Below are 56,808 nucleotides of genomic sequence, written 5' to 3'. Positions count from 1 at the left end.
CCGGGGCGACGTTCTTGCCGCCGGCGGTCACGATGATCTCCTTCTTGCGGCCGGTGATGCGCAGGTAGCCGTCGGCGTCGAGCTGTCCGAGGTCACCGGTGACGAACCAGCCGTCCTCGGTGAAGGCCTGCGCCGTCGCCTCGGGGTTGTCGTGGTAGCCGCGGAAGACATGGTCGCCCTTGACGAGCACCTGGCCGTCCTCGGCGATCGCGACGCGCGTGCCCGGGTAGGGCGGGCCGACCGTCCCGATCTTCGTGAGCCCGGGCCGGTTGACGGTGGTCGGGGCACCGACCTCGGTGAGGCCGTAGCCCTCGAGGACGCCGACCCCGATGCCGCGGAAGAAGTGACCCAGGCGCTCACCGAGGGGGCCGCCGCCGGAGATGGCCCAGTCGAGGTTCCCACCCATGGCGGCACGGATCTTGCCGTAGACGAGACGGTCGGCCAGGGCACGCTGCGCCTTGAGGGCCGCGGACGGACCGCCGTCGGCCTCGAGTGCGCGCGAGTAGGTGATCGCCACCTTGGCGCCCCAGCGGAAGATCCGCTGCTTGGCACCGGAGCCGGCCTTGGCGTCGGCGGAGTTGTAGACCTTCTCGAAGACGCGGGGGACGGCGAGGAGGAAGGTCGGCTTGAAGGCGTCGAGGTCCGCGACGAGGTTCTTCGCGTCCGGGACGTGGCCCATGGTCGCGCCGGAGTACACGCACAGGACCTCGACGAAGCGGGCGAAGACGTGCGCGAGCGGCATGAAGAGCAGGGTGCGCTTGTCGCTGCCGCGCACCACCCCGGAGAAGTTCGGGTCGTCGCTGCCGTTGACGACGAGCGAGACGAAGTTGCCGTGCGTCAGCTCCACGCCCTTGGGCCGCCCGGTGGTGCCCGAGGTGTAGATGATCGTCGCGAGGCTCGACAGGTCGGTGGCCTCGGAGCGCTCGGTCACCCGTTCGGCGGGCACGTCGACGCCGTGGCCGATGACCGTCTCCACGGCGTTCTCGTCGAGGACGAGGATGTGCTCGAGGTGGTCCAGCCGCTCGAGCAGCGGCTGGAGGAGCGCGGCCATCGCCCGCGTCTCGGCGAAGACGACGCGTGCACCGGAGTTCGAGACGATCCACTCGGCCTGCTCGGCGGAGGAGGTCTCGTAGATCGGCACGGGCACGGCGCCGGCGGACCACGCCGCGAAGTCGAGCAGGGTCCACTCGTAGCTCGTGTGCGCCATGATCGCCACGCGGTCACCGGCCTCGACGCCCAGGCCGATGAGGCCCTTGGCGACGGCGGTGACCTCCTCGGCGAAGGTCTGGACGCTCACGGGGACGAAGCGGGTGCCCAGCGAGGACTTGCGCTCGAAGATCGTGTCGGCGGGGTCGCGGGCCAGACGGTCGGCCAGGACCCAGGGCAGGGACATGTGGGGCTCGATCCGCCCGACCCCGGGCGTGCTTGCCTCGGGACGCTGCTCAGTCATCGGTTCTCCTCGTCGCTCAGCGCTTGGCCGGGGGCTCGTCGAGCTCGTGGGCGCCGACGACGGCGTCCTCGAGCTCCGTGCGGCCCGCGATCTCCAGGTCGCCCCGGACCCGGCCGGCGGCGCGCAGGTCGGCCAGGGCGTGGCCGATGCGGTCGACGTCGGCGGTGGGCAGCTCCAGGCGCACCCGGGCGAAGGTCGTGCGCTGGGAGACCTTGGCCTCGGACTTCACCTTGCGCAGGGCCGCGAGGGCCTTCCCGGTGGCGTGGAGGAGGCCCGGGTCGGCGTCCGTCACGGCCTGGCGCAGCGGCGCGGCCGAGGGCCACGGCGCGGCGTGCACCGACCCGCTGCGCCACCAGCTCCACACCTCCTCGGTCGCGAAGGGCAGGAACGGGGCGAGCAGCCGCAGGACGACATCGGTCGTCACGGCCAGCGCCGTGCGCGCCGAGGCGACCTCGGTGGGCGTGTAGCCGGCCTCGGTCGAGCCGTAGGCCCGGTCCTTGACGAGCTCGAGGTAGTCGTCGCAGAAGGTCCAGAAGAAGGTCTCGGTCAGCTCCAGCGCACGGGTGTGGTCGTAGCGGTCCAGCGCCGTCGTCGCGCTCTCGACGACGTCGGCCAGCCCTGCGAGGAGCGAGCGGTCCAGCGGCTCGGTGACCGCGGAGACGTCGAGGCTCGCGGGGGTGTCCCCGCCCATGGTGAGCGCGAACTTCGAGGCGTTGAGGACCTTGATCGCCAGGCGGCGCCCGATCTTCATCTGGCCGGTGTCGAAGGCCGCGTCCGTGCCGAGGCGGGCCGAGGCGGCCCAGTAGCGGACGGCGTCGGCCCCGTGCTCCTGGAGCAGGCCGAGCGGCGTGACGACGTTGCCCTTGGACTTGGACATCTTCTTGCGGTCCGGGTCGAGGATCCACCCGGAGATCGCGGCCTCGCGCCACGGCAGAGAGCCGAACTCGAGGTGGGAGCGGACCACGGTCGAGAAGAGCCAGGTGCGGATGATGTCCTGGCCCTGGGGGCGCAGGTCCATGGGGAAGACGCGGGAGAAGAGGTCCTCGTCGCGCAGCCAGCCGCCGGCGATCTGCGGGGTGAGCGAGGACGTCGCCCACGTGTCCATGATGTCGACCTCGCCGACGAAGCCGCCCGGCTTGCCGCGCTGGTCCTCGGTGTACCCGGCGGGCACGTCGATGCTCGGGTCGACCGGCAGCATCTCCTCCGACGGCGTGAGCACGCGCTCGTGGTCGACCTCGCCGTTCTCGTCGACGGCGTACCAGACCGGGATCGGGACGCCGAAGAAGCGCTGGCGGGAGATGAGCCAGTCGCTGTTGAGGCCCTCGACCCAGTTGTTGTAGCGCACCCGCATGAAGTCGGGGTGGAAGTTGAGCTCGCGGCCGCGCTCGAGGAGCGCCTCGCGCAGGTCGCGGCCCGCGGAGTCGGTGCCGGGGCGGCCGCCGTTGCGGATGTACCACTGGCGGGAGGTGACGATCTCGAGGGGCTTGTCGCCCTTCTCGAAGAAGTTCGTCTTGCGCTGGGTGGCGACCGGCTCGCCGTCGAGGTCGCCGCTCGCGCGCAGCGCCTCGACGACCTCCTTGCGGGCGGTGAAGGTCGTCCTGCCGGCGAGGGACTCGGTCCACAGCTCGACGGCGGCGGGCTGCTCGAGCCACTCGGGCGCCTCGGCGAGGAGACGGCCGTCGCGGCGGATGACCGGGCGGGTGGGCAGGTCGAGCTCGCGCCACCACTGGACGTCGGTGAGGTCACCGAAGGTGCAGCACATCGCGATGCCCGCACCCTTGTCCATCTCCGCGGCCGGGTGGGCGAGCACCGGGACCTCGACCCCGAAGAGGGGGGAGCGGACCGTGGTGCCGAACAGCGGCTGGTAGCGCTCGTCGTCGGGGTGGGCGATGAGGGCGACGACGGCGGGCAGCAGCTCCGGGCGGGTCGTCTCGATGTACACCTTGCCGTCGGTCACCTGCTCCAGGCTCTCGCCGACGGCGGGGTCGGTGAGGTGGAAGGCGACGCGGTGGTAGTGGCCCGGGTAGTCGCGCGCCTCGAGCTCGGCCTGCGCGACCGCCGTCTGGAAGGTGACGTCCCACAGGCCCGGGGCGGCGGCCTGGTAGGCCTCCCCGCGGGCGAGGTTGCGCAGGAACGCGGCCTGCGCGACGAGCTGGGACTCGCGACCGATGGTCTGGTAGTGCAGCGACCAGTCCACGCTCAGGCCGAGGTGGCGCCACAGCGCCTCGAACTGCTTCTCGTCCTCCTGGGTGAGGCGCTCGCACAGCTCGACGAAGTTGCGACGGGAGATGGGCTGCTGGTCGGCGGCCTTGACGCTCTTGCCCTCACCGCCGTCGTGCGGGGGCACGAAGTCCGGCACGTAGGGGAGCGTGGGGTCCACGCGCACGCCGTAGTAGTTCTGCACGCGGCGCTCGGTGGGCAGGCCGTTGTCGTCCCAGCCCATGGGGTAGAAGACGCGCTTGCCGGTCATCCGCTGGTAGCGGGCGACGACGTCGGTGTGCGTGTACGAGAAGACGTGACCCACGTGCAGGGAGCCGGAGACCGTGGGCGGCGGGGTGTCGATCGAGTAGACCTGCTCGCGGGTGGCGGTGCGGTCGAAGGCGTAGGTGCCCTGCTCGGCCCAGCGCGCGTCCCACCTCTCCTCCAGGCCGTCGAGGCTGACCTTGTCCGGGACGGACGAGGTGGACAGCGGGGCGGCGGGGGTGGGGTCGTGCGCGTCGGTCATGAGACCCGATTGTTCCACGGTCCCGGAGGAGTGGGCTCACCCGTCCGCGGCGGCGCCGGTCACGCGGTGGGCGGGCTGCACCTGACAGACTGGGACCATGGACCTCACGATCGGGTACGCGGCCGCGCTGGAGCAGTTCCACCCCACCGAGGTGGTGGAGATCAGTGCGCTGGCCGAGGAGCACGGCTTCTCCGGCGTCATGGCCGCCGACCACTTCCAGCCGTGGACGCCGTCGCAGGGGCAGGCGGCCTTCGTGTGGAACGTGCTGTCCGCGCTGGGGGAGCGCACCCGCGGGGACATCGGGCCAGGTGTCACCGCGCCGACCTTCCGCTGGCACCCGGCGATGGTCGCGCAGGCCTCGGCCACGCTCGCCGCGATGTACCCGGGCCGGCACTGGCTGGGGCTCGGCTCCGGCGAGGCGCTCAACGAGCACGTCACCGCCGGCTACTGGCCCGAGGCGCCCGAGCGGATCAACCGGATGTTCGAGGCGATCGAGATCATCCGCAAGCTCTTCACCGCCTCCCTCGCCGGCAAGGACACCAAGCACTCGGGGACGTTCTACAAGCTCGAGTCGACCCGGCTGTGGACGATGCCGGAGGAGGCCCCGCCCATCTACGTCGCCACCGGCGGGCCGGTCACCGCCCGCCGCGCCGGCAAGCACGCCGACGGCCTCATCACCGTGGGCGCGCCGCTGGAGAAGATCTCCGGCCTCTTCGACAAGTTTGCCTCCGGCGCCCGGGAGGTGGGCCGGGACCCGGAGACCATGCCGAAGATTCTCCAGCTGCACATGTCGTGGGCGTCCACCGACGAGGAGGCGCTCGCGAACGCCCTGGACCAGTGGCCCAACGGCGGGATGAAGTTCCCCAAGGCCGACATCCGCTCGCCCTTCGACTTCGCCGCGATGGCCAAGCTCGTGCGCCCGGAGGACTTCGAGGGCCGGATGGTCATCTCCGCCGACCCCGAGGTCCACCGCGCGGAGATCCAGAAGTATGTCGACCTCGGCTTCGACCGGATCTACCTCCACAACGTCGGGCGCAACCAGCGGGAGTGGGTCGAGGTCTTCGGCCGCGACGTCCTGCCGAAGCTGAGCCGCTGATGCTGCTCGCCCAGGCCGTCGAGGGCCTGCCGCCGGTCACCGGCGGGGACGACCTCGCCGCCGTCGTCGCGCCCGCCCTGCGGGAGCTGAGCTGGCCTGACGGGAGCGTCGGGGTCGCCGAGGGGGACGTCGTCGTCGTCGCGAGCAAGGTCGTGGCCAAGGCGGAGCGACGGCTCGTCGCGGCGCGGACGCGTGAGGAGCTGGAGGCGGCCATCGACTCGCAGACGGTGCGGGTCGTGGCCTCGCGTCCGCGGCCGGACGGCTCGATGCTGCGGATCGTCGAGACGCCGCAGGGGCTGGTCATGGCCGCCGCCGGAGTCGACTCGTCCGACGTGCCGCTCGGCACCGCGCTGCTGCTGCCCGAGGACCCGGACGACTCCGCGCGGCGGCTGCGGCGTGGGCTCGACGCCCGCCTGGGCGTGCGCCCCGGTGTGGTCGTCACCGACACCGTGGGGCGGCCGTGGCGCGAGGGCGTCGCGGACATCGCGATCGGCGCGGCCGGGATCGTCGTGCTCGAGGACCACCGCGGCCGGCGCGACGGCTACGGCCGCGAGCTGCGGATGACCCAGATCGCCGCCGCCGACGAGATTGCCGCGGCCGCGGAGCTCGTCAAGGGCAAGGCGGACGGCCGGCCGGTCGCCGTCGTGCGCGGCCTGGCCCATCTCGTCACGGTGGAGGACGGCGACGGCGCCCGCGTGCTCGCCCGGTCCGCCTCCGACGACCTCTTCCGCGAAGGCTCCGCCGAGGCCTACGCCCGCGGCCGCCGCGAGCGATAACCCCGCCCCTTCCCGCGCCGACAGCCGGATCTCCGGCCCGCGACCCCGCCCCTCCTGCGCCGACAGCCGGGTTCTCCGGAGCTGGGCCACCGTCGCGCACCCGCTGCGGTCACGTAGCGTGTTTCCCCGCTTGGCGCGCGGCTCCGACGCGGGTGACCGTTTCGATCTCGCGCACAAGTCCGCGACACGCGGCCGACACGCCGGGACAGGTGTCGCCTGGAACGCCGTCCCTCCGACTTGTGCGCGATTCACGAGCAGCCGCTGCCGAGGCAAGCCCCTGCACCCGGCCGGCCGCCGGAGGATCCAGCTGTTGGCGCAAGGGGCAGGGGCAAGGGGGCGGTACGCGGGCCGGAGAATCCGGCTGTCGGCGATGGGGGGGGAGGGCGGGGGAGGGGGAGGAGGGGGCGTTCGGTGACCGCTCAGGCGCGCTGGTAGAGGAGGAGGTCGCGGCCGTTCACCGTGACGCGCTCGGCGTGGACGCGGTAGACGCGGGAGACGAGCTCCTCGGTGAGGACCTCGGTGGGCGGCCCGGCGGCCACGACCCGTCCGGCGTCGAGCACGACGACGTGCGCGCAGTGCTCGAGCGCGTGGTTGAGGTCGTGCAGCGCGGCCAGCACGGTGACGCCCGTGGCCGCGAGCTCGCCGGCGAGGTGGAGGACGTCGAGCTGGGCGGCCACGTCGAGGTGGTTGGTCGGCTCGTCGAGCAGGAGGAGTCGCGGTGTCTGTGCCAGCGCACGGGCCAGGTGGACGCGCTGGCGCTCGCCGCCGGACAGCGTCGCGACGTCCCGGCCCTCGAGGTGCGCGGCGCCGGTCCGCTCCAGCGCCTCACGCGCGAGGGCGACGTCGTCGCTCGAGTCGGCGGACCACGTCGGGCGGTGCGGGGTGCGGCCGAGGAGGACGACGTCGAGGACGTCGAGGGACACCGGTGCGCTCGAGTCCTGCTCCACGAGGGCCAGCTCGCGCGCGCGGGCGCGGCGGGACATGTCACCCAGCTCCCGCCCGTCGAGCAGCACGGTGCCGACGTCGGGCTCCAGCGCCCCGACGAGCAGTCGCAGCAGGGTCGACTTCCCCGAGCCGTTCGGGCCGACGACGGCGCTCACCTCACCCGGCGGCAGCTGGGCAGCGACCTCGTGCAGCACCGGCGTCCCGCCGAGGCGCACCCCGAGCCCGCCGACGGTGAGCGTGAGCGCCTCGGTGTGCGCGCCCGTGCGCACCGGCCCGCTCACAGCCGGCTCCGGCGCAGGAGGACGGCGAACACCGGTGCGCCGATGGCGGCGGTGAGGATCCCGACGGGCAGCTCGCGCGGCTCGAAGACGGTGCGGGCCGCGGTGTCGGCGAGGAGGAGGAACAGCGCCCCGACGAGCGCGGCCACCGGCATGACCCGGTGGTTGCGCGAGCCGAGCACGAGCCGGACGGCGTGCGGGACGACGAGGCCGACGAAGCCGATCGACCCGCACACCGAGACGAGGACGGCGGTGAGCAGCGTGACGACGACGAGCAGCAGCCACCGCTCGCGCCGCACGTCGACGCCGAGGGAGGAGGCCGACACGTCCCCGAAGGCGAAGGCGTCGAGCACCCGCGAGCGCGCGGCGAGCAGCCCGCCGAGGACCACCGTGCCGCCAGCGGCCAGCAGCGCCTCGCCCCACGTGATGCCGCCGAAGGAGCCGAGCAGCCAGGACAGGATCTCCCGGTAGGAGTCGCCGGTCGCGGACCAGAAGATGACGAAGCTGACGAGCGCGGAGCACGCCTGCCCCACGGCCACGCCGGCGAGCACGGTGCGCACCGGCGGCAGGCCGCCGCCGCGCCCCGCGGCCAGCAGCAGGGTGAGGACCAGCGCCCCGATCGCCCCGACGAACGCGGCCACCGGCAGCAGCACCGTCATCCCGAGCACGAGGACGCCCACCGCCCCGAGGGAGGCCCCGGAGGACACCCCGAGCAGGTAGGGGTCGGCGAGCGGGTTGCGCACGACCGACTGCATGACGGTCCCCGCCACCGCGAGCCCGGCCCCGACGCTCGCCGCCGCGACCACCCGCGCGCCGCGGCCCTGCCAGACGATGGCGTCCTGGATCTGGGTGAGCGGGTCACCCGCGCACGTGACAGCGCCCGGGGCGAGGGCCGAGCACACGTGGTGCCACGCCGAGCCCCACACCTGCCCCACCGTGATCGACGCCGGCCCCACGGTCACCGCCCAGCTCATCGCGAGGAGGAGCAGCGCGAGCAGACCGACGAGCAGGCCGGCCAGCGCCAGCCGCCCGTGCCGCCGGCCGCCCCCGGTCCGGGGGGCGGGGGCGTCGGTGGCCGGCGCGCGGCGGTCGAGGTCGGTCACGGCGTCAGCTCGCCGATCTGCCGGGTGAGCTCGACGACGGCGTCGACGTTGCGCACCCCGGCCTCCGTCGCCGGGAAGGGCACCGTGAGGTAGCGCCCCTCCTGCACGGCCGGCATGGCCGCGGTGACGGGGTTGGACTCGAGGACCTCGATCTTGTTCTCGGCGGTGTTCCACGCGGAGTCGACGAGGACGAGGACGTCCGGGTCGCGGTCCGCCACGACCTCCCACGACAGCGAGGTCCACGTGTCCGCGACGTCCGCGGCGATGTTCTCCAGCCCCGCCGCGCTCATGATCATCTGCGGCGCCCCCGCCCCGGCGCCGACGAAGGGCGTGTCGGAGCCCGAGGAGTACCACAGCGCGGTGAGCCCCTCACCGGTGGGCGTCACCGCCTCGAGGGCCTCCCGCTGCTCGGCCACCAGGTCGGCCGCCTCCTCGGGAGCCCCGAGCATCCGCCCGACCGTCTCGATCTCCGCGAACACGTCCTCGAAGGAGAGCTGCTCGGGCTGGTGGGCGGGGTCCTGGCAGGCCGAGGGGGAGACGAAGGTCGAGATGCCGAGCTCCTCGTAGCCCGCCCGGTTCCCGGCGCCGTCGTCGGAGAGGTTGGACTCCCACCCCGCGTAGACGAGGTTGGGGGCGAGGTCGAGGACGGACTCGCGCGAGGGGTTGCGCTCGGCGAGGACGGGCGGCTCGCTCACGCCGTCGGGCAGGGGGCCGTCGGAGAAGGCGGTGCCCACGAGCCGGTCACCCGCGCCGAGTGCGATGACCATCTCGGTGGCGGAGGACTTGATCGTCACGATCCGCTCGGGCGGCGCCTCCAGGGTCGTCTCGGTCCCGCAGCTCGCCACCGTCACCGGAAACCCGGCGGCGGACGACGACGGCGCCGTGCTCGCGCCGTCGTCGTTCGTGGCGTCGTCGGCGGGGGCGGCGGAACAGGCGGTGAGGACGAGGGCGAGCGCGCCGAGGACGGCGGCACGGCGGGGCAGGGGCACGCGTGACTCCAGAGCGGGAACGGATGAGCTCTGCGCAGTCACAGCGCCGCGCGTGGACCGTGGGCCCAAGGTCGAGGCCCGCCACCGGGCGTGGCCCGGGGTCCGCCGCCCAGCCTACGCCTCCAGCCGGGCCGCGCTAGGTGCGCGCCTTGCTCTGCCGGGCGTCGTCGGTCATGTCCTCGAGCTCCCGGCCCCTGGTCTCGGGGACCTTCCACAGGACGAAGAGCAGGGACAGGAGCGCGAAGGTCGCGTAGAGCCCGTAGGCGACGCTCAGGCTGATCTCGGAGAGCGTGGGGAAGGTCGTCGAGACGGCGAAGTTCGCGAGCCAGTTCGCGGCGGAGGCCACGGAGACGGCGGTGGCGCGGATCTTGTTGGGGAACATCTCCCCGAGCATCACCCACATGATCGGGCCCCACGTCGCACCGAAGGAGACGACGAAGAGGTTCGCGGCGATGAGCGCGACTGTGCCCCACGGCTGGGGGAGGCTGACGTCCTCGCCGCTGCCCTGCGCCTGGGAGAAGGCGACGGCGAGGGTCCCGAGGGTCACGGTCATGCCCACCGAGCCGAAGATGAGGAGCGGGCGGCGGCCGACCTTGTCGACGAGGAGGATCGCGACGATGGTGACGACGACGTTCGTCACCGAGGTGATGACCGACGTCGTCAGCGCCTGGCTCTCCTCGAAGCCGACCGAGCGCCACAGGGTCGTCGAGTAGTAGAAGATGACGTTGATCCCGACGAACTGCTGGAAGATCGCCAGCGCGATGCCGACCCACACGATCGGCTTGAGGCCCATCGACGCGCCGCGGAGGTCGCCCAGGCTCTCGCGCGCCTCGCGCTTGAGGGACTGGTGGATCTCCTTGATCTTCGCGGCGGTGTCCTTGACGCCGGTGTACTTCGTGAGGACCTCGGCGGCCTCCTCCTCGCGGTCCTGGTCGACGAGGTAGCGCGGGGACTCGGGGATGGTGAGGGCGAGCAGGCCGTAGATGGCGGCGGGGACGGCCTCGGCGAGGAACATCCAGCGCCAGGCCTCCTGGCCGAGCCACAGCTCCTCGGCGGCGCCGCCTGCGACGTCGGCGAGGAAGGCGTCGGACAGGAGGGCGGCGAAGATGCCGAGGACGATGGCCAGCTGCTGCAGGGAGCCGAGGCGCCCGCGGACGTCGGCGGGGGAGACCTCGGCGATGTAGGCCGGGGCGATGACGGAGGCGGCACCGACGCCGAGGCCGCCGAGCGCGCGCCAGGCGATGAGGTCCCAGGTGCCGAAGGCGAGACCGGAGCCGACCGCGGACACGAGGAAGAGGAGGGCCGCGATGACCATGACGCGCACCCGGCCCTGCCGGGCGGCGATCGGGCCGGCGAGCCACGCGCCGACGACGCAGCCGAGCAGCGCGGAGGAGACCGCGAAGCCCTGGAGGAAGCCGCTGATGCCGAAGTTCTCGCTCATCGCGTCGATCGCGCCGTTGATGACGGCGGTGTCGAAGCCGAAGAGGAAGCCGCCCATGGCAGCCGCCAGGCTGATCCCGAGGATGCGTCCGTTCATCGTGCTGCCGCTACTGCTCATGGCCTCTCTCCCTCGCGCCGTTCGGTCACGGGGACGCTAGCGCCGAAACCGCAGGTCGGCGCGGGGAGAGGTGCGGGGGGTCAGTCGGCGAGCGCGCGGTCCCGGTCGACGACGGCCCGCACCCCGCGCACGACGGCGGGGGTGAAGCCGGCCTCCTCCATCTCGACGATCCCGGCGATCGTCGTCCCGCCGGGGGAGCAGACCATGTCGACGAGGTCGGCCGGGCTCACGCCGTCGTCGGCCCGCTCGAGGACCATGCGGGCGCTGCCGAGCACCGCCTGGGCGGCGATCCGGGTGGCGAGGGCCTTGGGCATGCCGTCGCGGACCGCGCCGCGGGCGAGGGCGTCGATAAAGGTGAAGACGAAGGCGGGGGAGGAGCCGGCGATCGCGGTGTAGGTGGCGAAGTCCTTCTCGGCGAGGACGACCGTGCCGCCGACGGCCGCGAAGATCTCCTCGACACGGGCGACGTCGGCCTCGCCTGCGGCCTGGTTGCCGCACAGGGCGGCCATCCCGGCGCCGATCATCGCGTTGACGTTGGGCATGACGCGCACGACCGGCACCTCGCCGCCGGGCAGCAGCGCGTCCAGGGCGGAAAGGGTGATCCCGGCGGCGATCGACACGAGGACCGGGCGGCGCTCGACGACGGCGCGCGCCAGCTCGCCCAGGACGGCGGGCAGCACCTGCGGCTTGACGGCGAGGACGACGACGTCGCTGCCGGCGACGACCGCCTCGGCCGAGTCCGCCACGGAGGCTCCGACGTCGTCGGCGAGGCGCTGGGCGACCGGCTCGTTGACGTCGTAGAGGAGCACGTCCCCGCCCGGGACGACGCCCGCCGCGGTCATGCCGCACACGATGGCGCCGGCCATGGTGCCTGCCCCGATGAACCCGATGGTCATGCTGCCTCCCGCTGCCGTCTGCGAACGCACCCAGTATCCACGCCCGCCCGCGCGGCAAGGCACCATGGGGGCATGGACACCACTTCCCCCAGCCCCGTCCGCCGCGCCCTGGTCACCGGTGCCTCGAGCGGTATCGGTGCCGCGACCGTGCGGCGTCTGCGCGCCGACGGGTGGGACGTCGTCGCCACGGCTCGCCGCGCGGACCGGCTCGCGGCGCTCGCCGAGGAGACCGGCGCCGTCGCCGTCGCCGCCGACCTCACGGACGAGGAGGACGTCGCCGCCCTCGTCGCGTCGGTGCGCGCCGGGGGCCCGCTCCACGCGCTCGTCAACAACGCCGGTGGCGCTCGCGGCGCGGACCCGGTGGAGACGGGCAGCGTCGAGGACTGGCGGGTGATGTACGAGCTCAACGTCCTGTCCACGCTGCGGCTCACGCAGGCGCTGCTGCCCGACCTGCGCGAGTCGGGAGCGGGGGACGTGCTCGTCGTGTCCTCGACGGCGGCGCTCGACACCTATCCGGGCGGCGGTGGGTACGTGGCCGCCAAGCACGCCGAGCGGGTCATCGCGACGACGCTGCGCCTCGAGCTCGTCGGCCAGCCGGTGCGTGTCATCGAGATCGCGCCGGGCATGGTGCGCACCGAGGAGTTCTCCCTCAACCGGCTCGGTGACGAAGCGGCGGCGGCGAAGGTCTACGAGGGGGTCGCCGAGCCGCTCGTCGCCGAGGACGTCGCCGACGCGATCGCGTGGACGCTGAGCCGGCCGCACCACGTCAACGTCGACCTCATGGTCCTGCGGCCCCGGGCGCAGGCGTCGAACACTCTGGTGGCGCGCCACCGGTAGGGGCCGGTCCACTGAGTGTCGTGGTCCGAGCTACACCCGGACGGAGGTCGGCAGGAGGCCGAGGAGCGATCGCCGACGGGGGACACCTGTACAACGCATGCTTCTTGGGGGAGGCCGTCCTCCGCCGTCAGTGTCTCGCGGCGCGCTCGGTCCTGGACGGTGGATCGGGCCGGTCCGCGCCAGGGTGAGGCAGGGTGATGGTGAACGCCGTCGACCCTGGGGTCCCGTCGACGTGGATGCGCCCACCGTGGGCCCGGACGATGGCCTCGACGATGGCCAGTCCGAGTCCGCTGGACCCGTTCCCGGGGCTGCGGGCGGCGTCTCCGCGGGCGAACCGCTGGAACAGGCGCGGGAGGAGGTCGTCGGGGATCCCGGGGCCGTCGTCGAGCACCCGAAGGACGACGTCGTTGCCGTCACGCCGAACTGTGGTGATGACCGTGGTGCCCGCAGCGGTGTGGACGCGGGCGTTGGCGAGGAGGTTCGTGAGGACCTGTCGGAGGCGGTCCTCGTCGCCGATGACGGTCATCGGGGCGTCGTTCTCAGGGTCGGGGAGGTCGAGCTCCCAGGAGTGGTCGGGGCTGGCGACGTGGGCGTCGGCGACGGCGTCGACCGCGAGGAGGGAGAGGTCGACCTGGGACTGCTCGAGCGGCCGTCCGGCGTCGAGCCGAGCGAGGAGGAGGAGGTCCTCGACGAGCGTGGTCATCCGCCGGGACTCCGACTCCACCCGGCGCACGGCTTGGTCGGCCTCCTCGGGCAGACCGCCGGGAAGGCGGCGGAGCAGCTCGGTGTAGCCGCGGATGGACGCGAGCGGGGTGCGCAGCTCGTGGCTCGCGTCCGCGACGAACTGGCGCACGTGCGTCTCGCTCTCGTGCCGGGCTTGCAGGGCCCCCTCGACGTGCCCGAGGAGCTGGTTGAGGGCGGCGCCGACCTGGCCGACCTCGGTCGCCGGGTCGGTGTATCGGTCGGGGACTCGCTCGCGCAGGCTGACCTGTCCCTCGTGGAGGGGCATCTCGGTCACCCGGGTGGCGGTGCCTGCCACCTGTTCCAGCGGGCGCAGCTGGTGGCGCACGAGGAGGCCGCCGGCGAGGGCGGCGAGGATGATGCCGGCGAGGGCGATCCCGGTCTCGGCGAGGAGATAGTCACCGACGGTGTCGTCGACATCGCTGGTGGATACCCCGGTGACGACGGTTCCACCGTCGGGGGTCGTGACGGCGACGGTCCGGTAGGCGCCGAGCTCGTCGAGCTCGACGGTGGCGGGTGGCTGGTCCGGCGTGACGGCGAGGAGGGTGGCCTCCTGGTTCTCGGTCAGTGGTTGGAGGGTGCCGCCCTCGTCGATGTAGCCGGACTGGGTGGTGGAGCCAGTGAGCGAGACGTTGACGGTGCCGACGCGTTGGCCGGGCACGTCGAGCCCCGGCGGCGGGCCACCGGGTCCGGCGTCGCCCTCACTGGGAGGGAACGAGCCCTCGTCCGGCGGTGCCTGGCGCTGCGCGTCGACGGCGCGTTGGCTGGAGGACAGGACGCGTTCGTCGAGCTGGTCGGTGAGCGAGCTGCGCAGCGCCAGGGTCGACAGGACACCCGTCGTGAGGGCGGCGGCCGCGAGCAGTCCGACGAGCACCGCGAGGAGGCGGCGTCGTAGCGTCCAGTGCCTCATCGGTCGGCCGTCGACCCGGCCGGGTCCTCGGCGGGCTTGAGCAGGTAGCCCACGCCCCGGACGGTGTGGATCATCGGTGGGCGTCCGGCGTCGATCTTTCGCCGCAGGTAGGAGACGTACAGCTCGACGATGTTGGCCCGGCCGCCGAAGTCGTACTGCCAGACGCGGTCGAGGATCTGAGCCTTCGACAGCACCCGGCGGGGGTTGCGCATGAGATAGCGCAGCAGCTCGAACTCGGTGGCCGTGAGCGTGACCGGTTCCCCGGCTCGCGAGACCTCATGGCTGTCCTCGTCCATGTGCAGGTCGCCGACGACGAGGACGTGGTCCTCGGTCGCCGCGGTCGCGCCCGCGCGCCGCAGGAGCGCCCGCAGCCGGGCGATGACCTCCTCGAGGCTGAAGGGTTTGGTGACGTAGTCGTCGCCGCCCGCGGTGAGGCCGGCGACCCGGTCCTCCACGGCGTCCTTGGCGGTGAGGAAGAGGACGGGGACGGTGGGGTGGACGGCGCGGATGCGCCGAAGGACCTCCAGTCCGGACAGGTCGGGCAGCATGACGTCGAGGACGACGACGTCGGGCTGCTCCCGGCGGGCCACCCGGACGGCGGCATGTCCGGTGACGGCGGTGTCCACGTGCCAGCCCTCGTAGCGCAGAACAGTGGCGAGCAGCTCGCCCAGGGCAGGTTCGTCGTCGACGACGAGGGCACGGATCGGGGAGCCGTCGGCCCGGGTGAAGGCGTCGCGCGGTCCGGTCGCGGGCGCGGTGGGCGTGGTCATGGCTCCATCGTGCCGCCGAGGCGTGGGCGGCGCCTGAGGACGTGCTGTGAGGCGCCTGTGAGTCGTCGTGGCGCGCGGGTACGCCGCTGCCCGGACCCTGTGGGGTCCGGGCAGCGGCGTGGGGGATGAGCTCAGACGGACGACGCGTCGGCGGCGTTGCTGTCGGTGTCCTCGGTCGGAGCGCCGAACCCGCCCGCCGGGGCCTGCGGCGGCTCGCGGAAGTCCCCGCCCGGCATACCGCCCGGCCCGCCCGGCATGCCGCCGCCGCCGAACATGCCGCCTGCGGCATACTCGCCGCCCGTCACGGAGGCAACCACGCTCGCCCCGGTCAGATCGCCGTTGTCGTACAGGCCGGCGGTCGGGGTGCTGGCCACGGTGCCCCCGACGTAGACCTCGTAGGTCTCCCCGGCGATGATCTCACTGCTGGAGAGGACGACGGAGGAGAGCTCCTTGGTGGCCGTGAACGAGGCCACGACCTCGCCGTCGGCGGTGGCGACGGTGACGACGGTGCCGACGGGCTGTCGGTCGAAGGTCGCGAGGATGGAGGCCTGGGGTGAGTCGGTCCCCGGTGCCATGGCCATGCCGGAGCTGCCGGCGGCGAACAGGACGCCGCCGTCGATGGTGAAGGTGCCCTGGACGTCGAGCGCGCCGTTGCCGTTCTCGATGGGGCCGGAGACGACGACCGTCCCGCCGCTCATGTCGACGGTGCCGTTGGAGTCCACGCCGTCGCCACCGGCGTCGATGGCCAGCGTCCCGCCGGTCACCGTGAGCGCGTACTGCCCGGACGTCTCCTGGGCCGGGTCCATCGGCACGTCGGTGGTCGTCGTACCTCCGCCGGCGGCGTTGACGCCGTCGTCGGTGGCGACGAGGGAGACGTCTCCGCCGGCGATGGTGATCGACTCGGCTTCCAGGCCCTCGTAGGAGTCGACGACGGCGAGGGTGCCGCCGGTGACCACCAGGGACTCCTCGGCGTGGACGCCGTCGTCGCCGCTGGCCAGGCTGAGCTCGCCGGCGGTGACGGTGATCGCGCCGTCGGAGTGGACGGCGTCGTCGGCAGCGTCGACGACGGTGGTGCCGCCCCCGACGACGACCGCGACGTTCGCCTTGAGGCCCTTGGCGGAGGCGTCCTCGGCCAGCACCTCGCCGCCGCCGGTGGTGATGTCGAGGGTGCCTCCGCCGACGATGACGTCGGTCGCGGCGTCCAGGCCGTCCGCGCCGGCGTCGACGGTGACCGTGCCGCCAAGGACGGCGACGTACCCGGCCGTGACGTCCTCCTCCTCGTCGGACTTCAGTCCGTCGCCCCCGGCGGTCACCGTGACGTCGCCGCCGGTGACGAGGAGGTAGTCCTTGCCGCGGATGCCGTCGTCGACGGCATCCACCGTCAGGGTCCCGGAGTCGATGACGAGGCCGTCGTTGGCGGCGATGCCGTCGTTGACGTGGCCGGTGACGGTCAGCGAGCCGGTGCCGGTGATGGTGAGGTCGGTGCGGGAGAAGAGGGCGCCGTCGGGCTCGTCGGCGTCCTCCGCGACGGTGCGGGCGGTGTCGGCGAGAGCGTTCGTCGAGTCCTCGGCCAGCACGATGACGGCCTCGTCGGCGTCCTCGATGGCGATCGGCGCGGTGGTCGAGCTCGTGATGTCGACGCCGTCGAGGACGAGGCGCACAACGCCGTCGAGTGCCGAGCTCACGATCACCTCTCCGTCGGACACCGTGCCGCTGAGGCGGTAGGTGCCGGGTTGGGTGATGGTGACGGTGTCCCCGTCGACGACGGCGCCCTCGCCGGAGACTTCCGTGGCGCCGTCGGCGAGGTCGATGGCAACCTCGGCGGCGGTGTCCCACTCGGTCTCGGTCTCGTGGGCCGGGAGGTTGGCGCCGAGAGCCTCCTCGACGGAGGCGGCCCCGACGGTGCTTGCCGCCGCCGTGGCCGCGCCGGTGTCCTCTGAGCTGACGACCTGCTCAGGGGCGGCGTCCGAGGCGGAGCCGGTACCGGCTGAGCAGCCGGCGACGAGACCGCCTAGCAGCAGCAGGGAGGCCAGGGATCGGGTGATGGTGCGCATGGAGGTGTCTCCGGTCAGTTGGGTCGGTGACTGGTGGCGGCGTCGTCGAGACGACGGAGCGTCCGGTGCCACCGGTTGGCGGGAAGGTCGGGGTGCAGCAGGGCGAGGCCGGTGGCGAACTTCGAGACGGGCGCCGGGCGGTGGCCTCGCGCCCAGAGGCGGCGGTCGACGGCCGACGGAGCGGCGGCCGTCTTCGTCTCGACGATGGCGAGGCCGGCGGCGCGGCGGTGGTGGCCGGGTGCGCCGACCCACTCCAGGTCGGTGTCCAGGGTGGCTCGGGCGCCTTCGGCGGGCAGGTAGAGCGTCGACCGGCGGTAGCGGGTGAGCAGCACCGGGTGGAGCGCCGCTGCAGGTGCTGGGTCGATGCCTGCGTGCTCCAGCGTGGTGGTGAGGAAGTGCTGTTCCTCGGTCGTGATGGCCGACGGCGCGCTGCGCTCGCGGGGGCGACGGACCTTCACGCTCGCGCCGCGCGGGCCGCGGGTCTTGACCTCCAGCCAGGACTCGCCGGTGTCGAGGTAGGTGCGGGTGCGGATCTTGAACCGCCGGCGCCGCCGATGGGCGGTGAGCGCGAAGCTGTCGAGCAGGGGCGTGTCGAAGTAGACCGACTCGTAGCCGAAGCAGCGCCGTCCGTCGATCTCCAGAGCGCCGACCGCGGCCGGCAGGTCCGCGATGACGGCCGCGGCGTCCGTGTGACTGAGGAGGTACTTCCGGTCCACCCGGGTGAGGCGGGCGGCCCGGGCGTTGAGCTCCGCCAGCCCAACTCCGGTGAGCCGGCCCAGGGGCAGGTCGGCGGTGCTCATCGGGGTACCCGACCGGCACCGGCGAGGCTCACGACGCCCTCGCGGGTGCGCGCAGCGGGATCCGGGGTGCCGGCCGCGCCCGGCGCTGCAGGGACGCTCACGGCGGGGACGGTCCTCGTGGCGCGGCGCGAGCTGCGCTGTCGGGTACGCGGGATGCTGTAGCGGACGTCCACGAGAGTGGTGTCGTTGACGAGGTCGAGGCGCTGGACGCTGGCGGTGTGCACGCGGCCGCCGACGAGCTCGGTGAGGTGGGCGGTGAGCTCGTCCTCGCGGCTGATGGCGCGGTCGACCACGACGGCCTGCGAACGCAGGTTCGGCAGCAGCCGGGGGTGGTCACCGAGATACATCACCAGGACGACCAGGCCCATGAAGGCGATGCTGACAGCGGGGGTGGTGACCGTGAGCCCGCCGAGCAGGCCCAGGGCGAGGGCCGAGAAGTAGTAGGCGACCTCCCGCTGGGACAGCTCGCTGGAGCGCAGCCGGATGATGGACAGCACTCCGAAGAGCCCCAGACCCAGGCCGGCCCCGACCGTGCTGGAGGAGAGGGACGCGGCGACGGCGAGGACGCCGACGTTGACGCCCAGGTAGGCGACCGCGAGGTCACGGCGTCGGTGCCGCGGCAGGTAGAGGGCGAAGGTGAGCAGGCCGACGGCGAGGATGTCGGCCAGGACGAGGACGAGGTTCGGCACGCGAGACTCCCGGGGTGCGGTGGTGAGCTGGACGAGTCCTAGTCAGCCACCCGCCGCTACGTCACCCCTGTGCCGGTCCTGTGAGGAGCATGTGAGTGAGGCGGCCCGCCCGGCGACGGCCTGGCGTCGCTGATCGGGGCACCTCGTGCGCCGCTGACAGTGTCCTCACGGCGAGGCGCGCGGCCAGCTCGTCCTCATGCCCCCACCTCCAGCACCCGCACGGCGCAACCGCGCACTGGGCGAGCACGGCAACGAAACGGCCTACGGAGCAGCCCGAGGCCGCCTGACTCCCCAGGGCGAACCGTCAACGGGACCGTGCTGGTCAGCCAGGCAGCTCGGCCTCGCTCGAGCCGTGACGTCCCGCAGGGCCCGTCCGGCGGACGTCCGGTGAGGGTGCGCTGTCCGGCCGTGCCCTACGCCGTGGCGGCCGGATCGTGCGCCAGCCCGCGCTGGATGCGGCGGGACCCACGCCACAGGGCGACGGCCGGGACGGCACACACGACCGTGAGCACGGCGAACGCGACGCCCATCAGCGCGCCGAGCGCGACGTCGGGCGTCCCCTCGGTCAGCTGCCAGACGGAGTAGCCGACCGCGCTGGCGGACAGCACGGCGGCGAGCCCGCTGAGGCTGCACAGGATGACCCGGGGGAAGATCTCGGGGCGCAGGGCGGAGAGCAGACCGTGCACCCGGTGCCCCAGGCCGGCCATCCGCGACGGGCCGCTCGACATCCACGCCTCCGCGGCGCGGGAGAGCCGGGCACCCGCGCGGAGGAGGTCGAGCGCCCGCGAGGCCGCCATCCCCCCGCCGGCGAGGGCGACGACCATGCCGAGACCGCCCAGCACGCCGGTGGTCACGGGGTCCCCTCCGACGAGGGTGGCGAGGACCGCGACGCAGCCGACGACGGCGATACCGAGTGCCACGACGACGCCCAGCCACAGCCCCACGCCCGTGAGGAGGCGGGGCGAACCCGTGTACTCGCGCACGAGGGCGTGGACCGCCGGGCGGCGCGCGCCCGTCGTCTCCCCGCGCTCCGCGGCGGCGACGTAGGGCTCGACCGTCGCCGGGAGGTACCTCACGCGCCCTCCGGGCCGTTGACCGGCAGCACGCCGCTGGCCTTGGCGACCCCCTCCGGCGGCTCGGTCCCGACGTGCACGCCGGCTGCGATGGCGCTGGCGACGTGCGCCAGCAGCGGCCGGTGCTCGGTGTCGGGGGAGCTGCCGGTGACGAGGACGAGGTCGTGCGGACGGTCGGGGAGGGCGACGGCGACGACGCAGCAGCCGAGCCGCTCGACGGGTGGGGTGCCCGTGACGGGCCGCGGCGCCGCGGACCGGTGCGCCCGTCCCAGTGGGGTCTGCGGGGTGAGCGTGAGGAAGGCCTGGACCGCGGTGCGGCCGTCGACGAGAGTGATGTCCTCGACGCGCTCGACGGTCCCCGCGGTCCCGACGGCCCGCTCGACGAGCGCGACCGGGTTGACCTCCCCGCTCGGGACGTGCTCGACCGTCGTCGAGAAGGTCCACACGGCGGGCTTGTCGTCGACCTCGGTGACGACGACGCCCGCCGAGGTGACGCCGGTGCCGGCGACGGCCGCCCGGGCCTCGCGCAGGCCGACGTAGAGGTGGTCGGTGGGGCCGTCACCGAGGTGCTCGCGGGCGGGCTCGATCATGTCGCGCCAGTGCGTCTCGGCGCGGGCGTCGGTGTCGAAGGCGGCGATCTCCACCCAGCCCGGTGGGGTGGGGACCCAGAACTGCTTGGGGGCAGCGGTCGCGGTGGTCATCAGTCGTTCCGATCGGCGATGTCGCGCTGCTGCTCGTCGGTGACGAAGCCGTGCCCGCCGAAGAGGTTGCCGAATCGCTCGACGGTCCGGCCCAGGGGGTTGCCGAGGTCGTTGAGGTTCTCCTGCGTGTCCATGACGTTCTTGCTCTCCTCGTACGTGCGGCCCGTGACGTAGCCCCACGTCGCCAGCGGGCCCACCGGGTTGAAGGAGAGCGCCGCCGTCGCCGTGGCCCCGGCGCCGCCGGTCCCGCGGGAGATGCCCGCCACCGCCGGGACCAGCCCCGACATCCCGCCCGAGCTGGCCGCCAGCGAGCCGAGGCCCTGGACGATCTTGCCCAGGCCCGCACCGGCGAGGAGGCCGAGCGCACCGGTGAGCATCTCGGTGGCGTCCTCGCGCCCACCGGCGAACTGGAGGAAGTCGACGGCGACGGCGGCACCACCGAGGATGAGCCCGGCCATGCCGAGCCAGCCGACCGGCCCGGAGACGATGAGCGCGATGATCGCCGCGACGGCGACGACGACCGCGAGGATGTCGATGATGTCCTCGAGCACCGGCAGGACGTAGTCCTGGAACCAGTCCTCGACGTCACCGAGCCAGTCGGTGAAGCTGTCCCACATGCTCGAGTCGGGGGCGTCGTCGGCGGCGCACGACAGGCAGCTCGCGACGTACTCCGCCTCACCCGCGTAGGTCTCGGCCAGCCCGTAGGCCTCGGAGCGGATCTGCTCGAGCTCGGCGGTGGCGGCGGAGAGCTGGTTGGCCGGCCCGTCGGTGTCGACGTCCGGGTCCTCGCTCTGCTGGGCGGCCGTGAGGTCGTCGGCGGCGTTCGACACGGTGCTGATCGCCGTCGCCGCGCGGGTCTCGAGGTCGTCGGCCTGCTGCTGGAAGGTGACGAGCGAGGACGCCCACGTCTCCAGGGCGGCGGCCGCCGCCTCGAAGCTGTCGGCCGCGGTGACGACCTTGGGGGTCAGCTCGCCGGACATGGTCTCGTGGAAGGCGGTGGCGGTCTCGCCCTGCCAGTTCTGCTGACCGGTGCCGCCGAGCACGTCGGCGGCCTCGCGGATGCGGGCGGCGGTCGTGCGCACCTGCTCGGCGACCGACTCGGCGGAGAGGACGCTGCCGGGCGTGGGGTCGAAGCCGAGCGCGGGGAAGGACCTGGCGACCATCAGCCCTCACCGCTCTCGAGGGAGGCCTTGAGGGCGGCGTCGAGCTCTGCGAAGCCCTGCGCGATCGCGGCGAGCCCCTCGGCGCCGTTGCCGGACACCTCGGCGAGCTCGCCGATGCCGTGGTTCCACTCCTCACCGAAGGTGCTCAGCTGCTGCCGCAGGGCGTCGTGCCCGGTGACGTCGCCGGGGACGGCGGACATCGCCCCTGCCGCGCCGGACAGGGTCTCGCGGATGTTCTCCAGAGTCGTCCTCGTGGCTGCCAGGGCGTCGCCGTCGATGAACAGGTCGACCACGTGTGCGCCTCTCTCTCGCCGGTGACGTGCCCGGTGCACGTCTGCCGGGGACCATCATGGCGAGCGCCGCCCGCGAGGGACAGCGCAGCGCATAGGGAGAACTCCCCATGTGCCACCCGCCTCACCGCAGGGCCGCTGCGAGCGGCTACACTTCCGGGCACAGGCATCGACCCGGCCATCACCGGTGAGCCGCCGGAAGAACGGAGCCCCGGCTCCCAGTAGAACCGGCCGGTTGCGGACCGTCACCCCCGCGCGAGAGTGGCCCCGGGCCGTGGCTGCGGCCGAGGACCCGGTGGCAAGCGAGGTGGTACCGCGGCAGCGGACCCGCCAGGGCGGGTACGTCGTCGTCCTCGCAGCGACGCGAACGACGACGAGGAGCACCACCACCATGGCCACCACCCCCCGCTACCCGCGCCACCAGACCGGCGGCGAGGTCCCGGCCTCCCCGCGGTTCCCGGAGCTCGAGCAGCAGGTGCTCGCCCACTGGGCGGCCGACGGCACCTTCCAGGCGTCGATCGACAACCGGCCCGCCGGCGAGGACGGGAGCAACGAGTTCGTCTTCTACGACGGCCCGCCCTTCGCCAACGGCCTGCCCCACTACGGCCACCTCCTCACCGGCTACGTCAAGGACGTCGTCGGCCGCTTCCAGACCCAGCTCGGGCGCCGGGTGGAGCGCCGCTTCGGCTGGGACACCCACGGCCTGCCCGCCGAGCTCGAGGCCGAGCGCACCCTGGGGATCACGGACAAGTCCGAGATCGAGGAGATGGGCATCGAGGCCTTCAACAAGGCCTGCGAGGACTCCGTCCTGCGCTACACCGGCGAGTGGCGCGAGTACGTCACCCGTCAGGCACGCTGGGTGGACTTCGACAACGACTACAAGACCCTCGACTCCTCCTACATGGAGTCGGTCATCTGGGCCTTCAAGCAGCTCTACGACAAGGGCCTGGCCTACGAGGGCTACCGCGTGCTGCCCTACTGCTGGAACGACCAGACCCCGCTGTCCAACCACGAGCTGCGCATGGACGACGACGTCTACCAGATGCGCCAGGACCCGGCGGTCACGGTGGGGCTGCGCCTGGAGAGCGGCGAGCTCGCCCTCATCTGGACGACCACCCCCTGGACGCTGCCCTCCAACCTGTCCCTCGCCGTCGGCCCGGACGTCGAGTACGTCACCGTCGTCCCCTCCGAGGGGGCGCTCGCGGGGGAGAAGGTTCTCCTCGCGGCGGCCCGCGTGGGCGCCTACGCCCGCGAGCTCGGTGAGGAGCCGCAGGTCGTCGCGACGACGACGGGACGCGAGCTGGCCGGGCGCCGCTACGCGCCCGTCTTCGACTACTTCGTCGGCCGCGAGGGCCTGGGCGAGAACGTGTGGACGATCCTCACCGCCGACTACGTCTCCACCGACGACGGCACCGGGATCGTCCACCAGGCCCCCGCCTTCGGTGAGGACGACATGGCCGTGTCCGCCGCCGCCGGCATCGGCACCGTCGTCCCCGTCGACGACGGCGGCCGCTTCACCTCCGAGGTCGCCGACTACGCCGGCACGCAGGTCCTCGAGGCCAACCGTGCGATCATCGCCGACCTCAAGAACGCCACGGGCCCGATCGGGCGCCGGCCCGAGGCCGAGCGGCCCGTCCTGGTGCGCCAGGAGACCTACGACCACTCCTACCCGCACTGCTGGCGCTGCCGCCAGCCGCTCATCTACAAGGCGGTGACGAGCTGGTTCGTGCGCGTCACCGAGTTCCGCGACCGGATGGTCGAGCTCAACCAGCAGATCACCTGGGTGCCCGACCACATCAAGGACGGCCAGTTCGGCAACTGGCTCGCCGGCGCGCGCGACTGGTCGATCTCCCGCAACCGCTACTGGGGCACCCCGATCCCGGTGTGGGTCTCCGACAACCCCGAGTACCCGCGCATCGACGTCTACGGCTCCTTCGCCGAGCTCGAGGCCGACTTCGGGCGCCTGCCGGTGGGCCGCGACGGCGAGCCCAACCTCCACCGCCCCTTCATCGACGAGCTCACCCGCCCCAACCCGGACGACCCGACCGGCCGGTCGACGATGCGCCGCATCCCCGACGTCCTCGACGTGTGGTTCGACTCCGGCTCGATGCCCTACGCCCAGGTGCACTACCCCTTCGAGAACCGCGAGTGGTTCGAGCACCACTACCCGGGCGACTTCATCGTCGAGTACATCGGCCAGACCCGCGGCTGGTTCTACACCCTCCACGTCCTGGCGACCGCCCTCTTCGACCGCCCCGCGTTCACGACGTCGGTCTCCCACGGCATCGTCCTGGGCTCCGACGGCCGCAAGATGAGCAAGTCGCTGCGCAACTACCCCGACGTCAACGAGGTCTTCGACCGCGACGGCTCGGACGCGATGCGCTGGTTCCTCATGGCCTCCCCGATCCTGCGCGGCGGCAACCTCGTCGTCACCGAGGAGGGCATCCGGGAGAACGTCCGCCAGGTGCTGCTGCCGGTGTGGAACACGTGGTACTTCCTGTCCCTGTACGCCGGCGCCGCCAACGGCGGCCAGGGCATCGTGGGCCGCGAGGTCACCCCCGAGGAGGCGGCCGGCCTGCCGGTCATGGACCGCTACCTCCTCGCCCGCACCCGCACGCTGGCCGCCGACGTGCGCACCATGCTCGAGGCCTACGACGTGCCCGGCGCCTGCCAGGCCGTGCGCGAGCACCTCGACGTCCTCACCAACTGGTACGTGCGTACCTCCCGCGACCGCTTCTGGGCGGAGGACACCGATGCGTTCAACACCCTGCACACCGCGCTCGAGGTCCTCATGCGCGTCATGGCGCCGCTCGCGCCGCTCGTCACCGAGGAGGTGTGGCGCGGGCTCACCGGTGGGCGCAGCGTCCACCTCACCGACTGGCCAGTCCTCGACGACGCCTTCGCCGCCGACGAGCTCGTCGCCACCATGGACCGCGTGCGCGACGTCGTCTCCACCACCCTGGGCCTGCGCAAGGCCGGCTCCCTGCGGGTGCGCCAGCCGCTGCGCACCCTCCAGGTCGTCACCGACGAGCCGGCGGCGCTCGAGCCCTTCACCCGGCTCATCGCCGACGAGGTCAACGTCAAGGCCGTCGAGCTGCGCTCGCTCGCCGACGACGCCGCCCAGGAGTACGGCGTCTACACCAAGCTCACCGTCAACGCCCGCGCCGCCGGCCCCCGCCTCGGCAAGGACGTCCAGCGCGTCATCAAGGCCGCCCGCTCGGGCGCCTGGGAGCAGGTCGACGGCGGCGTCGTCGTCGACGGCATCGCCCTGGAGGAGCAGGAGTACACGCTGACGACGGAGGTCGAGGACCGTCCGGGCGACGAGCGTGCCGCGGGCGTGCTCGACGGCGGCGGCTTCGTCGTCCTCGACACCGCCCTGGACGACGAGCTCCTCGCCGAGGGCGTCGCCCGCGACGTCGTGCGCCGCGTCCAGGACGAGCGCAAGGCCGCCGGCCTGCACGTCACCGACCGCATCGCCCTCGCCGTCGACGTTCCCGGACGCTACGCCCGCTGGATCGAGAACCACGCCGACCTCGTCACCGAGGAGACCCTCGCGGTCTCCCTCACCGTCGACGTCAGCCCCACCGACGAGATCGCCGTCCGCCTGGAGGTCGTGCAGCCGTGACCGACTACTTCGAGACCGACAGCCCCGACGAGGCCGCGGACGCCGCGGAGGAGGCGCAGGCCGAGCACGACCGCGCCGCCCAGGAGCTCGTCGCCTCCGGCCTGTTCAGCGGCCCCGACCCGACGGTCGTCGACGACGTCCTCGCCTCCTCCGACCCGAGCCCCGTCGTCGACCCGGTCGCCCGCGCCCAGGCCGAGACGGAGGTCCACCGGATCTACACCGAGATCCTCACCAGGGCCCCCGAGCACGACGTCCAGCCCAGCCTCGAGCGGGTGCGGGCCGTCCTCGACCTCCTCGGCGAGCCGCAGCGCGCCTACCCGGTCATCCACATCGCCGGGACCAACGGCAAGACGTCGACGGCGCGGATCGTCGAGCGGCTGCTGCGCGAGCGCGGCCTGCGCACGGGGCGATTCACCTCCCCGCACCTGTCGACCGTGCGCGAGCGCATCGCGATCGACGGCGAGCCGATCAGCCCCGAGGCCTTCGTGCGGACGTGGGAGGACGTCGCCCCGTACGTCGAGATGGTCGACGAGCGCTCCCGCGCCGAGGGTGGGCCGCGGCTGAGCTTCTTCGAGGTCTTCGTCGTCATGGGCTACGCGGCCTTCGCCGACGCACCCGTCGACGTCGTCGTCGTCGAGACGGGCATGGGCGGGCGCTGGGACGCGACGAACGTCGCCGACGGCACCGTCGAGATCCTCACCCCGATCTCCCGGGACCACGAGCAGTGGCTCGGGCACACCCTGGAGGAGATCGCGGGGGAGAAGGTCGGCATCCTCACGCCCGGCTCCACGGTGGTGAGCGCCGCCCAGCACGACGACGTCGTGCCCGTCATCGCCGACGCCGTTCACGCGCTGGGCGCCCGTCTCGTCGTCGACGAGCAGGACATGGAGGTCGTCGACCGCCAGCTCGCCGTCGGCGGGCAGATGCTCGTCCTGCGCACCCCGGCCGCGACCTACACCGACGTCTTCCTCCCGCTCCACGGCGCCCACCAGGCGCACAACGCGCTGCTCGCGGTCACCGCCGTCGAGGCCTTCTTCGGCGGCGGGTCGCTGAGCGGGGAGGTCGTCGAGCACGCCCTCGCCTCCGTCGACTCGCCCGGCCGCCTCGAGCTCGTCCGCACGAGCCCCACCGTCCTCGTCGACGCTGCGCACAACCCCGCCGGGGTCGAGGTGCTGCGCACCGCCCTGGAGGAGGCCTTCGACCTGCGGCGCGTGGTGGGCGTCGTCGGCGTCATGGCCGACAAGGACGCCGAGGCGATCCTCTCGGGGCTCGAGCCGATGCTCACCGAGATCGTCGTCACCCGGGCGGGGACGAGCCGGGCGCACGACGTCGAGGACCTCGCCGAGCTGGCGCGGGACATCTTCGACGCCGACCGCGTCCACGTCACCGACCGGATCGACGAGGCCATCGACCTCGCGGCGGCCCGCGCGGAGTACGGCGGCGAGCCGGGCGGGGCCGTCCTCGTCACCGGCTCGGTCGTCCTCGTCGGGGAGGCGCGCCAGCTCCTGCGGCGCGGCGGCTGACCGCTACGCGTGGGCGAGGTCGGCGAGACTCATCCGGCCCAGCCACCCTGGCACGGCCCGCCGGGCCTCGCTCGGCCCGGTGAGCCGCACGGCGCCCGAGCCGAGCGCGCGCTCCCACGTCGTGTCGGCGCGCCACAGCTCGACGAGCGTGCGCAGGGTGGTCTCGACGTCGACGGTGACGTCGTAGCCCGGGTCGTAGTCGCACACGTCGACCTCGTCGCCGGCGACGACGAGCCACCAGGCGGCGTCGCGCGGCGGCAGGTCGGTGAGGTGGAAGGCGAGCACCGTGCGGGTACGCGGCCACGCCGCGACGGGGATGGTCCGGCGCATGTCCCAGAACAGCAGGTGCGGGTCGAGGTCCTCCTCGCCGAGGTCGCCGATCCACCGCAGGCTCCAGACCCCGAGGGAGGTCACCACCCCCTCGAGGTCGCGGCCCGCCTCGGTGAGCGTGTAGCCGACCTTGCCGCGCGTACCCTCGCGCCGCACCAGGCCCGCGCGCTCGAGGGTCCGCAGCCGCTTGGACAGCAGCGCGGGCGACATGCGCGGAACACCGCGGCGCAGCTCGTTGAAGTGGCGGCTGCCGGAGAGCATCTCCCGCACGACGAGGAGCGTCCACCTCTCGTCGAGGATCTCCATCGCCTTGGCGACGGGACAGAACTGGCCGTAGCTCGTCATCGCAGCCTCCGGTGACAAGTACACGCCCGCCCGCCGCCCCGCGACAAGTACAGATCCAGTACCTCCGCCGCTACACAGATGACACTGGAGGCGCGCCCGCGGCCCGCCGGACCCTGGAGGCGAACCAGCCAACGAGAAAGGGGTTCGCCATGACACAGTCCACCGTCACCAGCGCCGGTCCCGGGACCGCCGCCGACCGGGACCTCAAGGCCCGGCACCGCGCCATGTGGGCGCTGGGTGACTACCCGTCCGTCGCGGAGGAGGTCATCCCCGCCCTCGGCGCCGAGCTCGTCGCGGAGGCCGGGGTGGGACCCGGCCAGGCCGTCCTCGACGTCGCCGCCGGGTCCGGGAACGTCGCCGTCCGCGCCGCGCTCAGCGGCGCGCAGGTGGTCGCCGCCGACCTCACCCCGGCGCTCCTCGAGGCAGGCGCCGCACGTGCCCGGCAGGTCGGCGCCACCGTCGAGTGGGTCGAGGCCGACGCCGAGGACCTGCCCTTCCCCGACGCCTCCTTCGACGTCGTCACCTCCTGCGTCGGGGTCATGTTCGCCCCGCACCACGAGCGGGCGGCGGACGAGCTCGTCCGCGTCTGCCGGCCCGGCGGGACGGTCGCGCTCACCGCGTGGACCCCCGAGGGCTTCATCGGCCAGCTCTTCGCCGCCGTCCGGCCCTACGCGCCGACCCCGCCCCCGGGCGCGCAGCCGGCGCCGCGCTGGCGCGACAAGGGGCACCTGCGCGAGATCCTCGGGGACCGGGTCGAGGTCCGCACCGCCGAGCGCCGCACGCTCACGGTCGACCGGTTCACCGGGCCGGAGGACTTCCGGGACTTCTTCGCCACGAGGTACGGCCCGACCGTCGCGCTCTACAGGTCCCACGCCGACGACGCCGAGGCCCTGGCCGGGCTCGACGCTGCCCTCACCGGCGTCGCGGACCGCTTCGGCCGCCGCGACGGCGGCGGGTTCTCCATGGGCTGGGAGTACCTGCTCCTCGTCGGCCGGCGACGCTGAACCCGCTGCGCAGGGCGGCCGCACCCCGGCCGCCCTGCGCTCGTGCGCGGAACCAGCGGCTCGTGTCGCACCGGCCGAGTACGGTGTGGTGAGGCGGAGGTCCTCACCGGCCTGCGTCAGCCCGCCGGGAGGCGGCCACTGCCGCGGCGCGGCAGTGCGCGCCGCCCCACGACGACGAGGGAGACCGCAGTGAAGAAGCTCATCAACGACCCCGGTGACGTCGTCACCGAGTCGGTCGCCGGCCTCGTGGCCGCGCACGCCGACATCCTCACCGCCAGCACCGACCCGCTCTTCGTCTCCCGCGCCGGGGGCGCCGTCAGCGGGAAGGTCGGGCTCGTCTCCGGTGGCGGCAGCGGCCACGAGCCGCTCCACGCCGGCTTCGTCGGGGCCGGCATGCTCGACGCCGCCGTGCCCGGGGCCGTCTTCACCTCACCGAGCCCCGAGCCGATCCTCGCCGCCATGCAGGCCGCCGACGGCGGCGCCGGGGTCATCCAGATCGTCAAGAACTACACCGGCGACGTCCTCAACTTCGAGGTCGCCGCCGAGCTCGGCGCGGCCGAGGGGATGGCGGTGCGCAGCGTCCTCGTCGCGGACGACGTCGCCGTCGAGGACTCGACGTGGACGGCCGGGCGCCGCGGCGTGGCCGGCACCCTCGTCGTCGAGAAGATCGCCGGGGCGGCGGCCGAGCGCGGTGACGACCTCGACGCCGTCGTCGCCGTCGCCGAGCGCACCGCCGCCGCGGTGCGCACCATGGGCATCGCCCTCCACGCGCCCACCGTCCCCGCTGCGGGCCGCCCCTCCTTCGACCTCGAGGACGACGAGGTCGAGCTCGGCATCGGCATCCACGGCGAGCCGGGCCGCAAGCGCGTCAAGGCCGCCTCCGCGGACGAGACCGCCGACCTCCTCCTCGAGGCCGTGCTCGCCGACCTCGGCGACGTGTCCGGGCGCGAGGTCCTCCTCCTCGTCAACGGCATGGGCGCGACCCCGGCACTCGAGCTGTACGTGCTCTACGGCGCGGCCCGCCGCCGCCTGGAGGAGCGCGGGGCGACCGTGGCACGCTCGCTCGTGGGCAGCTACGTCACCTCCCTCGACATGGCGGGCGCGAGCATCAGCGTCATGCCGCTGGACGAGGAGCTCATCGCGCTGTGGGACGCTCCTGCCCACACAGTGGCACTGCGTCAGGGAATGTGAGGACCGCATGAACGACACGCTCGACACCGCCTGGGTGCTGCGCTGGGCCGAGACCGCCCAGCGCGTGATCTCCGAGAACCGCATCGCGCTCATGGAGCTCGACCGCGCCATCGGGGACGGTGACCACGGGGACAACCTCGACCGGGGCTTCACCGCCGTGGCCGCCAAGCTCGCCGAGGCGTCGCTCGAGACCCCGCAGGCGGCGCTCAAGCTCATCGCCACCACCCTGATGTCCACCGTCGGGGGCGCCGCCGGCCCGCTGTACGGCACGGCCTTCCTCCGCGCCGCCACCGCGGCGGGGGACGGCCCGGTGGACGCCGAGGGGGTCGCCGCGCTCCTCACCGCCGCCGTCGAGGGCGTCACCGCCCGCGGCAAGGCCGAGGCGGGGGACAAGACGATGGTCGACGCCCTCGCGCCGGCCGCCGAGGCCGCCCGCGGGGTGGCCACCGGCGGCGGCGGCGCCCGCGCCGCCCTCGAGGCCGCCGCCGACGCCGCCGCGGCCGGCGCCGAGGCCACCGAGCCGATGGTCGCCCGCAAGGGCCGGGCCAGCTACCTCGGGGAGCGCTCGGCCGGTCACCGCGACCCGGGCGCCCAGTCCAGCGCCCTCATCCTGCGCGCCGCGGCGGACGCCGCCGGCGGGGATGCGGGGGCCGTGCCGTGACGACGGCGATCGTCGTCGTCTCCCACTCCGCGCAGCTCGCGCAGGGGGTGTGCGAGGTCGCCGCGCAGATGGCGCCGGACGTGCGTCTGCGGCCGGCCGGGGGCACCGACGACGGCCGCATCGGCACGAGCTTCGACAAGCTCCTCACGGCGGTCGGGGAGCTGACCGCCGACGGTGAGGACGGCGTCGTCGTCCTCACCGACCTCGGCTCGGCGACGATGACCGCCGAGTCGGTCCTCGAGATGGTCGAGGACGAGCGGGTGCTGCTGGCCGACGCGCCGCTCGTCGAGGGCACGGTCGCCGCGGCCGTCGCCGCTCAGGGGGGGGCCGACGCCGAGGGGGTCCGCCGCGCCGCGGAGGAGGCGGCGCTGTCCTTCGCCCGGGCCCAGGGCGGCCGGCCGGAGGAGCGCCTCGGGGGCGAGGTGCTCGAGCGGGAGCTGGAGCTGCGCAACCCGCTGGGGCTGCACGCCCGCCCCGCCGCCCAGCTCGCCCGCCTCGTCTCCGGCTTCGACGCCCACGTCGAGGTCAACGGGGTCGACGCCGCCAGCGTCCTCGCGCTCATCGGCCTCGGCCTGCCGGGCGGTGCACTCATGACGGTGCGGGCGAGCGGCCCGCAGGCCGAGCACGTGCTCGACGCCGTCGCCCAGGTCGTCGACGACGGCTTCGGGGAGGCGTAGCCGGGCCGGTCCGCGGGGACGTGGTTATGGTGGCAGGGCACCCCACTCGCACCGTCGCCCGAAGGGAACTGCCCCATGCACGAGGTCAAGGCCGTCGTCGTCAAGGGAAGGAGCGAGCCCGCCACCGTCGAGACCATCCTCGTCCCCGACCCCGGGCCGGGGGAGGCGCTCGTGGACGTCGTCACCTGCGGGGTGTGCCAGACCGACCTCCACTACAAGGTCGGCGGCGTGAGCGACGACTTCCCCTTCCTCCTCGGCCACGAGGCCTCCGGCGTCGTCTCCGCCGTCGGTGAGGGGGTCACCGAGATCGCCGTCGGCGACCGGGTCATCCTCAACTGGCGCGCCGTGTGCGGGCAGTGCCGCGCGTGCCGCAAGGGCCAGCCCTGGTACTGCTTCGCCACCCACAACGCGCGGCAGAGGATGACCCTCCAGGACGGCACCGAGCTCACCCCGGCGCTCGGCATCGGCGCCTTCGCCGAGAAGACCCTCGTCGCCACCGGGCAGTGCACGAGGATCGAGGGCGACATCGCCCCCGAGCAGTACGCCGCCCTCGGCCTGCTCGGCTGCGGCGTCATGGCCGGCATCGGTGCCGTCATCAACACCGGCGCGGTCCAGCGCGGGGAGTCCGTGGCCGTCATCGGCTGCGGCGGCGTCGGCACCGCCGCGATCGCCGGGGCAGTGCTCGCCGGGGCGACGACGATCATCGCCGTCGACCTCGACGACGAGAAGCTCGCCACCGCGCGCCGCTTCGGCGCCACCCACACCGTCAACTCCCGTGACGAGGACCCGGTCGAGGCGATCCGCGCGCACACGGGCGGCTTCGGCGCGGACGTCGTCGTCGACGCTGTCGGCGTGGCCGCCACCTTCGCCCAGGCCTTCGAGGCGCGCGACCTCGCCGGCCGCGTCGTCCTCGTCGGCGTGCCCGACCCGGGCACGACCTGGGAGATCCCGCTCGACCAGGTCTTCGGGCGCGGCGGGGCCATCAAGTCCGCCTGGTACGGCGACACCCTGCCCTCGCGCGACTTCCCCATGCTCGTCGACCAGTACCGCCTGGGCCGCCTCGACCTCGACGGCTTCGTCACCGAGCGCATCGGCCTCGGCGACGTCGAGCCCGCGTTCGACAAGATGACCGCCGGCAAGGTGCTGCGCTCCGTCGTCGAGATCAACGACCCCCCAGCGACCTGACGAGCCCCCACCGCCGACAGCAGACCTACCGCCGACAGTGCACTTACCGCCGACAGCCGACTTATCCGCGTCGTCCACCGACCCGACAGGAGCAACCCGATGACCACCCGCACCGACAGCACCGGCCGCGCCCGCGTCGAGAACCTCGTCACGAGCGGCACCTTCTCGCTCGACGGCGGGACCTGGGACGTCGACAACAACGTGTGGATCGTCGGGGACGACGCCGAGTGCGTCGTCATCGACCCGGCGCACGACCCGGCCGCCGTCGTCCAGGCCGTCGGTGGCCGCCGCGTCGTCGCCGTCCTGCTCACCCACGGCCACGACGACCACATCCGCGCCGTGCGGGAGGTCGCCGGGCAGGTGGGCGCGCCGGTCCACCTCAACCCGGCCGACACGGTCCTGTGGGAGCAGGTCTACCCCGGCACGACGGCGGACGAGGAGATCACCGACGGGCAGGAGATCACCGTCGCAGGGGTCACGCTCACCGCCCTGCACACCCCCGGCCACTCGCCCGGCTCGACGTGCTTCTACGCACCCGACCTGGGGGAGGGCGGTGTCCTGTTCTCCGGGGACACGCTCTTCAACGGCGGGCCCGGCGCCACCGGCCGCTCCTACTCCGACTTCCCGACGATCATCGAGTCGATCCGCGAGCGCATCCTCACCCTGCCGGAGTCGACCGAGGTGCTCACCGGCCACGGGGAGGCGACGTCCGTGGGGGCCGAGAAGCCGCACCTGCAGGAGTGGGTCGACCGCGGCCACTGACCGGCGGTAGGGCACGATAGGGGCCATGACCGAGAACAAGCCCGTCGAGAGCTGGCTGACCGACATGGACGGCGTGCTCGTCCACGAGCAGCAGGCGATCCCCGGGGCCGCCGAGTTCATCCAGGCCCTCATCGACTCCGGGCGGCGCTTCCTCGTCCTGACGAACAACTCGATCTTCACCCCGCGTGACCTGCGCGCCCGCCTGCGCGCCGGCGGCATCGACATCCCCGAGGACGCCATCTGGACCTCGGCGATGGCCGCCGCCCAGTTCCTCGACGGCCAGCGGCGCGGGGGCAGCGCCTACGTCGTCGGGGAAGCCGGGCTCACCACCGCCCTGCACGACATCGGCTACACGATGACCGACGTCGACCCCGACTACGTCGTCCTCGGGGAGACACGCACGTACTCCTTCGAGGCGATCACCCGGGCGATCCGGCTCATCGAGGCCGGGGCACGCTTCATCGCGACCAACCCCGACCCCTCCGGCCCGTCCCAGGAGGGCACGCTGCCCGCCACAGGCGCGGTGGCCGCGCTCATCACCCGGGCCACCGGCGTCGAGCCCTACTTCGTCGGCAAGCCCAACCCGCTGATGATGCGCAGCGCGCTCAACCGGATCGACGCGCACTCGGAGTCCACCGTGATGATCGGGGACCGGATGGACACCGACGTCGTCTCCGGCCTCGAGGCCGGCATGCGCACGATCCTCGTGCTCTCCGGCTCCACCCGGCCCGAGCAGGTCGACCGTTTCCCCTACGTCCCCAGCCGCGTCGTCGACTCCATCGCCGACGTCATCCCGCTCGTGGCGGAGTACGCGGAGGAGGGCCGGTGAGCCGCCGTCCCAGGCGGAGCGCGCGGGCCCTGTTCACGGCCACGCTGCTCCTCAGCGAGGCGCTCGTCGTCCTCTTCGCCGGCCTCGTCGCCTACGGACTGCGGCTCGTGCCGGTGCCCGCGCTGCTCGGCGGTGGCGCGGCGCTCGCGGTGTGGGCGGTCGTCGCCGGTGCGCTCGTGCGCCGGGGGACGGTGGGCTACGTCCTCGGGTCCCTGCTCCAGCTCGCGCTCATCGCCACGGGCTTCGTCGTGCCGATGATGTTCGGCATCGGCGGCGTCTTCGCCGTCCTGTGGCTCGTGTCCCTGCGGGTGGGCGGCCAGATCGACGCCGAGCGAGTCGAGCGCGAGGACGCCGAGCGCGAGTACGAGCGGCTCCACGGCACGGGCGGCGACGCGCCGGGCCGGTAGGGTCGGTCGCGTGACTGCTACCGAACGCACCCTCGTCCTCATCAAGCCCGACGGCGTCCAGCGCGCCCTCGTCGGGGAGGTCCTGCGCCGCATCGAGGCCAAGGGCTACCGCATCGTCGCGCTCGAGATGCGCAGCGCCGACGCCGAGCTCCTCGGCGAGCACTACGCCGAGCACCGCGGGCGTCCCCACTTCGAGCCGCTCGTCGAGTTCATGGGCTCGGGCCCGCTCGTCGCCGCCGTCGTCGAGGGCAACCGCGTCATCGAGGGCTTCCGCTCCCTCGCCGGCACCACCGAGCCGACGACGGCGGCCCCCGGCACCATCCGCGGCGACCTCGCCCGCGCGTGGGACACCCAGGTGATCCAGAACCTCGTCCACGGCTCGGACTCCCCGGAGTCCGCCGAGCGCGAGATCTCCCTCTGGTTCCCCGCGCTCTAGCACCGCCTCCTCCCGCCGAGAGCGGAGTTGTTCCGCGGAACAACTCCGCTCTCGACGTCATGGGGGTGGGGGCCCGGCCCGTTAGGCTGCACCCGTGCATCTCAAGACGCTGACGCTGCGGGGGTTCAAGTCCTTCGCGTCGGCGACGACCCTGCACCTGGAGCCGGGGATCACCTGCGTCGTCGGCCCCAACGGCTCGGGCAAGTCCAACGTCGTCGACGCCCTGTCGTGGGTCATGGGCGAGCAGGGCGCCAAGTCGCTGCGCGGCGGCTCGATGTCCGACGTCATCTTCGCCGGCACCTCCTCGCGCGCGCCGCTCGGCCGCGCCGAGGTCTCCCTCACCATCGACAACTCCGACGGGCTGCTGCCCATCGACTACTCCGAGGTGACGATCTCCCGCACGCTCTTCCGGGGCGGTGGCTCGGAGTACGCGATCAACGGTGAGTCCTGCCGGCTCCTCGACATCCAGGAGCTGCTCTCCGACACCGGCATGGGCCGGGAGATGCACGTCATCGTCGGCCAGGGCCAGCTCGACGCCGTCCTGTCCGCCGGGCCGGAGGAGCGCCGCGGCTTCATCGAGGAGGCCGCCGGCGTCCTCAAGCACCGCCGCCGCAAGGAGAAGGCGCTGCGCAAGCTCGAGGCGATGAAGGCCAACGTCGACCGCGTCACCGACCTGTCCACCGAGATCCGCCGCCAGCTCGGCCCGCTCGCCAAGCAGGCCGACGTCGCCCGCCGCGCCCAGGCCATCCAGGCCGACCTGCGCGACTCGCGCGCCCGCCTGCTCGCCGACGACCTCGTCCAGCTCACCGCCACCCTGCAGCGGGAGGTCGCCGACGAGACGGCGTTGCGGGAGCGGCGCACCGCCGTCGAGGCGGCCGCCGACTCCGCCCGCAGCCGCCTGGCCGCCCTCGAGGGGGAGGCCGCGGCCGCCGCGCCGCTCCTGCGCGAGGCGACCGACACGTGGCACTCGCTGTCCGGGCTGCGGGAGCGCCTGCGCGGCCTGCACTCCCTGGCCGCCGAGCGCACCCGTCTGCTCGGCGCCCCCGCGCAGGAGCACCGCGGCACCGACCCCGAGGAGCTCGACGCCCGCGCCGCCCGCGCCCGCGAGGAGGAGGAGGCGCTCGCCGCGGAGGTCGAGGCCGCCAAGGCGGCGCGCGACGCCGTCGTCGCCGAGCGCACCCGCCTGGAGGAGGCCGAGCGCGAGGCCGAGCGGGCCCTGGCCGCCGTCCACCGCGGGGTCGCCGACCGCCGCGAGGGCCTGGCCCGGCTCACCGGCCAGGTCGCCGCCCGCCGCAGCGCCGCCGAGGCCGCTCAGGCCGAGCTCGGGCGCCTGCGCGCCAACCTCGCCGAGGCCGAGGAGCGCACGCGCCGCGCCCAGGCCGAGTTCACCGCCCTCGAGCAGCAGGTCGCCGGCGAGGAGGAGGGCGAGGAGGGCCTGGACGAGGCCCACGAGGAGGCGCTCGAGGAGCTCGACGCCGCCGAGGCCGCCCTCGCGGCGCTCCTCGAGGAGGAGCGCACCGCCGACGGCGAGCGGCGCACCTGGCAGACCCGCCGCGACACCCTCGAGCTGTCCCTCGCCCGCAAGGACGGCACCGGCGCGCTGCTCGACGCCGCCGAGCGCCTCGCCGGCCTGCGCGGCGCCCTGCCCGACGCGCTGAGCGTCGAGCACGGCTACGAGACCGCCGTCGCCGCCGTCCTCGGCGCGCACACCGACGCGGCCGTCGTCGAGTCGACCGACGTCGCCGTCGACGCCATCCGCCGCGCCCGCGACGAGGACCTCGGCCAGGTGCGCCTCGTCGTCGCCGGCGCCGACCAGCCCGACGACGACGCCCCTGCACCCGCAGGCGGGCGCTGGGCCCGCGAGGTCGTCACCGCCGACGGCGAGGTCGCCGGCGCCGTCGCCACCCTCCTGGCCCGCGCCGTCGTCGTCGAGGACCTCGCCGCCGCGCGCGCCGCCGTGGCCGCGGCCGACGTCGTCGCCGTCACCCGCGACGGCGACGTCCTGTCCCGCGCCAGCGCCGCGGGCGGCAGCAGCAGCGGCCCGAGCGTCCTCGAGCTGCACGCCGCCCACGAGGAGGCGGTGGCCGAGGCCGACGCCGCCACCGCCCGCGCCGAGCAGGCACGCTTCGGGCTCGTCGCCGCCCGTGACCGCGTCGCCCGCGCGCAGGAGTCCGTCGACGCCACGCTCGCCGCGCTCCACGCCTCCGACGCCCGCCTCGCCGGCGTTGCCGAGCAGCTCGGCCGGCTCGGCTCCGCGGCCCGCTCCGCCGAGGCCGAGGCCGAGCGCATCCGCCCGGCCATCACCGAGCTCGTGGCCAAGGGGGAGGAGCACGAGCGTGAGCTCGCCGAGCTCCTCACCCGCCTCGAGGTCGCCCAGCAGGAGCCCGAGCGCACCGAGGAGGACCTCGCCGCCGCGACCGCGGAGCGCGACCGGGCCGCGGGGGAGGCCCGGGCCGCCCGGGCGCGGGAGACCGAGGCGCGGCTCGCGCTGCGCACCGTCGAGGAGCGGGCCGGGGCGCTGTCCGGGCGCGCCGCCTCCCTCGAGCGCGCCGCCGAGGCGGAGCGGGTCGCGCGCCGCAAGGCCGCCGAGCGCGAGCAGCGCCGGGCCCGGCAGGCCGAGACGGCCGCCCTCGTCCGGGCCGGGGCCGAGCAGGCACTGGCCGCCGTCGAGCGCTCCCTCGAGGCCGCCGCCGCGGCCCGGGAGGAGGCCGAGGAGGCCCGCAGCGCCCGGGAGACGGAGATCGCCCAGGTGCGCGGCGAGCTGGAGCAGGCCACCGCCGAGCTCGCCCGGCTCACCGACGCCGTCCACCGCGACGAGGTCGCCCGCGCCGAGCAGCGGCTGCGCATCAGCCAGCTCGAGGAGCGCGCGGTGAGCGAGCTCGGCCTGGACCCCGAGGTGCTCGTCGAGGAGTACGGGCCCCACCAGCCGGTGCCCGTCGTCGTGCCCGAGGGGGAGGAGCCGCGCGAGCCGGTGCCCTACGTGCGCGAGGAGCAGGACAAGCGCCGCAAGCGCGCCGAGCGCGACCTCGCCCGCCTCGGCAAGGTCAACCCGCTCGCCCTCGAGGAGCACGCCGCGCTCGCCGAGCGCCACCGCTTCCTCACCGAGCAGCTCGCGGACCTCAAGAAGTCCCGCGCCGACCTCATGGAGATCGTCCGGGAGATCGACGAGCGCGTCGAGCGGGTCTTCGCCGAGGCCTACGCGGACACCGCCGCCGCCTTCGACGACGTCTTCGCCCGCCTCTTCCCCGGCGGCGAGGGCCGGCTCGTCCTCACCGACCCCGAGGACATGCTCACCACGGGCATCGAGATCGAGGCCCGCCCCGCCGGCAAGAAGGTCAAGCGGCTCTCGCTCCTGTCCGGCGGGGAGCGCTCGCTCACCGCCGTCGCCCTCCTCGTCGCGATCTTCAAGGCGCGCCCCAGCCCGTTCTACGTCATGGACGAGGTCGAGGCGGCCCTCGACGACACCAACCTGGGCCGGCTGCTGGAGATCTTCACCGAGCTGCGCGAGGACTCCCAGCTCATCGTCATCACCCACCAGAAGCGCACGATGGAGATCGCCGACGCGCTCTACGGCGTCACCATGCGCGGCGACGGCGTCACGACGGTCATCAGCCAGCGCCTCGCCGAGGAGGAGCGCGCCGGGGTCTGAGCCACGCCCGTGGACGACTAGCACAAACCACCCCCGCGTGGGTGATAATGGAGCCCATGACGGGGGCGATCCTGGTGACCACGCTCGCGGTGCTGTGCGCCGCGGGGATCTTTGCTGCCGTCCTCATGGCCCAGCGCCCCGAGGAGGGCTGGCGCACCTGGCTGCGGGACACCGTGCGCGCCTGGCGCCGCGAGGACTTCACCTGGGCCGACGAGGTCGACGAGGAGGCCGCCGGCGGCCTGGGCACCCTCTACCTCATGAGCGAGCCCGGCAACGCCTACACGAGCGCCGACGAGATCACCGGGCGGCTGCGTGAGCTCCGCGAGCACGCCCCCTCGCTCCCCGAGGCCGGGGACGGCCGGCCCTCCGAGGCGCGCGCCTGACCCTGCGCGCCGTGTGGGTGTGAGCCTGCTCGCGCCTGCCCGGTGGCCCCACCACCGCCGCGTGGTCCAGACTGGTTCGCTGTGACCGATCAGCTCTGGGCAGTCCTCGCCGTCTTCCTCGTCGTCCTCGCCGGCGGCGTCGCCGCGCTCACCGCGGGTGTGCGCAGCCGCCGCCGACCGCCGCAGCTGCCGCCGGAGCAGTCGCTCGGCAGCGCGCCCGTCGACACGCTGCCGCCGGACGTGGACGACAGCGACGTCCTCGTCGAGGAGCCGCCCGCCGTCGAGACCGAGCGGCCCGCGCCCGTCGCCGGGCGGATGGTGCGCCTGCGCGAGCGGCTGTCCCGCTCGGGCACCATCGGGCGCTCCCTCCTGGCGGTCCTCTCCCGCGAGTCCCTCACCGAGGAGGACTGGGAGGAGATCGAGGAGACCCTCCTGCTCGCCGACGTCGGCATCGGCCCCACGACCGAGCTCATGGACCGCCTGCGCACCCGCGTGCAGGTGCTCGGCACCAGGGACGCCGCCTCCGTGCGCGACATCCTGCGCGAGGAGCTCCTCACGCTCGTCGACCCCGCGATGGACCGCTCCCTGCGCACCGCCAAGGGCGTGGGCGACGACGGCGAGCCCCACCCGGCCACGATCCTCGTCGTCGGCGTCAACGGGACGGGCAAGACGACGACGGTCGGCAAGCTCGCCCGCGTCCTCGTCGCCGAGGACCTCGAGGTCGTCCTCGGTGCCGCCGACACCTTCCGCGCCGCCGCCGCCGACCAGCTGCAGACCTGGGGCGAGCGCGTCGGCGTCACCACGGTCCGCTCGGACCGGGAGGGGGCCGACCCCGCCGCCGTCGCCTTCGACGCCGTGCAGGCCGGACGCACCGCCGGCGCCGACGTCGTGCTCGTCGACACCGCCGGCCGCCTGCAGAACAAGGCCGACCTCATGGGCGAGCTCGGCAAGATCAAGCGCGTGATCTCCCGACAGGCGCCGGTGAGCGAGGTGCTCCTCGTCCTGGACGCCACCACCGGCCAGAACGGCCTGCGCCAGGCGCAGGTCTTCGCCGAGGTCGTCGACGTCACCGGCATCGTCCTCACCAAGCTCGACGGCACCGCCAAGGGCGGCATCGTCGTCGCCGTCCAGCGCGAGCTCGGCGTCCCGGTCAAGCTCGTCGGCCTGGGGGAGGGCGCCGACGACCTCGCGCCCTTCGTCCCCGAGGACTTCGTCGACGCCCTGCTCAGCTAGCGGCCGCTCCTCCTCGAACGCCGAGAGCCGGATCCCTCTCCGAGGGATCCGGCTCTTGGCGTTACGGCGGTGGAAACACCGCTGTCACACGACGCCGCACAACGTCACGTGACCGCAACATTGCCGCGGCGTGCCTGAAACATGGTGCGAGCAGGGTGTGTCCCAGCCGGCCGCAAGGAGCCGGGATCGAGAGGACCACCCATGGAGCTCGACAGCGGCATCACCGCGTGGATGCTGGTCTCAGCATCGCTCGTGCTGCTCATGACCCCCGGGCTGGCGCTGTTCTACGGCGGTATGACCCGGTCCAAGTCCGTACTCAACATGATGATGATGTCCTTCGGCGCGATGGGCGTCATCGGCGTCATCTACGTGCTGTGGGGCTGGTCGATGTCCTACGGCAGCGAGAGCATCGGCGGCATCTTCGCCAACCCCTTCGAGATGTTCGGCCTCGACGGCGCGATCCTCGACGAGTCCGGGGAGTTCGTCCTCGACGGCGGGCTGCCCGTCATCGTCGACGTCGGCTTCCAGGTCACCTTCGCCATCATCACGACCGCCCTCATCAGCGGCGCCCTCGCCGAGCGCGTCAAGTTCGGCACGTGGATGGTCTTCACCGGGCTGTGGGTCACCCTGGCGTACTTCCCGATGGCCCACATGGTCTGGGGCGGGGGCCTCCTCAGCGGTGACGGCCCCTTCGCCTCCATCGCCGAGCCGATCGACTTCGCCGGCGGCACCGTCGTCCACATCAACGCCGGTGTCGCGGCCCTCGTGCTCGCGATCGTCGTCGGCAAGCGCCGCGGCTTCGGGCGCACCCCCAGCCGCCCCCACAACCTGCCCTTCGTCATGCTCGGCGCGGCGCTGCTGTGGTTCGGCTGGTTCGGCTTCAACGCCGGCTCCGCCTACGCCGCCGACGGCCTCGCCGGCCTCGCCTGGGTCAACACGACGACGTGCGCCGCCGCCGCGATCATCGGCTGGCTCGTCATCGAGAAGCTCCGTGACGGGCACGCCACCTCCCTCGGTGCCGCCTCCGGCATCGTCGCGGGCCTCGTCGCCATCACCCCGGCCGCCGGCGCCCTCAGCCCGGTCGGCGCGATCGTCCTCGGCCTCCTCGCCGGTGGGCTGTGCGCGCTCGCGGTCTCCCTCAAGTACCGCTTCGGCTACGACGACTCCCTCGACGTCGTCGGCGTCCACCTCGTCGGCGGCCTCGTCGGCACCGTGATGATCGGCTTCCTGGCCACCGACGGCGGCCTCCTCTACGGCGGCGGTCTCAACCTCCTCGCCGTCCAGGTCATCATCGCCGTCGTCGCGATGGCCCTGTCCGCCGTCGTCACCCTCGTCATCGGCCTCGCCCTCAAGGCGACCTTGGGCTGGCGGGTGCCCGAGGACGTCGAGACGACCGGCATCGACTCCAGCGTCCACGGCGAGTCGGCCTACGAGGGCCTGGGCAGCGGCCTCGCCGCCACCCTGCCGCCGCGGGAGACTGCTCCCACCACCGTCAGCAGCGAAGAGAAGGTCGGGTCATGAAGCTCATCACCGCAGTCGTCCAGCCGCACCGGCTGACCGAGGTCAAGCAGGCGCTCACGAGCGTGGGGGTGCGCGGCATGACGGTCTCCGAGGCCAGCGGCTACGGCCGCCAGCACGGGCACACCGAGGTCTACCGCGGCGCCGAGTACGCCGTCGACCTCGTGCCGAAGGTCCGCATCGAGATCCTCGTCGACGACCACGACGTCACCGTGGTCACCGGCGCGATCGTCCAGGCCGCCCAGACCGGGCGCATCGGCGACGGCAAGGTCTGGGTCTCGCCGGTCGAGGAGGTCGTGCGGGTGCGGACCGGCGACCGCGGCGCCGTCGCGGTCTGACGGTGGGCCACGCGCAGCTCGTCGGCGGGCTGCGCGCGGCCCGGCTCGCCCTCCCGCTGCCCGCCCCGGTCCCGACCGGGGCGGGCAGCGCACGCCCTGACGGGACCCGGTACCGTGCCGAGCTCGCCGGCCTCGTCGACAGCGCCCTCGCCGAGCTGTGGGGTGTCGCAGGCCCGACGGCGGCGAGCGGGGTCGCGCTCGCCGTCGTCGGCTCCCAGGGACGCCGCGACGCCGGACCGACGAGCGACCTCGACGTCGTCCTCCTCCACGACGGGCGCCACCACGACGCCGCGTCCGTCGCCCCGCTCGCCCAGGCGCTGTGGTACCCGCTGTGGGACGCCGACCTCGACGTCGACCACGCGGTCCGCAGCCTGGCCGGCTGCCGGCAGGTCGCCTCCGACGACCTCGTCTCCGCGGTCGGCCTCCTCGACGTCCGGCACGTGGCCGGGGACGCCGACGTCGTCGCCCGCGCCCGCAGCGCCGTGCTCGCCGACTGGCGGGCCGCGGCCCGACGCCGGCTGCCCGAGCTCCTCGGCTCCGTGCGCGAGCGGGGGGAGCGGCACGGCGAGCTCGCCTACCTCGTCGAGCCCGACCTCAAGGAGGCCCGCGGCGGGCTGCGCGACGTCGTCGTCGTCCGCGCGCTCGCGGCGACGTGGCTGGCCGACCGGCCCCACGGCGAGCTCGACGACGCCGCCTCCTTCCTCCTCGACGTGCGCGACGCCCTCGCCGTCGTCACGCGGCGCCGCACGACGCGCCTGCTGCGTGCCGACACCCCCGACGTCGCCGCCCGGCTCGGGCTGGCCGGCCCGGACGCGCTGCTCGCCGAGCTCGCCCAGGCCGCCCGCGTCGTCACCGCCGCCCTCGACCTCACCGTCCGCCGCGCCCGGCAGGCGCTGCGCCGCACCCCGCCGCTGTGGCGCGGACCGACGGTCGTGCGCGGCCGCCGCGTCCCCCCGCGCCTGCGTCCCGTCGCCGCGGGACTGGCGGAGCACGACGGCGAGCTCGTCCTCGCCGCGGACGCCGACGCCACCGACCCCGGGCTGACGCTGCGCGCGGCCGCCGCCGCGGCGCGGACCGGGCTGCCGCTGTCCCCGGTGACGGTCACCAGCCTGCAGCGCGCACCGGCCCCACCGGTGCCGTGGCCACGGCAGGCCCGGGCGGACCTCCTCGAACTGCTCGCCTCCGGCGACGCCCAGGTCCCGGTGTGGGAGGCGCTGGACCTCGCGGGCGTGGTCACCGGGTGGATCCCCGAGTGGGCCGACGTGCGCAACCGGCCCCAGCGCTCACCGGTGCACCGGCACACCGTCGACCGGCACCTCGTCCAGACCGCCGCCAACGTCGCGGAGCTGCTGCGCGAGCGCTCCCCGCGCGCCGGCGAGGAGACCCGCACGGCGCTGCTGCTCGCGGCCCTCCTGCACGACATCGGCAAGGTCAACGGCGCCGCGGACCACTCCCGGGAGGGGGAGCGGCGGGCGCGCGACGTCGTCGCCCGGCTCGGGCTGCCCGCACCGGTGGCCGCCACCGTCACGCTGCTCGTGCGTGAGCACCTCACGCTGGCCACGCTCGCCACCACCCGGGACCCCGCGGACCCGGACGTCGTCGCGGAGCTGCTCACCGCCGTCGGGCACCGGGCCTCGACCCTCGAGCTGCTCGTCCTGCTCACCGAGGCCGACGCGAGCGCGGCCGGGCCGGTGGCGTGGACGCCGTGGCGGGCGCGGCTGGTCGGGGAGCTCGCCGCCCGCGCCCGGGAGCAGCTGCGGCACGCGGCGTCGGCACCGGCAGATACCCTGGGAGCCTGACCGGACCCAACGAGCACGAGGAACGTCCTTGTTCGCCAGCCTCTCCGACCGCCTGACAGCCACCTTCCGCAACCTGCGCGGCAAGGGACGGCTGTCCGAGCAGGACATCACCACCACCGTCTCCGAGATCCGGCGCGCCCTCCTCGAGGCGGACGTCGCCCTGCCGGTCGTGCGGGAGTTCACCGTGGCCGTGCGGGAGCGGGCCCTGGGCGCCGAGGTCTCCTCCGCGCTCAACCCGGGCCAGCAGGTCGTCAAGATCGTCAACGCCGAGCTCGTCGAGATCCTCGGCGGCCAGGCGCGGGACCTGCGCTTCGCCAAGCGCCCGCCCACCGTCATCATGCTCGCCGGCCTCCAGGGCGCCGGTAAGACGACCCTCGCGGGCAAGCTCGCGAAGTGGCTCAAGGACCAGGGCCAGACCCCGCTGCTCGTCGCCGCGGACCTCCAGCGCCCCAACGCGGTCACCCAGCTCCAGGTCGTCGGCGAGCGCGCCGGCGTGCCGGTGTGGGCGCCCGAGCCAGGTAACGGCGTCGGCGACCCGATCGGGGTGGCGCGCTCGGGCCTGGCCCACGCGCAGGACAAGCTCTACTCCGTCGTCATCGTCGACACCGCCGGCCGTCTGGGCGTGGACGCCGAGATGATGGCGCAGGCCGCGGCGATCAAGGACGCCGTCCAGCCCGACGAGACGCTCTTCGTCCTCGACGCGATGATCGGCCAGGACGCCGTCGCGACGGCGCAGGCCTTCCAGGAGGGCGTCGACTTCACCGGCGTCGTCCTCACCAAGCTCGACGGCGACGCCCGCGGTGGTGCGGCGCTCTCGGTCGCCAAGGTCACCGGCCGGCCGGTGCTCTTCGCCTCCACCGGTGAGAAGCTCACGGACTTCGAGCGCTTCCACGCCGACCGGATGGCCTCCCGCATCCTCGACATGGGCGACATCCTCACGCTCATCGAGCAGGCCGAGCGCGCTTTCGACCAGGACGAGGCCGAGCGGATGGCCGCGAAGGTCGCCGGCGGCGAGGACTTCACGCTGCAGGACTTCCTGGACCAGATGCAGCAGCTGAAGAAGATGGGCTCGATGAAGAAGATGCTCGGGATGCTCCCGGGCGCGGGCCAGATGCGCGAGGCCCTGGAGAACTTCGACGAGCGCGAGGTCGACCGCATCGAGGCGATGGTGCGCTCGATGACCCCCCAGGAGCGCGCGAACCCCAAGATCATCAACGGCTCGCGGCGCTCGCGCATCGCGCGCGGCTCGGGCACCACGGTCACCGAGATCAACCAGCTCATGGAGCGCTTCGACCAGGCGAAGACGATGATGCGGCAGATGGCCCGCTCCGGCGGCAAGCTGCCCCCCGGCGGTTTCGGCCCCGGCGGCCTGCCCGGTGGCGGCAAGAAGTCCAAGGGCCGCATGGCCCCGCCCCCGAAGAAGGGCAAGAAGGGCAAGTCCGGCAACCCCGCCAAGCGCGCCAGGCAGGAGGCCGAGGCGCTGCGCAAGGCCGCCGAGCAGCCCGCGGCGCCCTCCGGCTCCGCCTTCGGGCTGGGCGGCGGGTCCGCCGGTGCCGCGGACGCCGTGCCGGACCTCGAGGACCTGCAGAAGTACCTGCGCTGACGGGAGTGGGATGGGCGAGCCGCTGCACCTGACCGAGACGATCGTCGTCGGCGACCACGCCGAGCTCGACGAGTGCTGGGTCGTCGACGGCCGCCTCACCCTCGACCCGCCGTCGGCCCCCGCCCGGACCATCGAGGGCTGGGTGCTGCCCGGGCTCGTCGACGTCCACTGCCACATCGGGCTCGGGGCCGAGGGCGAGGTGAGCGTCGCGGAGGCCGAGGTCCAGGCCAAGGCCGACCGCGAGGCCGGCACGCTCCTCGTCCGTGACGCCGGCTCCCCGCAGGACAACCGGTGGGTGCAGGAGCGCGCCGACCTGCCGCGGCTCATCCGCGCGGGGCACCACCTCGCGCGGCCCAAGCGCTACCTGCGCCACTACGGGCGCGAGCTCGACGACGTCGCCCAGCTCCCGCAGGCGATGGCCGAGGAGGCCGCCAACGGGGACGGCTGGGTCAAGATCGTCGCCGACTGGATCGACCGGTCCGAGGGGGCCGACTCCGACCTGCGCCCGCTGTGGCCGGCCGACGTCCTCGCCGAGGGGGTCGCCGCCGCGCACGAGGCCGGCGCCAAGGTCACCGCGCACGCCTTCTCCCGCGAGGTGGTCGACGACCTCCTCGAGGCCGGCATCGACGGCATCGAGCACGGCACCGGGATGACGGCCGACCACATCGCCGAGGCCGCCCGCCGCCGCATCCCCGTGACGCCCACCCTCCTCCAGGTCGCCCACTTCGCCGACTTCGCCGAGCAGGCCGGCGCGAAGTACCCGGTCTACGCCGCACGCATGCTCGCCATGCACGAGCGCCGCTACGAGCAGGTCCGCGCCTTCCACGAGGCCGGGGTGCCGCTGCTCATGGGCTCCGACGCCGGCGGCACGATCGCGCACGGCTCCCTGCCCGCGGAGCTCGCCGAGGTCGTCCGCGCCGGGGTCCCGGTGGCAGACGTCGTCGCCGCCGCCAGCTGGCGAGGCCGCGAGCTGCTCGGCGTGCCCGGGATTCACGAGGGCGCCCCGGCGGACGTCGTCGTCTACGCCGACGACCCGCGCGAGGACGTCACCGTCCTCACCCGCCCGCAGCACGTCATCCTGCGCGGCCAGCCCTACTAGCCCCGGCCGGCTCCGTTAGCGCCGACCACGGTGCGCGGTGGGCCTGCGCCACGAGCGGCACGAGCGCACGCGACCGTGGCGAGCGCGGGCGACACGACGCCCGCGCTCGTCGGTCTCGCCTGCGGTCGGCGCCGAGGCTCGTCCGGCCGCCGAGGAAACCGTTGACACCGACTCGGTCCTATGGTTCATTAGTCGAGTAATGAACCAGTGAGGCGAGGAGGTGGGAGATGTTCGACGGACCGGAGCCGATCTACGTGCAGATCGCCGAGCACCTGCGTCGCCAGATCCTCGACGGCGCGCTGGCCGAGGGGGACCAGGTCATGAGCACCACCCAGTTCGCCACGAGCTACCGGATCAACCCGGCGACCGCCGCCAAGGCGTTCGCCCAGCTGGTCGACGAGGGCGTCATCTACAAGCAGCGAGGAGTGGGCATGTTCGTCGCCGACGGCGCCCGGGAGCGGCTGCGCGAGCACCGCCGCGGCGCCTTCTTCACCGACCGCCTCGACGCGGTCCTCGACGAGGCGCGCGTGCTGGGCATCCGCCCGGCGGAGCTCGTCCGCTACATCGAGCAGAAGGGAGCCGGATCATGAGCGGCCTCGACGTCGAGCTGCGCGACCTCACGGTCGACTACAAGGACACCCGGGCGGTCGACTCCGCGACCGTGACCTTCCCCGCGAACACCATCACCGGGCTGCTCGGCCGCAACGGCTCGGGCAAGACGAGCATGCTCTCGACCATCGCCTCCCTGCGGCGGCCGTCGAGCGGCGCCGTGCGGGTGGACGGCGCCGACCCCTTCGAGAACGAGCGCCTCATGCAGAGCGTCTGCCTCGTCCGCGAGAGCGGGGACGTGCTCACCGAGGAGAAGCTCAGGGTCACCCTCGAGCTCGTCGCCTCCGCGCGGCCCACGTGGGACCAGGCCTACGCCGAGGAGCTCCTCGACGCCTTCGAGCTCGACCCGCGCAAGAAGCCGGGCAAGCTCTCCCGCGGTCAGCGCTCCGCCTTCGGTGCGGTCATCGGGCTCGCCTCCCGCGCACCGGTGACGATGTTCGACGAGGTCTACCTCGGCATGGACGCCCCGTCCCGTCGCCGCTTCTACGACCTCCTCATCGCCGACTACGTCGAGCACCCGCGCACGATCATCCTCTCCAGCCACCTCATCGGGGAGGTCGAGCGCCTCTTCGAGAACGTCGTCGTCCTCGACCACGGCCGGGTGCTCGTCGCCGAGGAGGCCGACACCCTCCGCAGCCACGGGGTCACGGTCACCGGCCCCGCTGCCGAGGTCGACTCCGCCACCGCCGGCCTGCGGGTCCTCGGCGAGCAGGAGCTCGGCCCCACGAAGCGGGTCACCGTCGTCGGCCGGCTCGACGACGGCGCCCTCGCCCGCTTCCGCGCCGCGGGCCTCGAGATCGGCGCCGTGCCGATCGAGGACCTGTTCATCGCCCTCACCGAGAAGGAGGACCACCGATGATCACCGGCACCTCAGCGCCGCGCCTGCGCGGCAGCGTCAGCGCCAGCCGCCCCCAGTGGGTCCGCGCGACCGTGCACCACCTGCAGGTCTACGTCCTCATGTGGGTGTGGCTGTGGGCGATCGTCGCCGTCGGGGCGGCGGTGGCGATCGTGATCGTCGACCGGGTGGGGACCGTCAACGTGTCGGTCCTCCAGTTCGTCCGCACCGGGCCGCTCGTGTGGTTCCTCTTCTCCATCGCGGTCATCGTCGCGACGACGTACCTCACCGCTCACGTGGCCAACGGCATGACCCGCCGCTCCTTCCTCACCGGCGGGCTCGTCGCCGCGGTGACCAGCTCCGTGCTCCACGCCGTGACGGGCGCCGGGCTCCTCCTTCTCGAGGGGGTGCTCTACGACCGCATGGGGTGGCAGCACGACGCCAAGCCGGGGCCCGAGTACACCGCGGGCGTCTGGGACTCGGGCCTCGGCCCGCTCCTCGTCGACCACACGGTCCTCGCCCTCTCCGGCACCCTGACCGGCCTTCTCGTCGGCATCACCTACTACCGGCTCGGCGGCTGGTGGGGCACCCTCGCGCTGCCCCTCACCATCTCGCCGATCCTCGCCGTCATGTTCATGACGAGCTGGACGGAGGCACCCTTCGTCCCCTTCGACGCGCCGGGCTGGAGCGCCTACCTCGTGGGCGCCGCCCTCGTCCTCGCGGCAGGCCTTGCCTTCGCCCTGCTCGTCCGCCGTGCCCCTATCGCCCGAACGGAGTCATGAGATGGAACCCGTCATCGAGGTCCGCCACCTCCGCAAGACCTACGGCGACAAGGTCGCCGTCGCCGACGTCAGCTTCGACGTCCACCGCGGCGAGATCGTCGCCGTCCTTGGCCGCAACGGTGCCGGGAAGACGACGACGGTCGAGACCGTCGCCGGCCTGCGCACCGCCGACGGCGGGCAGATCCGTGTCCTCGGCGTCGACCCGCAGCGCCACCCCGAGCTCGTCCGCGAGCACGTCGGCATCCAGCTGCAGGAGGCCAAGCTGCCGCCGAAGATCACCGTCGCGGAGGCCGTGGAGCTCTACGCCTCCTTCTACGCCGAGCCCGCCGACGGCGCCGAGCTGCTCGACATGCTCGGCCTCACCGAGCACCGCGACAAGCGCTTCGAGAAGCTGTCCGGGGGCCTGCAGCAGCGCCTGTCCATCGCCCTCGCGCTCGTCGGCAACCCGCGCATCGCGATCCTCGACGAGCTCACCACCGGCCTGGACCCCCAGGCCCGCCGCGACACCTGGGCGCTCATCGACCGGGTGCGCCAGCGCGGCGTCACCATCCTCCTCGTCACCCACTTCATGGACGAGGCCGAGCACCTCAGCGACCGCGTCGTCGTCATCGACGGCGGGCGGGTCGTCGCCGACGGCTCCCCGGCGGAGCTCGCGACGGGCGGCACCGACCAGCGCAGCTTCCGGATGACGACGCCGGAGCCCGTCGACCCCGCCCTCCTGCGGTCCCTGCCCGAGGTGACCGACGTCGTCGCCCACGGTCGCGAGGTCGAGGTGACGGGCACGCGGCGGGTGCTGCCCGCCGTCGTGCTCGAGCTCGCCCGTCACGACGTCGTCCCCGACGACATCACCACCGTCCGGCGCACCCTCGAGGACGTCTTCCTCGAGGTCACCGGCTCACCCAGCACGGAAGGAGTACCCGCATGAGCGCCACCGCTGTCACCACCGCCACCCGGGCGCCCTCGGGGCGCCGCGGGCTGGCCACCCTCGTGAGGACCGAGGGACGGCTCTTCCTCCGGGACCCCGGAGGCGTGTTCTTCGCCCTCGCGTTCCCCGCCGTGCTCCTCCTCGGCATGGGGCACGCGATCCCCGGGATGCGCACCGAGGTCGAGGACGTCCCGGGCCTCGAGGGCGTCACCCTCATCCACCTGTGGGGGCCGGTCGTCCTCGCCACCGCGATCGCCACCGTCGCCCTCACGACGCTGCCGGCCACCGTCGCCGGCTACCGAGAGCACGGCATCTTCCGGCGCCTGTCGACCACCCCGATGCGGCCGAGGGCGGTCCTCGCCTCGCACGTCGCGGTCAGCGGTGCGGCGCTCGCCGTCGCCGTCGTCCTCGCCCTCGTCGGCGGGATGACGACGCTGGGAATCCCGCTGCCGGAGAGCCCGCTCGTCGTCCTCGCCGCCTTCGCCCTCGCGACGCTCGCGCTGTTCGCGATCGGCCTCGTCGTCGGCGGGCTGGCCCCGAAGGCGTCGACGGCGTCGGGCATCGGGATGCTCCTGTACTTCCCGCTCCTCTTCTTCGCCGGCCTGTGGCTGCCGATCTCGCAGATGCCCGACACCCTCGCGACCATCGCGACGTTCACGCCCCTGGGGGCGGCGAGCGAGGCGATGACCACCGCGTGGTTCGGCGGGGACCTGCCGTGGCGCGAGCTCGTCGTGCTCGCCGCGTGGAGCGTCGTCGGCTTCCCGGTGGCCGCGAAGGTGTTCCGCTGGGCGTGACCAACGCCCCACCCGCCCGGGAGGGACGCAGGCTTGGGAATGGGCCCGCCGGTCTGGCAGAATGACCCGCTGTACTCGGACCGGTGGGCCCCTCTCACCCGTCGGAGCCGCGTCCAGGGCCAGGCACGTCCCCGAAACCCACCGGGGCCACGCGTCGGCCCACCCCACATGAACCAGGAGTGACCACCACAGTGGCAGTCAAGATCCGTCTCAAGCGCATGGGCAAGATCCGCGCGCCGTACTACCGCGTCGTCGTCATGGACGGCCGCAAGAAGCGTGACGGTCGGGCGATCGAGGAGATCGGCAAGTACCACCCGACCGAGGAGCCCTCGCTCATCGACATCGACTCCGAGCGTGCGCAGTACTGGCTCTCCGTGGGCGCCCAGCCCACCGAGCAGGTCACCGCGCTCCTCAAGGTCACCGGCGACTGGCAGAAGTTCAAGGGCCTGCCGGGCGCCGAGGGCACCCTGCGCGTCAAGGGCGTCAGCGCCGAGGACGCCGCCGAGGCTCGCGCCGCCGCCGTCAAGGCCGCCGAGGACGAGGCCGAGAAGCGCAAGGCCAAGGCCTCCGAGGCCGCCGCCTCGGCCGCCGAGGAGAAGCCCTCCGAGGACGCGCCCGCCGAGGAGCCCGCCGACGAGACCAATGCTGGCTGACGCCCTCGAGCACCTGGTGCGCGGCGTCGTCGACAACCCCGACGACGTCACCGTCACCTCCCGTTCGCTGCGTCGCGGTGAGCTGCTCGAGGTCCGGGTGCACCCCGACGACCTCGGCCGCGTCATCGGCCGGCAGGGGCGCACGGCGCGAGCCCTGCGCACCGTCGTCTCCGCGCTGTCCACGCGCGGACCGGTCCGCGTCGACGTCGTCGACACCGACCGCTGACCACCGGCGCGAGCCCTGGTTCACCACCGGTGAGCCAGGGCTCGCGCTCGTTCTACCCCGAGGAGAGCTGAAGATGGAGCTGGTGGTCGCCCGCATCGGCGCACCCAACGGCCTGCACGGCCTGGTTCGCCTGGAGGTCCGGACCGACGACCCCGCCGGCCGCCTGACGCCCGGGACGGTGTTCGCCACCGACCCGTCCGAGCGGGGTCCCCTCACCGTGGCCGCCAGCAGCCAGCGGCAGGGCTCGTGGTACGTGCGCTTCGAGGAGGCGCCCGACCGCACCGCCGCCGAGGCGCTGCGCGGCACCCTCCTGCTCGCCGCCCCCGAGGAGGAGGCCGAGGAGGACGCGTGGTACCCCCACGAGCTCGTCGGCCTGCCGGTGGAGGACACGACCGGGCGCCACCTCGGCACGGTCGCCGGGATCGAGCACATGCCGGCGCAGGACCTCCTCGTCCTCACTGAGACGGGCGGGCAGCGCACGCTCGTGCCCTTCGTCAGCGAGATCGTGCCGGTCGTCGACGTCCCGGGCTGCCGCGTCGTCATCGACCCGCCCCGCGGCCTGCTCGCCGGCGACGACGAGGCCTGAGATGCGCATCGACGTCCTGACGATCTTCCCCGACTACCTCGCCCCGCTCGAGCTCTCGCTCGTCGGCAAGGCGCGGCAGAGCGGGATCCTCGACCTCGCCGTCCACGACCTGCGCGCGTGGACCACCGACCGCCACCGCACCGTCGACGACACCCCCTTCGGCGGGGGAGCGGGCATGGTCATGCGCCCCGACGTGTGGGGCACCGCCCTCGACGACGTCCTCGGCGAGGAGGACGACGACGGCGGCACGGTGCTGCTCGTGCCGAGCCCGGCCGGTGAGGTCTTCACCCAGCGCACCGCCGAGGAGCTGGCGGGCGTGCGGCGGCTCGTCGTCGCCTGCGGCCGCTACGAGGGCATCGACGCCCGGGTCGCCGAGCACTACGCCACCCGCCCCGGCGTCACCGTCCGCGAGGTGTCCATCGGTGACTACGTCCTCAACGGGGGCGAGGTCGCGGCGCTCGTCGTCGTCGAGGCCGTCGCGCGGCTGCTGCCGGGCGTCGTCGGCAACCCCGAGTCGCTCGTCGAGGAGTCCCACGGCGCCGCTGGCCTGCTCGAGTACCCCGTCTACACCAAGCCGCCCGCGTGGCGGGACCTGCCCGTCCCCGAGGTCCTCACCTCCGGGCACCACGCCAAGGTCGCCCGCTGGCGCCGCGACCGGGCGCTGGAGCGCACCGCCGGCCGCCGCCCCGACCTCCTCGCGCGCCTGGCGCCCGAGGCGCTGGACCGCGAGGACCGGCGCGTTCTCGCGGGGCTCGGCTGGTACGTCGGGCCGGCCGGCCCCCGCCGCGCCCAGGTGCGCACCGCCGTCGCCGACGACGCCGCCGCCCTCGCCGCGCTGGCCGCCCTCACCTTCCCGCTCGCCTGCCCGCCGTCCCTCGGTGCGGAGGCGATCGCCGCGCACATCGCGTCCCAGCTCGACGCCGGCACCTTCGCCCGCCACCTCGCCGACCCGGCGCGCCTCCTCCACGTGGCCGTCGACGAGGAGACCGGGGCGCTGCTGGGGTACACGATGGTCGTCCTCGACTCCCCGGCGCCCGGCCGGGAGGAGCACGAGGGCGTCGCCGAGTTGAGCAAGTGCTACGTCCACCCCGACGTCCACGGCGGGGGGCTGGCCGGGCGGCTCGTCGCCGCCGCGACCGAGGCCGCCGCCCGCCGCGGGGCGCGCGAGCTGTGGCTCGGGACGAACGCCGGCAACCGACGGGCGCGCCGCTTCTACGAGCGCTGCGGCTTCGCCGTCGTCGGGAAGCGGACCTACGACGTCGGCGGGGTCCCCAACGACGACGTGGTGATGAGCACACCTGTTTTGGCGTGCTGACGCGCTGTGGCAAGATGGACCGGTCATGCGCCCACGGCGCGCGGTCTGCCTCAGGGGACCGGCGCATCCGGGCGGCGTGACCACCACCAGAAGACTCCGGCAGCGACCGCTGCCACGAACAGCGCCGGTGACCTGTGGCACCAGCGGGAAGGCACCACCATGCAGACCCTCGACCACGTCGACGCAGTATCGCTGCGCGACGACATCCCCGACTTCCGCGCGGGCGACACCCTCAAGGTCCACGTCAAGGTCGTCGAGGGCAACCGCAGCCGTATCCAGATCTTCCAGGGATACGTCATGGCCCGCTCCGGCGCTGGGGTCCGCGAGACCTTCATCATCCGCAAGGTGAGCTTCGGCGTCGGCGTCGAGCGCACCTTCCCGGTCCACTCCCCGTCGATCGACAAGATCGAGGTCGTCTCCCGCGGCGCCGTCCGTCGCGCGAAGCTGTACTACATGCGCGGCCTGCAGGGGAAGAAGGCCAAGATCCGCGAGAAGCGCTGACTCGCGACGTACCATCACTTCTGCCCGGCTCGTCGAGCCGGGCAGAAGTCTTTTTCCGACAGGAGAGCGCCAGGCCGTGACGAACGACGACGACGCGCGGACCAGGCGCCGCGACCGCGAGGACCTGCGGTCCGACGAGCCGGACGCGCAGGCGGCCCCGCGCCGCAAGGGCGGCTGGCTGCGGGAGACCGCGATCGTCGTCGTCAGCGCCCTCGTGCTGTCGGTGCTCATCAAGACCTTCCTCGTCCAGGCCTTCTTCATCCCGTCCGGGTCCATGGAGGACACCTTCGCGGTCGGCGACCGGGTACTCGTGAGCAAGCTGGCGCCGGGGCCGCTGGACGTGAGCCGCGGGGACGTCGTCGTCTTCGTCGACCCCGGCGGCTGGCTCGACCAGCCCGCCGACACCCGCAACCAGCTGCAGCGGGGGCTGGAGGAGGTGCTCACCTTCGTCGGGCTGCTGCCGCAGAACGCCGGGGAGCACCTCATCAAGCGGGTCATCGGCCTGGGCGGGGACACCGTCGAGTGCTGCGACGCGGACGGCCGGATCATGGTCAACGGCGTCGGCATCGACGAGCCGTACCTCAAGCCCGGTGTCGCGCCGAGCGAGAGCGAGTTCGCGGTCACGGTGCCGGAGAACCACCTGTGGCTCATGGGGGACAACCGCTCCAACTCCCAGGACTCCCGCTCCCACCAGGGCGAGCCGGGCGGGGGAGCGGTGCCGATGCGCAACGTCGTCGGCACCGCGGTCCTCATCCTGTGGCCGATCGACAGCTGGACCGTGCTGCGCACCCCCGGCGACACCTTCGCCGAGGTCCCCGAGCCCTGACCGGACCGGTGCCTACGATGGCTGCGTGTCTGTGAATCGCCCGCCCACCCGGCAGCTCGAGCGCGAGCTGCTCGACTCCGGCCACCGGCTCGTCGCCGGGATGGACGAGGTCGGGCGCGGTGCCCTCGCCGGGCCCGTCAGTGTGGGCGTCTGCCTCGTCGACGCGAGCACCGGCCGGCTGCCGCGCGGGCTGCGTGACTCCAAGCTCCTCACGGCCGCCGCGCGCGAGGCCCTGTGCGAGCCGGTGCGCCGCTGGTCGGTGGGCAGCGCCGTCGGGCACGCGGGCCCGGACGAGATCGACTCGATGGGGATCATCGCCGCGCTGCGCCTCGCCGGCACCCGGGCCCTGGCCACCCTCGCGGCGCAGGGCCTGGTGCCCGACGTCGTCGTCCTCGACGGCATCCACGACTGGCTGACCCCGCCGCAGGACCTCTTCGGCGGGCTCGAGGACCCGGTCGACGTGCCGCCGGTGCGGACCCAGGTCAAGGGCGACCTGCGCTGCGCGGTCATCGCGGGGGCGAGCGTGCTCGCCAAGTGCGAGCGCGACGCGATCATGGTCGACCTCGCCGAGCACCACCCGGCCTACGGGTGGGAGGCGAACAAGGGCTACTCCGCCCCCGGGCACCTCGCCGCCCTGCGCGAGCTGGGGCCCACGGAGCTCCACCGCCGTTCGTGGCGCCTGCCCACCGCCCAGGAGGCAGCCGTCGAGGCCGCTGTGCCGCAGCCCACGCCCGTCCCGGTCGCTGCCGGGGCGGCGCTCGGTGCCGCTCCCGGGGCATGATGGGGACGTGAGTGCTGAGGACCTGGAGAACTACGAGGCCGATCTCGAGCTCGGCCTGTACCGCGAGTACCGGGACGTCGTCGGGCTCTTCTCCTACGTCGTGGAGACCGAGCGCCGCTTCTACCTCGCCAACGAGGTGGACCTGCAGGTGCGCTCCGCCGGAGGCGAGGTGTTCTTCGAGCTGACCCTCGGGGACGCGTGGGTGTGGGACGTCTACCGCTCCGCGCGCTTCGTGCGCTCGGTCCGGGTGGTCACCTTCAAGGACGTCAACGTCGAGGAGCTGCCGCGAGCGGAGCTCAACCTGCCCTCCTAAGCTCGTTGCCCCACAGGGCGGGCTCGTGCCGTGCCGGTGCACCGGTGAGGTGACCGGCCCGGCGGGGCGTGGGCGGCGTCGGTGACGCTGGTCGCGGAGGTGGTGCCCCGTGGCCGCGAAGGACGAGCTCGGCGCCCGTGGTGAGCGCATCGCAGCGGCGATGCTCCGCGCGGACGGCTACGAGATCCTCGACCGCAACTGGCGGTGCCGCGAGGGCGAGATCGACATCGTCGCGCGGGACCCGCGTGCCGACGCCATCGCCTTCGTCGAGGTCAAGACCCGCAGCGGCACCGGCTTCGGCCACCCGGCCGAAGCGGTGGGCGCGGCAAAGCTCGAGCGGCTGCGGCGGCTCGCCGGCCGCTGGCTGAGCGAGCACGGCACGCGCGCCGCCGAGGTCCGCATCGACGTCGTCGCCGTCCTGCGCCGGCACGGGCGCCCCGCGCTCGTCGAGCACCTGCGGGCGGTGGGCTGAGGTGGGCCTGGCGCGGACCTGGTCGGTGGCGCTCGTGGGGGTCGAGGGGCACCTCGTCCAGGTGGAGGCGCACGCCGCGAGCGGGCTGCCCGCCTTCATCCTCGTCGGCCTGCCGGACGCCTCCTTGTCCGAGGCCCGGGAGCGGGTGCGGGCCGCGGTGACCTCGTGCGCGCTGCCCTGGGACGCGCGGCGGCGCACCGTCAACCTCTCCCCGGCCTCGCTGCCCAAGGCCGGCTCCGCCTTCGACCTCGCCGTCGCCGTCGCCTGCCTCGGGGCGGACGGCCTGCCCGGTGCGGAGCGGGCCGGGCGCGCCGTCCACCTCGGTGAGCTGGGCCTGGACGGGCGCGTCCACCCGGTACGGGGCGTGCTGCCGGCGGTGGCGGCCGCCGTCGCCGCGGGCCGGCCCGACGTCGTCGTGCCGGCCGGGAACCTCGCGGAGGCGAGGCTCGTCCCCGGGGCCCGGGTGCGCGGGGTGCAGCACCTGGCCGAGCTGGCCCGCGACTACGGCGCCGACGTGGGCGTGCCGGTGCCCGAGCCGCTGCCGGTGCCCGCCCCGCCCGCACCCCGCACGCCGCCGGACCTCGCCGAGGTCATCGGGCAGGACGAGGCCCGCTTCGCACTCGAGGTCGCGGCCGCCGGTGGGCACCACCTCCTCATGGTCGGGCCGCCCGGGGCCGGCAAGACGATGCTCGCCGCGCGCCTGCCCGGCCTGCTGCCCGACCTCGCGGACGCCGACGCCCTGGAGGTGA

Annotated in this window: 54 protein-coding genes (2 of these 54 cut by a window edge); 37 read left to right on the top strand and 17 right to left on the bottom strand. The window is 73.8% G+C overall.

The window, feature by feature from the left end:
- Both AA0005_RS13660 and valS read right to left on the bottom strand, forming a co-directional pair.
- Nucleotides 1–1,450, bottom strand: the 5' portion of a protein-coding gene (locus AA0005_RS13660; protein ID WP_413450690.1) for an AMP-dependent synthetase/ligase. It extends 371 nt beyond the left edge of the window; the window shows 1,450 of its 1,821 coding nt (coding positions 1–1,450); the start codon lies at nt 1,448–1,450; its stop codon lies beyond the left edge, outside the window.
- A 16-nt stretch (nt 1,451–1,466) separates the two neighbouring features.
- Nucleotides 1,467–4,175, bottom strand: coding sequence for a valine--tRNA ligase (valS, locus tag AA0005_RS13655; protein ID WP_413450689.1), 2,709 nt, complete (start codon nt 4,173–4,175; stop codon nt 1,467–1,469).
- 97 nt (nt 4,176–4,272) lie between these two features.
- Here valS and AA0005_RS13650 point away from each other — a divergent pair, with 97 nt between their 5' ends.
- Together AA0005_RS13650 and cofE are read left to right on the top strand one after the other, a co-directional pair.
- A complete protein-coding gene (locus tag AA0005_RS13650) occupies nt 4,273–5,271 on the top strand; it encodes a TIGR03557 family F420-dependent LLM class oxidoreductase (RefSeq protein ID WP_413450688.1) in 999 nt (332 codons plus the stop codon).
- Nucleotides 5,271–6,047, top strand: a complete 777-nt coding sequence (cofE, locus tag AA0005_RS13645; protein ID WP_413450687.1) for a coenzyme F420-0:L-glutamate ligase — start codon at nt 5,271–5,273, stop codon at nt 6,045–6,047. Before AA0005_RS13650 ends, cofE begins: the two co-directional genes overlap by 1 nt.
- A gap of 419 nt (nt 6,048–6,466) precedes the next feature.
- On the opposite strand, the gene AA0005_RS13640 is transcribed toward cofE, so the two are convergent.
- The 5 genes from AA0005_RS13640 to proC all read right to left on the bottom strand — a co-directional run bounded on the left by AA0005_RS13640 (nt 6,467) and on the right by proC (nt 11,816).
- Complete coding sequence (locus AA0005_RS13640; protein ID WP_413450686.1) at nt 6,467–7,273, bottom strand: ABC transporter ATP-binding protein; 807 nt, start codon at nt 7,271–7,273, stop codon at nt 6,467–6,469.
- Entirely contained in the window at nt 7,270–8,373 is a 1,104-nt protein-coding gene (locus tag AA0005_RS13635; protein WP_413450685.1) for an iron chelate uptake ABC transporter family permease subunit, read from the bottom strand. Before AA0005_RS13635 ends, AA0005_RS13640 begins: the two co-directional genes overlap by 4 nt.
- Entirely contained in the window at nt 8,370–9,362 is a 993-nt protein-coding gene (locus tag AA0005_RS13630; protein ID WP_413450684.1) for a putative F420-0 ABC transporter substrate-binding protein, read from the bottom strand. The genes AA0005_RS13635 and AA0005_RS13630 overlap by 4 nt, the downstream gene beginning before the upstream one ends.
- A gap of 136 nt (nt 9,363–9,498) precedes the next feature.
- Nucleotides 9,499–10,920, bottom strand: coding sequence for a sugar porter family MFS transporter (locus AA0005_RS13625; protein WP_413450683.1), 1,422 nt, complete (start codon nt 10,918–10,920; stop codon nt 9,499–9,501).
- Nucleotides 10,921–11,000: 80 nt separating this feature from the next.
- Nucleotides 11,001–11,816, bottom strand: coding sequence for a pyrroline-5-carboxylate reductase (gene proC / locus AA0005_RS13620; protein ID WP_413450682.1), 816 nt, complete (start codon nt 11,814–11,816; stop codon nt 11,001–11,003).
- Between the two features lie 72 nt (nt 11,817–11,888).
- Here proC and AA0005_RS13615 point away from each other — a divergent pair, with 72 nt between their 5' ends.
- Nucleotides 11,889–12,653: an SDR family oxidoreductase gene (locus tag AA0005_RS13615; protein WP_413450681.1), complete on the top strand. Its 765-nt coding sequence runs from the start codon at nt 11,889–11,891 to the stop codon at nt 12,651–12,653.
- Between the two features lie 127 nt (nt 12,654–12,780).
- Here AA0005_RS13615 and AA0005_RS13610 read toward each other — a convergent pair whose 3' ends face one another.
- From AA0005_RS13610 to AA0005_RS13570, 9 genes are all read right to left on the bottom strand, one after another.
- Nucleotides 12,781–14,304 carry a sensor histidine kinase gene (locus tag AA0005_RS13610; RefSeq protein WP_413450680.1) on the bottom strand — a complete coding sequence of 508 codons (1,524 nt, stop codon included), beginning with the start codon at nt 14,302–14,304 and terminating at the stop codon, nt 12,781–12,783.
- Nucleotides 14,301–15,074, bottom strand: coding sequence for a response regulator transcription factor (locus tag AA0005_RS13605; protein WP_413450679.1), 774 nt, complete (start codon nt 15,072–15,074; stop codon nt 14,301–14,303). The genes AA0005_RS13610 and AA0005_RS13605 overlap by 4 nt, the downstream gene beginning before the upstream one ends.
- A 131-nt stretch (nt 15,075–15,205) precedes the next feature.
- A complete protein-coding gene (locus AA0005_RS13600; RefSeq protein ID WP_413450678.1) occupies nt 15,206–17,128 on the bottom strand; it encodes a carbohydrate-binding domain-containing protein in 1,923 nt (640 codons plus the stop codon).
- A gap of 14 nt (nt 17,129–17,142) precedes the next feature.
- The gene (locus AA0005_RS13595; protein ID WP_413450677.1) at nt 17,143–17,928 is read right to left on the bottom strand and encodes a polyphosphate polymerase domain-containing protein; all 786 of its coding nucleotides are present in this window, start codon (nt 17,926–17,928) and stop codon (nt 17,143–17,145) included.
- Entirely contained in the window at nt 17,925–18,617 is a 693-nt protein-coding gene (locus AA0005_RS13590) for a DUF4956 domain-containing protein (protein WP_413450676.1), read from the bottom strand. Before AA0005_RS13590 ends, AA0005_RS13595 begins: the two co-directional genes overlap by 4 nt.
- A 413-nt stretch (nt 18,618–19,030) precedes the next feature.
- The gene (locus AA0005_RS13585) at nt 19,031–19,693 is read right to left on the bottom strand and encodes a hypothetical protein (protein ID WP_413450675.1); all 663 of its coding nucleotides are present in this window, start codon (nt 19,691–19,693) and stop codon (nt 19,031–19,033) included.
- Nucleotides 19,690–20,391, bottom strand: a complete 702-nt coding sequence (locus AA0005_RS13580; RefSeq protein ID WP_413450674.1) for a hypothetical protein — start codon at nt 20,389–20,391, stop codon at nt 19,690–19,692. Before AA0005_RS13580 ends, AA0005_RS13585 begins: the two co-directional genes overlap by 4 nt.
- Nucleotides 20,391–21,554: a hypothetical protein gene (locus AA0005_RS13575; protein ID WP_413450673.1), complete on the bottom strand. Its 1,164-nt coding sequence runs from the start codon at nt 21,552–21,554 to the stop codon at nt 20,391–20,393. The genes AA0005_RS13580 and AA0005_RS13575 overlap by 1 nt, the downstream gene beginning before the upstream one ends.
- Complete coding sequence (locus AA0005_RS13570) at nt 21,554–21,847, bottom strand: hypothetical protein (RefSeq protein ID WP_413450672.1); 294 nt, start codon at nt 21,845–21,847, stop codon at nt 21,554–21,556. The genes AA0005_RS13575 and AA0005_RS13570 overlap by 1 nt, the downstream gene beginning before the upstream one ends.
- A gap of 388 nt (nt 21,848–22,235) precedes the next feature.
- Between AA0005_RS13570 and ileS the strand changes: the two genes are divergently transcribed.
- Both ileS and AA0005_RS13560 read left to right on the top strand, forming a co-directional pair.
- Entirely contained in the window at nt 22,236–25,469 is a 3,234-nt protein-coding gene (gene ileS, locus AA0005_RS13565; RefSeq protein WP_413450671.1) for an isoleucine--tRNA ligase, read from the top strand.
- Between the two features lie 212 nt (nt 25,470–25,681).
- A complete protein-coding gene (locus tag AA0005_RS13560) occupies nt 25,682–26,992 on the top strand; it encodes a bifunctional folylpolyglutamate synthase/dihydrofolate synthase (protein ID WP_413453099.1) in 1,311 nt (436 codons plus the stop codon).
- Between the two features lie 3 nt (nt 26,993–26,995).
- Here the strand turns inward: AA0005_RS13560 and AA0005_RS13555 are convergent, their stop codons facing one another.
- Nucleotides 26,996–27,667 carry a winged helix-turn-helix transcriptional regulator gene (locus AA0005_RS13555; RefSeq protein WP_413450670.1) on the bottom strand — a complete coding sequence of 224 codons (672 nt, stop codon included), beginning with the start codon at nt 27,665–27,667 and terminating at the stop codon, nt 26,996–26,998.
- Nucleotides 27,668–27,816: 149 nt separating this feature from the next.
- On the opposite strand from AA0005_RS13555, the gene AA0005_RS13550 reads away from it, so the two are divergent.
- The 32 genes from AA0005_RS13550 to AA0005_RS13395 all read left to right on the top strand — a co-directional run.
- Nucleotides 27,817–28,671: a class I SAM-dependent methyltransferase gene (locus tag AA0005_RS13550; RefSeq protein WP_413450669.1), complete on the top strand. Its 855-nt coding sequence runs from the start codon at nt 27,817–27,819 to the stop codon at nt 28,669–28,671.
- 189 nt (nt 28,672–28,860) lie between these two features.
- On the top strand, nt 28,861–29,862 hold the full coding sequence (dhaK, locus tag AA0005_RS13545; protein ID WP_413450668.1) for a dihydroxyacetone kinase subunit DhaK: 1,002 nt from the start codon (nt 28,861–28,863) through the stop codon (nt 29,860–29,862).
- A gap of 7 nt (nt 29,863–29,869) precedes the next feature.
- Nucleotides 29,870–30,523, top strand: a complete 654-nt coding sequence (gene dhaL, locus AA0005_RS13540) for a dihydroxyacetone kinase subunit DhaL (RefSeq protein WP_413450667.1) — start codon at nt 29,870–29,872, stop codon at nt 30,521–30,523.
- The gene (dhaM, locus tag AA0005_RS13535; protein ID WP_413450666.1) at nt 30,520–31,200 is read left to right on the top strand and encodes a dihydroxyacetone kinase phosphoryl donor subunit DhaM; all 681 of its coding nucleotides are present in this window, start codon (nt 30,520–30,522) and stop codon (nt 31,198–31,200) included. The genes dhaL and dhaM overlap by 4 nt, the downstream gene beginning before the upstream one ends.
- A 75-nt stretch (nt 31,201–31,275) precedes the next feature.
- Nucleotides 31,276–32,385, top strand: a complete 1,110-nt coding sequence (locus tag AA0005_RS13530) for an S-(hydroxymethyl)mycothiol dehydrogenase (RefSeq protein ID WP_413450665.1) — start codon at nt 31,276–31,278, stop codon at nt 32,383–32,385.
- A gap of 99 nt (nt 32,386–32,484) precedes the next feature.
- The gene (locus tag AA0005_RS13525) at nt 32,485–33,147 is read left to right on the top strand and encodes an MBL fold metallo-hydrolase (protein WP_413450664.1); all 663 of its coding nucleotides are present in this window, start codon (nt 32,485–32,487) and stop codon (nt 33,145–33,147) included.
- A 25-nt stretch (nt 33,148–33,172) separates the two neighbouring features.
- The gene (locus AA0005_RS13520; protein ID WP_413450663.1) at nt 33,173–33,976 is read left to right on the top strand and encodes an HAD-IIA family hydrolase; all 804 of its coding nucleotides are present in this window, start codon (nt 33,173–33,175) and stop codon (nt 33,974–33,976) included.
- Entirely contained in the window at nt 33,973–34,383 is a 411-nt protein-coding gene (locus tag AA0005_RS13515) for a DUF4233 domain-containing protein (protein WP_413450662.1), read from the top strand. Before AA0005_RS13520 ends, AA0005_RS13515 begins: the two co-directional genes overlap by 4 nt.
- 10 nt (nt 34,384–34,393) lie before the next feature.
- Complete coding sequence (gene ndk / locus AA0005_RS13510; RefSeq protein ID WP_413450661.1) at nt 34,394–34,819, top strand: nucleoside-diphosphate kinase; 426 nt, start codon at nt 34,394–34,396, stop codon at nt 34,817–34,819.
- 94 nt (nt 34,820–34,913) lie between these two features.
- Nucleotides 34,914–38,468: a chromosome segregation protein SMC gene (gene smc / locus AA0005_RS13505; RefSeq protein WP_413450660.1), complete on the top strand. Its 3,555-nt coding sequence runs from the start codon at nt 34,914–34,916 to the stop codon at nt 38,466–38,468.
- A gap of 56 nt (nt 38,469–38,524) precedes the next feature.
- Nucleotides 38,525–38,851, top strand: coding sequence for a hypothetical protein (locus AA0005_RS13500; RefSeq protein ID WP_413450659.1), 327 nt, complete (start codon nt 38,525–38,527; stop codon nt 38,849–38,851).
- 81 nt (nt 38,852–38,932) lie between these two features.
- A complete protein-coding gene (ftsY, locus tag AA0005_RS13495) occupies nt 38,933–40,084 on the top strand; it encodes a signal recognition particle-docking protein FtsY (protein ID WP_413450658.1) in 1,152 nt (383 codons plus the stop codon).
- A 201-nt stretch (nt 40,085–40,285) separates the two neighbouring features.
- Nucleotides 40,286–41,605, top strand: a complete 1,320-nt coding sequence (locus AA0005_RS13490) for an ammonium transporter (RefSeq protein ID WP_413450657.1) — start codon at nt 40,286–40,288, stop codon at nt 41,603–41,605.
- On the top strand, nt 41,602–41,940 hold the full coding sequence (locus tag AA0005_RS13485; protein ID WP_413450656.1) for a P-II family nitrogen regulator: 339 nt from the start codon (nt 41,602–41,604) through the stop codon (nt 41,938–41,940). Before AA0005_RS13490 ends, AA0005_RS13485 begins: the two co-directional genes overlap by 4 nt.
- Before the next feature lie 2 nt (nt 41,941–41,942).
- Nucleotides 41,943–43,739, top strand: a complete 1,797-nt coding sequence (locus AA0005_RS13480; protein ID WP_413450655.1) for an HD domain-containing protein — start codon at nt 41,943–41,945, stop codon at nt 43,737–43,739.
- A gap of 28 nt (nt 43,740–43,767) precedes the next feature.
- On the top strand, nt 43,768–45,342 hold the full coding sequence (gene ffh / locus AA0005_RS13475; RefSeq protein WP_413450654.1) for a signal recognition particle protein: 1,575 nt from the start codon (nt 43,768–43,770) through the stop codon (nt 45,340–45,342).
- A 10-nt stretch (nt 45,343–45,352) separates the two neighbouring features.
- Nucleotides 45,353–46,441, top strand: a complete 1,089-nt coding sequence (locus AA0005_RS13470) for an amidohydrolase family protein (protein WP_413450653.1) — start codon at nt 45,353–45,355, stop codon at nt 46,439–46,441.
- Nucleotides 46,442–46,668: 227 nt separating this feature from the next.
- The gene (locus AA0005_RS13465) at nt 46,669–47,031 is read left to right on the top strand and encodes a GntR family transcriptional regulator (protein WP_413450652.1); all 363 of its coding nucleotides are present in this window, start codon (nt 46,669–46,671) and stop codon (nt 47,029–47,031) included.
- On the top strand, nt 47,028–47,909 hold the full coding sequence (locus AA0005_RS13460) for an ATP-binding cassette domain-containing protein (protein WP_413450651.1): 882 nt from the start codon (nt 47,028–47,030) through the stop codon (nt 47,907–47,909). The genes AA0005_RS13465 and AA0005_RS13460 overlap by 4 nt, the downstream gene beginning before the upstream one ends.
- Entirely contained in the window at nt 47,906–48,667 is a 762-nt protein-coding gene (locus AA0005_RS13455) for a hypothetical protein (RefSeq protein WP_413450650.1), read from the top strand. Before AA0005_RS13460 ends, AA0005_RS13455 begins: the two co-directional genes overlap by 4 nt.
- Nucleotide 48,668: 1 nt before the next feature.
- Entirely contained in the window at nt 48,669–49,592 is a 924-nt protein-coding gene (locus AA0005_RS13450; protein ID WP_413450649.1) for an ABC transporter ATP-binding protein, read from the top strand.
- Nucleotides 49,589–50,386 (top strand): ABC transporter permease, encoded by a 798-nt coding sequence (locus AA0005_RS13445; protein ID WP_413450648.1) that lies wholly within the window; start codon nt 49,589–49,591, stop codon nt 50,384–50,386. Before AA0005_RS13450 ends, AA0005_RS13445 begins: the two co-directional genes overlap by 4 nt.
- A gap of 191 nt (nt 50,387–50,577) precedes the next feature.
- A complete protein-coding gene (gene rpsP / locus AA0005_RS13440; protein ID WP_413450647.1) occupies nt 50,578–51,039 on the top strand; it encodes a 30S ribosomal protein S16 in 462 nt (153 codons plus the stop codon).
- On the top strand, nt 51,029–51,265 hold the full coding sequence (locus tag AA0005_RS13435) for an RNA-binding protein (RefSeq protein WP_110852349.1): 237 nt from the start codon (nt 51,029–51,031) through the stop codon (nt 51,263–51,265). Before rpsP ends, AA0005_RS13435 begins: the two co-directional genes overlap by 11 nt.
- Nucleotides 51,266–51,338: 73 nt before the next feature.
- Complete coding sequence (gene rimM / locus AA0005_RS13430; protein WP_413450646.1) at nt 51,339–51,851, top strand: ribosome maturation factor RimM; 513 nt, start codon at nt 51,339–51,341, stop codon at nt 51,849–51,851.
- Nucleotide 51,852: 1 nt separating this feature from the next.
- Complete coding sequence (gene trmD / locus AA0005_RS13425) at nt 51,853–53,166, top strand: tRNA (guanosine(37)-N1)-methyltransferase TrmD (RefSeq protein WP_413450645.1); 1,314 nt, start codon at nt 51,853–51,855, stop codon at nt 53,164–53,166.
- A gap of 159 nt (nt 53,167–53,325) precedes the next feature.
- Nucleotides 53,326–53,667: a 50S ribosomal protein L19 gene (rplS, locus tag AA0005_RS13420; protein ID WP_413450644.1), complete on the top strand. Its 342-nt coding sequence runs from the start codon at nt 53,326–53,328 to the stop codon at nt 53,665–53,667.
- A 76-nt stretch (nt 53,668–53,743) separates the two neighbouring features.
- Entirely contained in the window at nt 53,744–54,493 is a 750-nt protein-coding gene (gene lepB, locus AA0005_RS13415) for a signal peptidase I (protein ID WP_413450643.1), read from the top strand.
- A 25-nt stretch (nt 54,494–54,518) separates the two neighbouring features.
- Nucleotides 54,519–55,274 (top strand): ribonuclease HII, encoded by a 756-nt coding sequence (locus tag AA0005_RS13410; protein WP_413450642.1) that lies wholly within the window; start codon nt 54,519–54,521, stop codon nt 55,272–55,274.
- A 7-nt stretch (nt 55,275–55,281) separates the two neighbouring features.
- On the top strand, nt 55,282–55,587 hold the full coding sequence (locus AA0005_RS13405; protein ID WP_110852344.1) for a DUF2469 domain-containing protein: 306 nt from the start codon (nt 55,282–55,284) through the stop codon (nt 55,585–55,587).
- 109 nt (nt 55,588–55,696) lie between these two features.
- Nucleotides 55,697–56,059, top strand: coding sequence for a YraN family protein (locus AA0005_RS13400; RefSeq protein ID WP_413450641.1), 363 nt, complete (start codon nt 55,697–55,699; stop codon nt 56,057–56,059).
- 1 nt (nt 56,060) lies between these two features.
- Nucleotides 56,061–56,808, top strand: the start of a protein-coding gene (locus AA0005_RS13395) for a YifB family Mg chelatase-like AAA ATPase (protein WP_413450640.1). Its footprint extends 788 nt past the window's final position; only the first 748 of its 1,536 coding nucleotides appear in the window; it begins with the start codon at nt 56,061–56,063; its stop codon lies off the right edge, out of view.

The organism is Georgenia phoenicis, assembly GCF_047302425.1.
Taxonomy (GTDB): Bacteria; Actinomycetota; Actinomycetes; order Actinomycetales; family Actinomycetaceae; genus Oceanitalea.
Note: the sequence above shows the minus strand (reverse complement) of the source record. Positions and strands in the feature narration are given on the sequence as shown.

Excerpts from the sequence above, each read along its gene's own strand:
- AA0005_RS13490 (WP_413450657.1), top strand. The coding sequence starts at position 40,286 with ATGGAGCTCGACAGCGGCATCACCGCGTGGATGCTGGTCTCAGCATCG.
- valS (WP_413450689.1), bottom strand. The coding sequence starts at position 4,175 with ATGACCGACGCGCACGACCCCACCCCCGCCGCCCCGCTGTCCACCTCG.
- AA0005_RS13600 (WP_413450678.1), bottom strand. The coding sequence starts at position 17,128 with ATGCGCACCATCACCCGATCCCTGGCCTCCCTGCTGCTGCTAGGCGGT.
- AA0005_RS13550 (WP_413450669.1), top strand. The coding sequence starts at position 27,817 with ATGACACAGTCCACCGTCACCAGCGCCGGTCCCGGGACCGCCGCCGAC.
- ileS (WP_413450671.1), top strand. The coding sequence starts at position 22,236 with ATGGCCACCACCCCCCGCTACCCGCGCCACCAGACCGGCGGCGAGGTC.
- AA0005_RS13450 (WP_413450649.1), top strand. The coding sequence starts at position 48,669 with ATGGAACCCGTCATCGAGGTCCGCCACCTCCGCAAGACCTACGGCGAC.
- AA0005_RS13575 (WP_413450673.1), bottom strand. The coding sequence starts at position 21,554 with ATGGTCGCCAGGTCCTTCCCCGCGCTCGGCTTCGACCCCACGCCCGGC.
- AA0005_RS13650 (WP_413450688.1), top strand. The coding sequence starts at position 4,273 with ATGGACCTCACGATCGGGTACGCGGCCGCGCTGGAGCAGTTCCACCCC.
- AA0005_RS13525 (WP_413450664.1), top strand. The coding sequence starts at position 32,485 with ATGACCACCCGCACCGACAGCACCGGCCGCGCCCGCGTCGAGAACCTC.
- AA0005_RS13465 (WP_413450652.1), top strand. The coding sequence starts at position 46,669 with ATGTTCGACGGACCGGAGCCGATCTACGTGCAGATCGCCGAGCACCTG.
- AA0005_RS13610 (WP_413450680.1), bottom strand. The coding sequence starts at position 14,304 with ATGAGGCACTGGACGCTACGACGCCGCCTCCTCGCGGTGCTCGTCGGA.
- rimM (WP_413450646.1), top strand. The coding sequence starts at position 51,339 with ATGGAGCTGGTGGTCGCCCGCATCGGCGCACCCAACGGCCTGCACGGC.
- AA0005_RS13470 (WP_413450653.1), top strand. The coding sequence starts at position 45,353 with ATGGGCGAGCCGCTGCACCTGACCGAGACGATCGTCGTCGGCGACCAC.
- AA0005_RS13580 (WP_413450674.1), bottom strand. The coding sequence starts at position 20,391 with ATGACCACCGCGACCGCTGCCCCCAAGCAGTTCTGGGTCCCCACCCCA.
- rplS (WP_413450644.1), top strand. The coding sequence starts at position 53,326 with ATGCAGACCCTCGACCACGTCGACGCAGTATCGCTGCGCGACGACATC.
- AA0005_RS13615 (WP_413450681.1), top strand. The coding sequence starts at position 11,889 with ATGGACACCACTTCCCCCAGCCCCGTCCGCCGCGCCCTGGTCACCGGT.
- AA0005_RS13520 (WP_413450663.1), top strand. The coding sequence starts at position 33,173 with ATGACCGAGAACAAGCCCGTCGAGAGCTGGCTGACCGACATGGACGGC.
- AA0005_RS13435 (WP_110852349.1), top strand. The coding sequence starts at position 51,029 with ATGCTGGCTGACGCCCTCGAGCACCTGGTGCGCGGCGTCGTCGACAAC.
- AA0005_RS13625 (WP_413450683.1), bottom strand. The coding sequence starts at position 10,920 with ATGAGCAGTAGCGGCAGCACGATGAACGGACGCATCCTCGGGATCAGC.
- AA0005_RS13500 (WP_413450659.1), top strand. The coding sequence starts at position 38,525 with ATGACGGGGGCGATCCTGGTGACCACGCTCGCGGTGCTGTGCGCCGCG.
- proC (WP_413450682.1), bottom strand. The coding sequence starts at position 11,816 with ATGACCATCGGGTTCATCGGGGCAGGCACCATGGCCGGCGCCATCGTG.
- trmD (WP_413450645.1), top strand. The coding sequence starts at position 51,853 with ATGCGCATCGACGTCCTGACGATCTTCCCCGACTACCTCGCCCCGCTC.
- AA0005_RS13485 (WP_413450656.1), top strand. The coding sequence starts at position 41,602 with ATGAAGCTCATCACCGCAGTCGTCCAGCCGCACCGGCTGACCGAGGTC.
- dhaL (WP_413450667.1), top strand. The coding sequence starts at position 29,870 with ATGAACGACACGCTCGACACCGCCTGGGTGCTGCGCTGGGCCGAGACC.
- AA0005_RS13555 (WP_413450670.1), bottom strand. The coding sequence starts at position 27,667 with ATGACGAGCTACGGCCAGTTCTGTCCCGTCGCCAAGGCGATGGAGATC.
- AA0005_RS13530 (WP_413450665.1), top strand. The coding sequence starts at position 31,276 with ATGCACGAGGTCAAGGCCGTCGTCGTCAAGGGAAGGAGCGAGCCCGCC.
- AA0005_RS13460 (WP_413450651.1), top strand. The coding sequence starts at position 47,028 with ATGAGCGGCCTCGACGTCGAGCTGCGCGACCTCACGGTCGACTACAAG.
- cofE (WP_413450687.1), top strand. The coding sequence starts at position 5,271 with ATGCTGCTCGCCCAGGCCGTCGAGGGCCTGCCGCCGGTCACCGGCGGG.
- AA0005_RS13455 (WP_413450650.1), top strand. The coding sequence starts at position 47,906 with ATGATCACCGGCACCTCAGCGCCGCGCCTGCGCGGCAGCGTCAGCGCC.
- AA0005_RS13605 (WP_413450679.1), bottom strand. The coding sequence starts at position 15,074 with ATGACCACGCCCACCGCGCCCGCGACCGGACCGCGCGACGCCTTCACC.
- AA0005_RS13445 (WP_413450648.1), top strand. The coding sequence starts at position 49,589 with ATGAGCGCCACCGCTGTCACCACCGCCACCCGGGCGCCCTCGGGGCGC.
- AA0005_RS13595 (WP_413450677.1), bottom strand. The coding sequence starts at position 17,928 with ATGAGCACCGCCGACCTGCCCCTGGGCCGGCTCACCGGAGTTGGGCTG.